This window comes from Moraxella porci DSM 25326 (genome assembly GCF_002014855.1).
Classification (GTDB): domain Bacteria; phylum Pseudomonadota; class Gammaproteobacteria; order Pseudomonadales; family Moraxellaceae; genus Moraxella; species Moraxella porci.
The window spans coordinates 1-57,671 of record NZ_MUYV01000008.1; the positions used below are offsets into that span (position 1 = coordinate 1).

Annotated in this window: 47 protein-coding genes and 7 tRNA genes; 19 read left to right on the forward strand and 35 right to left on the reverse strand. The window is 48.3% G+C overall.

The features are described from left to right. Together B0681_RS06720 and putP are read right to left on the reverse strand one after the other, a co-directional pair. Positions 1-4,089, reverse strand: a 4,089-nt coding sequence (locus B0681_RS06720) for an ESPR-type extended signal peptide-containing protein (protein WP_114144967.1), incomplete at its 3' end; no start/stop codon positions are given. A 432-nt stretch (positions 4,090-4,521) separates the two neighbouring features. Further along, positions 4,522-6,018, reverse strand: a complete 1,497-nt coding sequence (gene putP / locus B0681_RS06730) for a sodium/proline symporter PutP (RefSeq protein ID WP_078317991.1) — start codon at positions 6,016-6,018, stop codon at positions 4,522-4,524. A 679-nt stretch (positions 6,019-6,697) separates the two neighbouring features. Here putP and B0681_RS06740 point away from each other — a divergent pair. From B0681_RS06740 to B0681_RS06765, 6 genes are all read left to right on the forward strand, one after another. After that, positions 6,698-7,336 carry a 50S ribosomal protein L25/general stress protein Ctc gene (locus B0681_RS06740; protein WP_078317993.1) on the forward strand — a complete coding sequence of 213 codons (639 nt, stop codon included), beginning with the start codon at positions 6,698-6,700 and terminating at the stop codon, positions 7,334-7,336. Between the two features lie 113 nt (positions 7,337-7,449). Continuing rightward, entirely contained in the window at positions 7,450-8,031 is a 582-nt protein-coding gene (gene pth / locus B0681_RS06745; RefSeq protein WP_078318031.1) for an aminoacyl-tRNA hydrolase, read from the forward strand. Between the two features lie 31 nt (positions 8,032-8,062). After that, a complete protein-coding gene (locus tag B0681_RS06750) occupies positions 8,063-9,070 on the forward strand; it encodes a calcium/sodium antiporter (RefSeq protein ID WP_078318032.1) in 1,008 nt (335 codons plus the stop codon). 140 nt (positions 9,071-9,210) lie between these two features. After that, positions 9,211-10,620, forward strand: coding sequence for an oxygen-independent coproporphyrinogen III oxidase (hemN, locus tag B0681_RS06755; RefSeq protein WP_078317994.1), 1,410 nt, complete (start codon positions 9,211-9,213; stop codon positions 10,618-10,620). 156 nt (positions 10,621-10,776) lie between these two features. Continuing rightward, complete coding sequence (locus B0681_RS06760; protein ID WP_078317995.1) at positions 10,777-10,989, forward strand: DUF2281 domain-containing protein; 213 nt, start codon at positions 10,777-10,779, stop codon at positions 10,987-10,989. Further along, positions 10,989-11,378, forward strand: coding sequence for a type II toxin-antitoxin system VapC family toxin (locus B0681_RS06765; protein ID WP_078317996.1), 390 nt, complete (start codon positions 10,989-10,991; stop codon positions 11,376-11,378). Before B0681_RS06760 ends, B0681_RS06765 begins: the two co-directional genes overlap by 1 nt. Before the next feature lie 97 nt (positions 11,379-11,475). On the opposite strand, the gene B0681_RS06770 is transcribed toward B0681_RS06765, so the two are convergent. The 3 genes from B0681_RS06770 to B0681_RS06780 form a co-directional block, all read right to left on the reverse strand. Continuing rightward, positions 11,476-12,096 (reverse strand): RDD family protein, encoded by a 621-nt coding sequence (locus B0681_RS06770; RefSeq protein WP_169835685.1) that lies wholly within the window; start codon positions 12,094-12,096, stop codon positions 11,476-11,478. Positions 12,097-12,280: 184 nt separating this feature from the next. Beyond that, positions 12,281-12,357: transfer RNA gene (locus B0681_RS06775), tRNA-Arg, on the reverse strand. Positions 12,358-12,485: 128 nt separating this feature from the next. Further along, a tRNA-Ser gene (locus B0681_RS06780) sits at positions 12,486-12,577 on the reverse strand. A 284-nt stretch (positions 12,578-12,861) separates the two neighbouring features. On the opposite strand from B0681_RS06780, the gene B0681_RS06785 reads away from it, so the two are divergent. Then, positions 12,862-13,659 (forward strand): hydroxymethylpyrimidine/phosphomethylpyrimidine kinase, encoded by a 798-nt coding sequence (locus B0681_RS06785; RefSeq protein WP_078317997.1) that lies wholly within the window; start codon positions 12,862-12,864, stop codon positions 13,657-13,659. Between the two features lie 54 nt (positions 13,660-13,713). Here B0681_RS06785 and B0681_RS06790 read toward each other — a convergent pair whose 3' ends face one another. The 6 genes from B0681_RS06790 to B0681_RS06815 all read right to left on the reverse strand — a co-directional run bounded on the left by B0681_RS06790 (position 13,714) and on the right by B0681_RS06815 (position 20,714). Continuing rightward, the gene (locus tag B0681_RS06790; RefSeq protein WP_078317998.1) at positions 13,714-14,277 is read right to left on the reverse strand and encodes a YggT family protein; all 564 of its coding nucleotides are present in this window, start codon (positions 14,275-14,277) and stop codon (positions 13,714-13,716) included. A 10-nt stretch (positions 14,278-14,287) separates the two neighbouring features. Then, positions 14,288-15,139 carry a pyrroline-5-carboxylate reductase gene (gene proC, locus B0681_RS06795; RefSeq protein WP_078317999.1) on the reverse strand — a complete coding sequence of 284 codons (852 nt, stop codon included), beginning with the start codon at positions 15,137-15,139 and terminating at the stop codon, positions 14,288-14,290. A gap of 37 nt (positions 15,140-15,176) precedes the next feature. Then, on the reverse strand, positions 15,177-16,562 hold the full coding sequence (gene tilS / locus B0681_RS06800; protein WP_078318000.1) for a tRNA lysidine(34) synthetase TilS: 1,386 nt from the start codon (positions 16,560-16,562) through the stop codon (positions 15,177-15,179). Between the two features lie 122 nt (positions 16,563-16,684). Continuing rightward, positions 16,685-17,482: an acetyl-CoA carboxylase carboxyltransferase subunit alpha gene (locus B0681_RS06805; RefSeq protein ID WP_078318001.1), complete on the reverse strand. Its 798-nt coding sequence runs from the start codon at positions 17,480-17,482 to the stop codon at positions 16,685-16,687. A gap of 318 nt (positions 17,483-17,800) precedes the next feature. Next, a complete protein-coding gene (ppx, locus tag B0681_RS06810; protein WP_078318002.1) occupies positions 17,801-19,369 on the reverse strand; it encodes an exopolyphosphatase in 1,569 nt (522 codons plus the stop codon). Positions 19,370-19,535: 166 nt separating this feature from the next. Then, positions 19,536-20,714: an RluA family pseudouridine synthase gene (locus B0681_RS06815; protein WP_078318003.1), complete on the reverse strand. Its 1,179-nt coding sequence runs from the start codon at positions 20,712-20,714 to the stop codon at positions 19,536-19,538. A gap of 637 nt (positions 20,715-21,351) precedes the next feature. Here B0681_RS06815 and B0681_RS06820 point away from each other — a divergent pair. Further along, positions 21,352-24,987 carry an Rne/Rng family ribonuclease gene (locus B0681_RS06820; protein WP_078318004.1) on the forward strand — a complete coding sequence of 1,212 codons (3,636 nt, stop codon included), beginning with the start codon at positions 21,352-21,354 and terminating at the stop codon, positions 24,985-24,987. Between the two features lie 74 nt (positions 24,988-25,061). Here the strand turns inward: B0681_RS06820 and B0681_RS06825 are convergent, their stop codons facing one another. The 3 genes from B0681_RS06825 to B0681_RS06835 all read right to left on the reverse strand — a co-directional run bounded on the left by B0681_RS06825 (position 25,062) and on the right by B0681_RS06835 (position 29,993). Further along, the gene (locus B0681_RS06825; protein ID WP_078318005.1) at positions 25,062-25,904 is read right to left on the reverse strand and encodes an N-acetylmuramoyl-L-alanine amidase; all 843 of its coding nucleotides are present in this window, start codon (positions 25,902-25,904) and stop codon (positions 25,062-25,064) included. Positions 25,905-26,025: 121 nt separating this feature from the next. Then, positions 26,026-28,191, reverse strand: coding sequence for a malate synthase G (locus tag B0681_RS06830; RefSeq protein ID WP_078318006.1), 2,166 nt, complete (start codon positions 28,189-28,191; stop codon positions 26,026-26,028). Between the two features lie 203 nt (positions 28,192-28,394). Next, the gene (locus B0681_RS06835; RefSeq protein ID WP_078318007.1) at positions 28,395-29,993 is read right to left on the reverse strand and encodes an isocitrate lyase; all 1,599 of its coding nucleotides are present in this window, start codon (positions 29,991-29,993) and stop codon (positions 28,395-28,397) included. Between the two features lie 378 nt (positions 29,994-30,371). Here B0681_RS06835 and B0681_RS06840 point away from each other — a divergent pair, with 378 nt between their 5' ends. From B0681_RS06840 to aat, 3 genes are all read left to right on the forward strand, one after another. After that, on the forward strand, positions 30,372-30,863 hold the full coding sequence (locus tag B0681_RS06840; RefSeq protein ID WP_078318008.1) for a chorismate--pyruvate lyase family protein: 492 nt from the start codon (positions 30,372-30,374) through the stop codon (positions 30,861-30,863). A gap of 135 nt (positions 30,864-30,998) precedes the next feature. After that, complete coding sequence (glyA, locus tag B0681_RS06845) at positions 30,999-32,261, forward strand: serine hydroxymethyltransferase (protein WP_078318009.1); 1,263 nt, start codon at positions 30,999-31,001, stop codon at positions 32,259-32,261. 97 nt (positions 32,262-32,358) lie between these two features. Then, positions 32,359-33,135 carry a leucyl/phenylalanyl-tRNA--protein transferase gene (aat, locus tag B0681_RS06850; RefSeq protein ID WP_078318010.1) on the forward strand — a complete coding sequence of 259 codons (777 nt, stop codon included), beginning with the start codon at positions 32,359-32,361 and terminating at the stop codon, positions 33,133-33,135. A gap of 96 nt (positions 33,136-33,231) precedes the next feature. On the opposite strand, the gene B0681_RS06855 is transcribed toward aat, so the two are convergent. The 7 genes from B0681_RS06855 to B0681_RS06885 form a co-directional block, all read right to left on the reverse strand. Continuing rightward, positions 33,232-33,322: transfer RNA gene (locus tag B0681_RS06855), tRNA-Ser, on the reverse strand. A 69-nt stretch (positions 33,323-33,391) separates the two neighbouring features. Then, the gene (gene glyS / locus B0681_RS06860) at positions 33,392-35,458 is read right to left on the reverse strand and encodes a glycine--tRNA ligase subunit beta (protein WP_078318011.1); all 2,067 of its coding nucleotides are present in this window, start codon (positions 35,456-35,458) and stop codon (positions 33,392-33,394) included. Between the two features lie 47 nt (positions 35,459-35,505). Continuing rightward, positions 35,506-36,474, reverse strand: coding sequence for a RhuM family protein (gene rhuM, locus B0681_RS06865; protein ID WP_078318012.1), 969 nt, complete (start codon positions 36,472-36,474; stop codon positions 35,506-35,508). 44 nt (positions 36,475-36,518) lie between these two features. Next, complete coding sequence (locus B0681_RS06870; protein WP_078318013.1) at positions 36,519-36,782, reverse strand: hypothetical protein; 264 nt, start codon at positions 36,780-36,782, stop codon at positions 36,519-36,521. Between the two features lie 21 nt (positions 36,783-36,803). Then, entirely contained in the window at positions 36,804-37,490 is a 687-nt protein-coding gene (locus B0681_RS06875) for a DUF2711 family protein (RefSeq protein ID WP_078318014.1), read from the reverse strand. Continuing rightward, positions 37,487-38,419, reverse strand: coding sequence for a glycine--tRNA ligase subunit alpha (glyQ, locus tag B0681_RS06880; RefSeq protein WP_114144968.1), 933 nt, complete (start codon positions 38,417-38,419; stop codon positions 37,487-37,489). Before glyQ ends, B0681_RS06875 begins: the two co-directional genes overlap by 4 nt. Before the next feature lie 136 nt (positions 38,420-38,555). Further along, positions 38,556-38,789 (reverse strand): PspC domain-containing protein, encoded by a 234-nt coding sequence (locus B0681_RS06885; RefSeq protein WP_078318016.1) that lies wholly within the window; start codon positions 38,787-38,789, stop codon positions 38,556-38,558. Positions 38,790-38,872: 83 nt separating this feature from the next. On the opposite strand from B0681_RS06885, the gene nadR reads away from it, so the two are divergent. The 3 genes from nadR (at position 38,873) to B0681_RS06900 (ending at position 41,359) form a co-directional block, all read left to right on the forward strand. Next, on the forward strand, positions 38,873-40,039 hold the full coding sequence (gene nadR / locus B0681_RS06890) for a multifunctional transcriptional regulator/nicotinamide-nucleotide adenylyltransferase/ribosylnicotinamide kinase NadR (protein WP_078318017.1): 1,167 nt from the start codon (positions 38,873-38,875) through the stop codon (positions 40,037-40,039). Next, on the forward strand, positions 40,036-40,794 hold the full coding sequence (gene pnuC / locus B0681_RS06895; protein WP_078318018.1) for a nicotinamide riboside transporter PnuC: 759 nt from the start codon (positions 40,036-40,038) through the stop codon (positions 40,792-40,794). The genes nadR and pnuC overlap by 4 nt, the downstream gene beginning before the upstream one ends. Positions 40,795-40,924: 130 nt before the next feature. After that, on the forward strand, positions 40,925-41,359 hold the full coding sequence (locus tag B0681_RS06900) for an Mpo1 family 2-hydroxy fatty acid dioxygenase (RefSeq protein ID WP_078318019.1): 435 nt from the start codon (positions 40,925-40,927) through the stop codon (positions 41,357-41,359). 162 nt (positions 41,360-41,521) lie between these two features. Here B0681_RS06900 and B0681_RS06905 read toward each other — a convergent pair. The 5 genes from B0681_RS06905 to B0681_RS06925 all read right to left on the reverse strand — a co-directional run bounded on the left by B0681_RS06905 (position 41,522) and on the right by B0681_RS06925 (position 43,596). After that, positions 41,522-41,596, reverse strand: a tRNA-Thr gene (locus B0681_RS06905). A 15-nt stretch (positions 41,597-41,611) separates the two neighbouring features. Next, a tRNA-Gly gene (locus tag B0681_RS06910) sits at positions 41,612-41,685 on the reverse strand. A gap of 25 nt (positions 41,686-41,710) precedes the next feature. Beyond that, positions 41,711-41,794: transfer RNA gene (locus tag B0681_RS06915), tRNA-Tyr, on the reverse strand. Between the two features lie 78 nt (positions 41,795-41,872). Beyond that, a tRNA-Thr gene (locus B0681_RS06920) sits at positions 41,873-41,948 on the reverse strand. Between the two features lie 136 nt (positions 41,949-42,084). Further along, positions 42,085-43,596: an anthranilate synthase component I family protein gene (locus B0681_RS06925; protein WP_078318020.1), complete on the reverse strand. Its 1,512-nt coding sequence runs from the start codon at positions 43,594-43,596 to the stop codon at positions 42,085-42,087. A gap of 227 nt (positions 43,597-43,823) precedes the next feature. On the opposite strand from B0681_RS06925, the gene B0681_RS06930 reads away from it, so the two are divergent. Then, the gene (locus B0681_RS06930; protein ID WP_158077926.1) at positions 43,824-45,572 is read left to right on the forward strand and encodes an alpha/beta-hydrolase family protein; all 1,749 of its coding nucleotides are present in this window, start codon (positions 43,824-43,826) and stop codon (positions 45,570-45,572) included. A gap of 74 nt (positions 45,573-45,646) precedes the next feature. Here the strand turns inward: B0681_RS06930 and B0681_RS06935 are convergent, their stop codons facing one another. The 9 genes from B0681_RS06935 to B0681_RS06975 form a co-directional block, all read right to left on the reverse strand. Next, positions 45,647-45,967 carry an NGG1p interacting factor NIF3 gene (locus B0681_RS06935; protein ID WP_078318034.1) on the reverse strand — a complete coding sequence of 107 codons (321 nt, stop codon included), beginning with the start codon at positions 45,965-45,967 and terminating at the stop codon, positions 45,647-45,649. 70 nt (positions 45,968-46,037) lie between these two features. Then, the gene (gene purC / locus B0681_RS06940) at positions 46,038-46,748 is read right to left on the reverse strand and encodes a phosphoribosylaminoimidazolesuccinocarboxamide synthase (RefSeq protein WP_078318035.1); all 711 of its coding nucleotides are present in this window, start codon (positions 46,746-46,748) and stop codon (positions 46,038-46,040) included. 70 nt (positions 46,749-46,818) lie between these two features. Then, entirely contained in the window at positions 46,819-47,091 is a 273-nt protein-coding gene (locus B0681_RS06945) for a hypothetical protein (RefSeq protein WP_078318022.1), read from the reverse strand. An 86-nt stretch (positions 47,092-47,177) separates the two neighbouring features. Continuing rightward, entirely contained in the window at positions 47,178-48,083 is a 906-nt protein-coding gene (gene dapA, locus B0681_RS06950; RefSeq protein ID WP_078318023.1) for a 4-hydroxy-tetrahydrodipicolinate synthase, read from the reverse strand. A gap of 181 nt (positions 48,084-48,264) precedes the next feature. Continuing rightward, positions 48,265-49,659, reverse strand: a complete 1,395-nt coding sequence (locus B0681_RS06955) for a Do family serine endopeptidase (RefSeq protein WP_078318024.1) — start codon at positions 49,657-49,659, stop codon at positions 48,265-48,267. 239 nt (positions 49,660-49,898) lie between these two features. Further along, positions 49,899-50,516 carry a dTMP kinase gene (gene tmk, locus B0681_RS06960; RefSeq protein ID WP_078318025.1) on the reverse strand — a complete coding sequence of 206 codons (618 nt, stop codon included), beginning with the start codon at positions 50,514-50,516 and terminating at the stop codon, positions 49,899-49,901. 37 nt (positions 50,517-50,553) lie between these two features. After that, on the reverse strand, positions 50,554-51,687 hold the full coding sequence (gene mltG, locus B0681_RS06965) for an endolytic transglycosylase MltG (protein ID WP_078318026.1): 1,134 nt from the start codon (positions 51,685-51,687) through the stop codon (positions 50,554-50,556). Between the two features lie 144 nt (positions 51,688-51,831). Beyond that, positions 51,832-52,677 carry an aminotransferase class IV gene (locus B0681_RS06970; RefSeq protein ID WP_078318036.1) on the reverse strand — a complete coding sequence of 282 codons (846 nt, stop codon included), beginning with the start codon at positions 52,675-52,677 and terminating at the stop codon, positions 51,832-51,834. A 5-nt stretch (positions 52,678-52,682) separates the two neighbouring features. Next, entirely contained in the window at positions 52,683-53,285 is a 603-nt protein-coding gene (locus B0681_RS06975) for a hypothetical protein (protein ID WP_078318027.1), read from the reverse strand. 215 nt (positions 53,286-53,500) lie between these two features. Here B0681_RS06975 and aroE point away from each other — a divergent pair, with 215 nt between their 5' ends. From aroE to trxB, 4 genes are all read left to right on the forward strand, one after another. Beyond that, entirely contained in the window at positions 53,501-54,298 is a 798-nt protein-coding gene (gene aroE, locus B0681_RS06980; RefSeq protein ID WP_078318028.1) for a shikimate dehydrogenase, read from the forward strand. A 77-nt stretch (positions 54,299-54,375) separates the two neighbouring features. Further along, positions 54,376-54,516, forward strand: coding sequence for a hypothetical protein (locus tag B0681_RS10440; RefSeq protein ID WP_169835687.1), 141 nt, complete (start codon positions 54,376-54,378; stop codon positions 54,514-54,516). A 245-nt stretch (positions 54,517-54,761) separates the two neighbouring features. After that, entirely contained in the window at positions 54,762-56,582 is a 1,821-nt protein-coding gene (locus tag B0681_RS06985; protein WP_078318029.1) for an acyl-CoA dehydrogenase C-terminal domain-containing protein, read from the forward strand. Positions 56,583-56,717: 135 nt separating this feature from the next. After that, on the forward strand, positions 56,718-57,662 hold the full coding sequence (gene trxB, locus B0681_RS06990; protein ID WP_078318030.1) for a thioredoxin-disulfide reductase: 945 nt from the start codon (positions 56,718-56,720) through the stop codon (positions 57,660-57,662). Positions 57,663-57,671 lie beyond the last annotated feature (9 nt).

A 57,671-nucleotide genomic window follows, 5' to 3' on the forward strand; every position in this document is an offset into this window, starting at 1 on the left:
GGTTGCTGCGGCTTGAGCGTCCTTCAACTGGCTTACATTCACTGCGTCTGTATCTTCTACACCAGGAGCCACATTGGTAATCACTGTATCGGCTGCATCAATACCTTTATTGGTAATGCTCGGTCCGGCAACCAAATCACCTGCGTTATTGGTATAGGTTCTCAAGCCGTCCGGAGTCAATACGGTTTGACCTGTTGCGCTTGCAAAAACTGCACTGTTCAGATCTTTCAGATCGCGTGACAATTTAATCTCCAAAGTATCTGCGTTATTAGACACAACGCCGATATTTTGTTCAGATAAATTATCGCCATTATTGCCGCCGATAATATTTACAGTTTCACCCAACTTACGCTCAAAGCTCTTGTTGGTTGTATCCATGCCTGTGCCATAGTCACCCGCAAAAGTCAGCGGACTAAACGCTTGGGCAGCAGTTTGGTTGATCGCTTCATTGATGTTGTTAACGGTAGTGCCATTGACGGTGATCGGCGCATTGGTCACAGTAATATCACCAACGGTCAGACCGTCATTGTTAATCACGGTATCACCGGTAGTCACAGAGCCTGTATCTGTCAGATTAATGTTTTTGGCAAGATTGTAAGTCACATCATTGCTGTCAGCCGTTTTGGTGATTTCGATGTTGCCATCGGTGTTGTTCATATCCACCGTATCACCTGGGTTCACCACGCTGCCATTTGCACCTTCGGCAGTCAGCGTAAAGCCCGAGTTGTTGATGGCGTTGGTGATGTCACCTGCAGTTGCCAGCGCATCTGCATTGGCAGGAGCATTAACCTTACCGTCGGTAGTGGCTAAAGGTGTGGTATTCGCGGTCAGCTGGCCATTTTCTACTTTAATGGTATTGCCGTCGGTATTTACCGCCACTTCATACGCACGGGTACGGTTGGTTTCATCAATGGTTGGTGTTACAGTGACAGCACTGTCTGCAGCAGCCGATACAGTCGTATCCCACGCATTGACAGTGTATTCTTTTTGACCAGTGGTTGCATTGGTCGCTTCATCCACAACGACATTGGTACCCGCTTTCACTACTGTGGTAGCGGCCTGAATCGCATCATGGATATTGTCTTTACCGGTATTGCCGATATTGGTAAATGTAATATCACCTGTATTTGGATCTAGCTCAGCATCCCCACCGAAATTATTGACCACAGAATCAGCTACATTACCCAATCTGTCATTGGTCATATACAACTGACTACCATTAATCGCATCAGTCGAAGTCGCTGAAATACGACCTGCTGCCACATTGGTGATCGTACGCTCACTGCCTGCAGTACCCACGCTTACCGTAGCGATCGGCGCTGTACCAGCAAAGTCACCATAAGAGATGCCATTAACGGTTGCATTGGTCGTACCAACTGCAGCATCAGTTCTGGCGCCAGCACCTAGAGCGACAGCATTGGCATGATCAGCGGTCGCATTAGCACCAATAGCGATGGCTTGAGAGCCGTTAGTATATACAGATGCACCATTACCGATTGCGATAGATTGGAATGCTTGGGTCTGTGCAGATGCACCCGCTGCCAAACTTGCCGCTCCCGTTGCACGCGAGCCACTGCCTAGCGCAGTCGCATTCGCTGCTCGTGCCTCTGCGGTATTACCTACAGCGGTCGCAAAGTTTGCTGTAGTAACAGCTTCTTTACCAACAGCAACTGCACTTTGGCCTTGAGCATTAGCGCTTGTACCGACAGCGACAGCGTTTTCACCCGAGGCGACGGTATTCATACCAGCAGTGACTGCACCAGTACCTGTCGCACCTGCTTTACTGGTGATAGAGCCCAGGTTTGTTGTTGCATCGCCAGCTTCTTGGTTTACATCACCAGTATTGGTGTGGAAATAAGTGTTTTGAACTTCTTCACCCAGCTCTTTAGCCACCATATACAGCTGGCTACCATTGATGGCATCGGTTGAAGTGGCAGAGATTTCACCTGCTGCTACATTCATCACACGACGCTCAAGATCTGCAGAACCCACAGATACCGCACCTGCTGCTTTTTTACCAGCAAAGCCACCATAAGTTACGCCTGCAACGGTCGCTGTATTTACCGTACCTGTATCACCAGCGGTTGTTGTTGCGCCTTCAGCACCTTCTTTAGTAAGGTTTTTGGTGCCTACTGCTGCGCCTTTAGCAACAGTACTGTCATTACCTAAGTAAACAGAGTTTTCTACTGTGCCTAGTACAGAGCCGTCATCTTTAGTACCCACACCACTACCTAATACATAGGTATTAGAGGTGTTGATATAGTTTTTGTTACCCACAGCACGAGCATTTTCTACGGCTGCAGTATCCGTTAGACCACTAGCAAGCAATAATTTACCAGCAGCATCATAAGTCGCTGTCGCACCGATTTGGTTGTTATTACCAAAGGCACCGACATTGGTTGATGTACTGCCGACGGCATTGTCATTACCTAAGGTATAAGAACCTGCACCGCTAACGATTGATGGGTCACCGATGGCACCGGCGTTAGCGCCTGATACCTTATTCTGTGTACCGATTGCAATGGATTGTGCGCCTGAAGCTACTGCACCTCGACCGATGGCAATTGCCTGCTCACCAGAGCTTTCAGCTCCCGAACCAATTGCAGTAGAACGTAGACCCGACGCACTTGCACTCCTACCCAAAGCAATCGTGTTATCGTTCGTTGCTGCGGCACTATTACCAATCGCAATAGAATTGTAGGTAGTGCTGCCATCGGTATTTTTGCCTGCCAAAGTACTATTACCAATGGCAATACCGGTCACTACATTTCCCTTCTTCTCACTGTGTGCATAGTTACCAATAAAGACGCTACGATCACTAGTGATTTCTTCACCGGCATGACTACCGATGATAATAGATCGGTCAGATGAACCATTTGCACCAGCCAAATGTCCGCCAAAGAAGTTGTTATCACCAGTTGTACCTGAACCGCTTAAGTTACCAATCGCAACGTTACCATCACCCACTAAACCACGACCTGAAGCAGCACCTATCATCGTATTGGCACCTGCACCAAAGCCTGGGAATGTCGCATTTCTTCCATCATTGGATGACACGGCCTGGCCTGCACCACTACCGATCGCAATATTTTTTATAGAACGGATATCGGAAATATTTTTACCGGCATCCTGACCAATCGCCACAGTGCCATAAGCGACAGTACCTTCACCGGCTTGTTTACCGATTAGGATGCTAGGGTGGCGATCAGCGTCCAACACTTTTGGGTTCAATTGTTCCACTTGTTGCGCATCCGTCAATGCGCCAGCACGGTAACCAATCGCAACGCTATAGTCTTTCTTCGAATTTTGACCAGCTTCAGTACCGATATTCACATTTTGAATATTCCAGTTATCCGCGGTACCCACGCCGGCATTTTCACCGATCGAGATATTACGACCACCTTCAGCCACCGCACCAGCACCGATGGCAATATTATTGATTTTACCGATCAAAGCACGAGTTACAGTATTACCAGGATTGGTTTTTACAGTTTCATAATATGCAAGCAATTCGGCTTCGCTAGTAAATGGTTTTTGAGTACGCGGATCGATGATATTCGCCCAGTTACTGCTACCAGTCCGATCAGCAGCTCCAGCTTTCGCACCTTGACCAATAGCGATACTCTGCGATGTTTCTGCGACAGCGTTCATACCGGCTGTTACCGCACCTACATTTTTTGCACCAGCTGCATCTGTGATCTTACCTAAGTTGGTGGTTGCATTGCCTGTATTGGCATTGCTGCCGTTATTCACATGGAAATAAGTATTTTCAACTTGATTACCGAGTGTACTAGCCACTGCATATAGCTGGCTACCGTTGATCGCATCGGTTGAAGTGGCATTGATCAAGCCTGCTGCCGACGTCGCACTTGGTAAGTCTGTACCTGTAGCAGCCTGTGCGTGGGCTGACAGGATGATACCTGACATCACAAGGGTAAAGCGGATCAGCTTAGAGACACTGCCTGTGTCTGCCTGCTCAGCGCTGCCGACGGTTGTGCTGCTACCTTTGCCTTGGGCGCGGGCGTATTCTGCCACCGCCATAAAGGTGCCAGTGGCTTTATTAAATATAACTTTGTAAATATGGTTCATAGTTCTACCATGCTCTGTGAGATCATCGTGCCAAGCAGATGACGAGGGGTTGCAAATTACAGAATCTCATCCGCTCTACAGGGAACTCGACTCTATCACTCAATTATTACGAAATTATGGGGGAGGGATGGCTGCTGCAGGAATCTGCGATGCCATCGGGATTTGCGCGTATTATACGCTTAACACTGCGCGATTATGTAGCAAAAATAGCACTGAATTGTATAGACTTTGTAATATGGGGTTGATTTGCTTAATTTTTAATCAATTATTCACCAAAATCAAGCAGCCAATCGCCCTAATGACCATGCCAAGCCTGCGTGAGGCTTAGATCAGCGAAGTGATATTTGATTTATTTGTTAAGTTTTTATAAATAAAAATAATAAAAAAGCATCGCCTAAGCTCAGCTAAGACGATGCAAGTACGCAGCAGCTATCAGCGCAGACCGCGTTCCATTTCTTCAAATTTCTCGACAATATAGGCAGGCGGTGGCGCTGTCATCAGGCTGACCACGATGGTGGTGATGAAGCTTAGCGCAAAGCCTGGTAGGATCGAGTAGATGGCATCGTTGGCAGGCTGGCCACCGATCTCAAAGCCACCATACACCCACACGATGACGGTCAAAGCACCGACAATCATACCTGCCAAAGCGCCATTTCGGTTCATGCGCTTCCACATCAGACTTAGGATGACCAGCGGGCCAAATGCCGCACCAAAGCCTGCCCAAGCGTGTGAGACCAGCTGTAGCACCGAGCTGTTGCTGTCACCAGCGAGCATGATGGCGACGATCGCGACGACCACCACCGAGATACGGCCGACCAGTACTTGGCGCGCCTCTGTCGCCTCACGATCCAAGAACAGCTTATACACATCACGCGTCAGTGAGCTAGATACCACGAGCAGCTGGCTTGAGATGGTACTCATGATTGCTGCCAAGATCGCTGCCAACAAGAAGCCTGAGATCAGAGGATGGAACAGCACTTGAGAGAACACAAGGAAGATGGTCTCAGGGTCATTGAGCGTCTGACCAGTCTTGGCGATGTATGCCACGCCAGCTAGACCAACCATCAACGCACCGATAAGACTTAGGATCATCCAGCCCATACCGATGGCAGTGGCCACAGGGACATCTTTGACCGAGCGGATCGCCATAAAGCGCACGATGATGTGCGGCTGACCGAAATAACCAAAGCCCCACGCCATCAATGAAATCACGCCCATCACGGTCACGCCATTCATCCAATTAAAGACCTCGGGATTGGCTTGCTCAGCGATCGCCAAGCCCTCTGAGATGCTGCCAATCTCGCTAAATGCTACGATCGGCACCAGCAGCATCGCGATCAGCATGATCACGCCCTGCACGAAGTCGGTCAATGACACCGCCAAAAAGCCACCGAACAGCGTATAAGCCACGACCACGCCTGCTGTCACCCACAGACCTAGGCTGTATGACAGACCCAGTGAGCTTTCGAACAGCTTACCACCTGCCACAAGACTCGCTGCGGTATAGACGGTAAAAAATAAGATCACCACGAGGGCTGACATGATGCGCAATAGATGCGATTTGTCATGAAAACGGTTGGCAAAATAGTCAGGCAAGGTGATGGCATTATCCGCCACCTCAGTATAGACGCGCAGTCGTGGCGCGACCAATAGGTAGTTGGCGAACGCACCGATGGTCAGACCCAGTGCGATCCAGATACTCACCACGCCCGATGCGTACATATAGCCTGGCAAGCCAAGCAATAGCCAGCCTGACATGTCTGATGCACCCGCTGACAATGCCGTCACCGCAGGGCCTAGGTTACGACCGCCAAGCATGTAGCCTTCGACATCGTTTTTTTGTTTAAAATACGCATACACACCGATGGCGATCATCAAAATAAAATAAACCGCCAGCGAGATCCATACGCCTGTTTCCACAGTTTGCATGGTAAAACTCCTTATGCAGCCCAATACGGCTGTCAAATTGATCGATATGAGCCACAAGTGCAGTCAGAGGACACGCCATCACGCCATGCAGCGCCAAATTCCGCAGCGCTTGATCAGCCGTGTGATGACTGTGGTATCAAGCCCCAAAGCGCTGGGCAGCAGATCCATCGATCATGAAACTATCACAAAAAACTATCAAAAAAAATCAATCAAAGCGCCCTAACGCCAAAAGCAGACGCTGGGCATGATGGCACATATTATAACATAAAAATAACAAATCTTTAGCTTTAGGGTAATATAATTTGTATAATCATATTTATCTGATTGATTTTATGGATGTTTTTATTAAAATTGCACAAAATTGCCAAACGATTGACCGCTTTTGATGACTGGGCAGATGCGATATTGGCAGGATTTTGGGCGTTTGGCTGTGGATTTTAGGGAGAATTTGTTAAAATTTGCAAAACTTTGCGCAATTTGGCCGAAAATGCTTTGTCAAGCGTGATATTTTTGGGTATAATATTGCGCTAATTTGTCAACTGTAGGCTGATCTTGATCACCACAGTGGCAGATGTGTGGATGCCAAAGCGCCGCGGCACTATGTGAGTAAGCGGTGTTTTATCCATGTGTTGGCGGACTGGTCGCAAGTCTGCTTTATTTTATTTATTAAGGATCTTTCATGAGCCAATTTACTCTAACTGGCGTTGTGCGCGCCGATGATCAGCAGGGCAAAGGTGCGAGCCGCCGCCTGCGTAAAGAAAACCTAATCCCAGCCATCATCTATGGCGGTAACGATGAGCCAGTATCTATCTGCGTTAAGAATAACGAGCTGGTCAAAGCACTGTCAAACGAAGCGTTCTTCTCTAGCGTCATCGCCATCAACCTAGACGGCAACGACCAAGAAGTCATCATCAAAGCCCTACAGCGTCATCCTGCCAAAGGCTTCCCACTGCATGTGGATTTCCAGCGCATCGTTCGCGGCCAGACCATGAACTTCCATGTGCCAGTACATGTAGTTAACGAAGACACTTCAGCTGGCAAAAAAGCTGGCGGCATCCTAACCACTTTGGTGAATGACATCGAAGTCAACTGCCTACCACGCAACTTGCCAGAAGCCATCGAGATCGATGTGGCCAAGCTTGAGATCGGTGAGTCTATCCATCTATCTGATGTGAAGCTACCTGCCGAACTGACTCTAGTGACGCACGACGAAGCTGACCTAAATCGCACCATCGTCACCATGCAAGCACCGACTGTGGCAGAGACTACAGAAGAAGACGCAGAAGCGGCAAGCGAAGAAGCAGCGAGCGAAGAATAATCTTTCAAGCTCCCAAAAAACCAGTAAGCTGCTTACTGGTTTTTTGTTTATCAGTTTGCTAAAATTTCAGTCCCCCTATGGCTGCAGTGCAGCATCATCACGGCGATCATCTTATGAGCATCCAATTCATCGTAGGTCTGGGCAACCCTGGCGCCCAATATCAGCACACGCGGCATAACGCTGGGTTTTGGTTCGTTGAACGGCTGGCAGAGGCGTTTGGCATCACTTTGAGTTATGATAAGAAGTTTCACGGCAAGGTCGGTCGTGGTACGATCCATGGCGCTGATGTGCGTCTGCTGTTGCCTGAGACTTTTATGAACCGCTCAGGTCAGGCGGTCGCACCTTTGGCGAAGTTTTATAACATTCACCCAAGCCATCTGCTCGTCGCTCATGATGAGCTGGACATCGCAGCAGGCCAAATTCGCCTAAAAACAGGCGGCGGTCATGGCGGACATAACGGCCTAAAGGACATCGTGCCGCACATCGGTGCTGAGTTTCACCGTCTGCGCATCGGCATCGGCCGCCCTGCACATTCTTCACAGGTCAGCGGCTTTGTCCTCGCCAAGCCAACCCTTGATGAGCGCATCAGTATCGATGCTGCCATCGACTGCACCATCGACGCGCTGCCTGAGCTGATGAGTGGCGACATCGAGCGCGCACGCAATCACATTAATGGCTTTAAGCTGCCAGCCTAAGCCAGCTGGCTTTATTTACCGAGTATTTATTATGCTACTTCCCATACTTGCTGTCGTCATCGGACTGATCATCCTCATCTACAGTGCCGATATGTTCATCGATGGTGCCGTCGCCATCGCCACCAAGTACCACATGCCAAAGATGCTGATCGGCGCACTGATCATCGGTGTCGGCACTTCGGCGCCAGAGATCGTGGTCTCATCGCTGTCGGCGCTGGCTGGCAGTCCAGGGCTTGCGCTCGGTAATGCCTTTGGCTCAAACATCGTCAATATCATGCTGGTGCTGGGCGTCACCGCACTCATCGCACCCATCGTCATCCAAAAACAAGTCCTAAAAACTGACTTCATCTGGCTGATCAGCGCCACCATCGTCGCCGTCGTCGTCATGCTCGATGGCCACATCAGTCGCATCGATGCTGGCATCTTATTGGCAGTGATGGCAGCCAATATCTGCGTGCAAGTCATCTACGCCAAGCGCCATGCCAAAGCCGCTGCCGAGAGTGCGATCTTGGCCAGTGATGAGCATGCCTATGAGCTGGCAGAAGATGAGCTGCCCGATCCGAATGCCGTCAGCACACCCAAATCCTTATTTAAGCTCATCGTAGGTCTCGTGGTACTGGTGCTCAGCTCGCGCCTGATCGTCTGGGGCGCGGTGGAGCTGGCGACCTTATGGGGGCTGTCAGATCTAATCATCGGCCTCACGATCGTTGCCATCGGTACTAGCTTGCCTGAGCTGGTCTCCTCTGTGATCGCTGCCCGTCGCGGTGAATTTGAGATGGCACTGGGCAATGTGCTAGGCTCAAACCTCTTTAATACCCTAGGCGTCGTCGGTGTGGCAGGTCTGATCATGCCGATGGATGTCGCGCCAGAAGTGCTAAGCCGTGATACGGTGGTGATGTGTGCCATCACCCTACTGCTATTTATCATGTGTGCGCTAGCATTAAAGCGCGATGGACAGATCGGTCGCCTATCTGGTGCGCTTTTGATCAGCTGCTTTATTGGCTACAGCGCTTGGCTGATGGTGAGCGTGATGGCTTAATCTGTGATGACTAAGAGGACGGACTGATCGATGATGAGTCCGTTTTTTTAATTCCCGAAGATTTTTGTGGATATCGGTTAGAATTTACCGCCTGATTTGGTATAATACAGCCATCCACTCACCAAAAACCCGAGCATCCTATGTCAGTCGATCACCCCTACGCCAACCGCACCGCCCAGCATTTTGACGGTATTGAGTTCGATGAAGCCTTGATTCAAAAATACAACCGCCAAGGCCCCCGCTATACTTCCTACCCGACCGCACTGGAATTTACCCCGATGGCAGACGGCATGGAGGCTGATATTCTCAAAAATCGTGATGCCACTGTGCCACTGTCTTTGTACATTCACATTCCATTTTGTCATCATCTATGCTACTACTGCGGCTGCAACAAAATCATCACCAAAAAGAACAGCGATGCTGGTGATTATCTGACCTATCTATTCAAAGAAATCCGCCACAAAAAATCCGTGATGCCATCAGGCAGTCGTGTCAAACAGCTGCACCTAGGCGGTGGTACGCCGACATTTTTGAGCGATGATGAGCTAGTCGAGCTGTGGGAATTTTTGCACGCAGAATTTGACTTTGCACCCGATGGCGATTATTCGATCGAAGTCGATCCCCGTGAATTACGCCCAAACACATTGCAGATACTACGCAATCTGGGCTTTAATCGCCTAAGCTTTGGCGTACAGGATCTGGATGAGACAGTCCAAATTGCCGTCAATCGTGTCCAGAGTCTAGATCTCATCACCCATGTGATGAGCGAAGCGACCCGCCTAGGCTATCAATCAACCAATATCGATCTGATCTATGGACTGCCCCATCAGAGTATCGAGAGTATGAATGCCACGATCCGTGAGATCATCAAGCTATCCCCTGATCGGCTGTCGGTGTTCAATTATGCGCATCTGCCTGATCGCTTCGTCGCCCAACGACGCATCCGTGATGAAGATCTGCCAAGCCCGAGCGATAAGCTTGCTATGTTTGGCAATATCATCACCGCCCTATCAGAAGCTGGCTATCAGTACATCGGCATCGATCACTTTGCCAAGCCGAGCGATACGATGGCACAAGCACAGCGAGCAGGCGAACTGCACCGTAATTTTCAGGGTTATGCCATCTTGGGCGAGTGCGATTTGATCGGCTTTGGGGTCAGTGCCATCAGTCAAATCGGTGCACACATCACCCAAAATCCCACCGCACTGGCAGACTATCAAACCGCCATCCGTGATGATAAGCTGCCTGCCGTGAAGCATATCCAAAGCGATGCCAAAGATGAGCTGCGTCGTCATGTCATCATGAATCTGCTCTGCCATGATTATATGAATTTTGGCTATTTGCGTGAGCGGTTTGGCATCGAGCCCACCCAAGTATTTGCCGATGAGATTGCCACGCTACACGACATGGCAGCCGATGGATTGGTGCAGATTGATCAAGATGGCATCACCATTTTGCCAAAGGGGCGTATTCTTGGGCGTAATGTGGCGATGGTGTTTGATGAATATCTAAGCCAAAAACACGCAGGACGCTTTTCAAAGGTGATTTAGATGGGTGCTATCCCCATCTGACTTGACAATTTGGTACGGTTTGGGATAATGAATTTTATAGGGTGAACATGATGTTGGTAGTGATGAGCGATTGTACATCGAGCCAACACCGCACAACCCATTTCACCATCCATCACGACGCATTGGAGTTATCACATGATCACACTGGATTTACCCCCAAGCACCGAACAAGCCATCATCGCCAAAGCACAAGACGCCGGTCTGAGTGTTGAAAGCTATCTTGCTGCCTACATCAATGAGCTGATCAATACACCCAAACAAAGACAGCTCGGCGGTGCCGCAGGCTCAGTGCTTTATATGGCGGATGATTTTGATGCACCTTTGGATGAGTTTAAGGATTATATGTAATGCAAGGTTATTTGCTAGATACGCACACCCTGCTTTGGTTGCTTGCCAAACCCGAAAAACTGAGCAAATCTGCCAAAGCCATCATTGAAAATTCTGACAATCTCATCTATTACAGTCCATTATCACTGTGTGAAATCGCCATTAAAATCAGTATTGGTAAGCTAACACTGGTTGAAAATTGGCAAATGCTATATCAACAGCAGCTCGCCCATAATGACATTCGCCCAATCAGCCAAAGTTGGCACGATGTTCAAATACTACAACGCTTGCCATTTCATCACAAAGACCCATTTGACCGTATGCTCATTAGCTGTGCGATGGCAAATAATTTGGGTTTTATTAGTGCCGACAGTCATTGTGCCTTGTATGAATTGCCCGTGATTTGGTAAGACCATGAAGCACATATGATGCATTATTTATCAAACCTCTAAACACACCCTCCGCCATCCACAAAAAAAGCCGTTGATGACAACGGCTTTGGCATATCTAGCTTTTTGATTTACGGCGTTTTAGGCTTTGCCATAGGGTTTCGTGGGCGATTTTTGGCACTTTGAGCGTGATGGTGTTTGATAGCATATCATGCACCGCAAGCCCCCGAGTGTTAAACACACAAAACAAAAAATTGAACAAAAAGCCCAAAAACGCCGCCAACAAAATCGCAAGCTTCGACCCATGGATAAACGCACCGACCACAGCACATATCGCAGGCACAAGGCAAGCACTGATGATCCGCTTAAAGCTCTGCCCCCAGCTAAGCAGCTGCCCATTGGCATCCACGGTCTTTAATCGCCAAGTCTGCATCCCCAAGGTCTGCCCCGACTTACGCCAAAAAATCCCATAAAACCCCACCAAAGTCAGCACAAACGCAGGTGTCATCACGCCGTTTTGATACCACAGCGGCAACGCCTTGGCATCCTGAGAGGTCGTCCCCACATCCAAAAATAACAGCGTACCGACGACTGCCAGCACCGCCCCCACCAAAAACAACATCGCCAAAATCAGCATACCATCATAGACGATGGCAGACAGTCGCACCAACGGCTTGGCGATGGTAGGCGTTTCGGTGGCGGGTGTTTTTACGGCTTGGGTATTGGCGTGTTTTGACATGGATGCAATCACAATGAAAAAGATGGGATTATTGTAGCATAAAAGCCATGATTTGGGGGAATTAGCAATCGAAGCCTGCAATGCAAATGACTTGCACAATGCTTGTCCCGACACCTGCCCAATGCCCATGATAAAACGCATAAAAAAATCACCGAAATCAATGACTTCGGTGATCTTCGCAATATGGCGCACCCGGAGAGATTCGAACTCCCGACCCCTTAGTTCGTAGCCAAGTGCTCTATCCAACTGAGCTACGGGTGCGGATTCAACTTACTTTGTTTCTCAACATCGTTCGTTGTGGCGGCTATTATACAGTGTTTATTTTGTATGTCAAGCACTTTTTTAATTTATTTTCGGTTTTAATGTCGATCAAAACTTGAGAAAATAAATGGCGGTGAAGGAGGGATTCGAACCCTCGATACCCGTAATTAGGTATGGTTCCTTAGCAGGGAACTGGTTTCAGCCACTCACCCACTTCACCGAACGCTTGCTTTGATAAGTTGCTAGACTTATCATCCATCATCATCGATGATTCGCTTGTCGTTGTGGGCGTCAATTATAGCAAAAATTTGACACTTTGCAAGTGTTTTTCGCATCTTTTTTATAAAATTTTTGCAAAATTGGTAATTTACCTTGTGCCTTTATCCGTCTGGCGTATGATTTGGATGGTTGGAGGATAAAAAGTGCTGAATTTTTGTACAAATATCTGCTATCATAAGTTTATTATCATAAGCCAACGATAGGATAATATCACCAAGGAGAGTTATGCGACCAACCGTATTATGTTTTTCGGGGCTAGATCCATCAGGCGGTGCAGGCCTACAAGCCGACATCGAAGCCATCGGCGGTGCTGGTGCACACGCTGCCATCGCTTGCACTGCCATCACGGTACAAAGCTCGCAGCAGGTGTTTGGCTTTGAGCCAGTTTCTGCCGACCTTCTCACCGCTCAAGCCGTCGCTGTGCTAGATGACCTGCCTGTACAAGCCATCAAGTCAGGCATGCTCGGCACAGTTGAAAATATTGATGCCATCGCAAGGCTTTTTGACACACACCAGATACCACACGGTACGCCGTATGTACTCGACCCTGTACTGGTCGCCAACTCTGGTGGTGGTCTGGGCGATCCTGCGACATTGGTGCAAGCCTTTGGCAAGCTACTTCCCCACGCCACACTCATCACGCCAAATACGCACGAACTGCGCGCCCTAAGCGGTCGTGACAATCTACATGATGCTGCCAAATACTTGAATGATCAGGGTGTCAATGCCGTGCTTGTCAAGACATCGCATGACTTTGAGATGGAGGATATTGAGCAGTTTTTGTACATGGATGGGCGTATAGAGCACACCAGTATCGTGCCACGCCTAGAGGGTGAGTACCACGGCTCAGGCTGTACGCTGGCTAGCCACATTGCTGGGCGGCTGGCGATGGGTGATGATTTGGTGGATGCCATCATGCGTGCCGATGACTGGGTGCATCAATCGCTCATCCATGCCGATGTGCCACACCCCGATCATGATACAGCGCAGATGATGCCGAATCGCTTTTATCATCTTCGATAAATCACCAAAAAATCAGCACCCGTGATATGGTGCTGATTTTTTTTGGGTGTCGTATTAGCCCATCCAAATATTCATAGCGATGATGCGAATGAAATTCTCAGCAAGTAACAAAGCAAACAGCGCCACCAAAAACGACAAATCTATCATGCCAATATTCGGCACAAAACGACGAAACGGCGCGACGATCGGCTCTGATAATTGCATCAGTACCATCATAAAGTTATTATTGATGTTCAAAAACATCACCAACAGACTGCTGATGGCTGATGCGATCATGGTGTAGCGCAAAAGCTGCAAAAATTTCATGATGCCGCTTAACGACCCTGCAAAAAACAACTCCACAGCAGTCATCGATCGACCCAAAATCACATTATTGGCAGCAAGGTTGATCAGATACAAAAGCAGCATCAAAACAACCGCAGCAGTACTGATGCGCCCTTTGCCGACTGCAGGGAAAATGCGCGTAAAGATATCGACAACCCCTGTCAAGCGATAAGTGGCGCGAGCAAATGGTGAGCTGCTATCGACATCGGCTAACTGAATCATAAAACGCACAAACAGCAGCATCAGTGCAAAGTTGATGACCATATTGGTCAGCACAAAAGGCACAGAGTTCATAAACAATCCCTTAGCCTTGGCTCACAGCTGCACCAAGCTCGACACTGCGATCACTGCACGCCTGCATCGCACGGGCAAATGCCTGACCGACATCATCGGCATACAGGCTGTCTAGTGCCGCCGCCGTCGTACCGCCTTTTGAGGTGACTTGCTCACGCAATGTGGCAGGATCTTGATTGACTGCCAATGCACCTGCACCACGCACACTCTGTACTGCCAAGGCGTGGGCATCGTCAGGCGATAGACCCATCTCGATAGCCTTTGCAATCATATTTTCTAGCACATAAAAGAAATACGCTGGTGCTGAGCCAGCCACTGCCGTCACGGCGTGCAATAGGTTTTCATCCTTGACCCATGCAGTGATGCCCGATGCTTGCATGACTTTTTCGGCCATTTGACAAGCGGTCTCACCGACACCATCAGCAAACAGACCCGACGCACCAAAGCCCACGCTGGCAGGTAGATTTGGCATACAGCGGACAATATTGCTATGACCACCCAGCATCTGCGATAAAGTCGCCACCGACAAACCTGCCGCAATCGATAACACAAGCTGTGATGACAAATACGGTGCAATCGACGCGCCAACCACGCCCATCACTTGGGGCTTGACTGCCAAGACAACCACATCAGCCGGTGTGATGATTTGCTCAGCGTGATCTGGGCTGACTGCCGTGACGCCTTTGGCAATAAACTGCGCCTGCTTATCGGTATCGGTATCTGATACTGATAAGGTCAAATCCAATCCGTGCTCGGCTTTTGCCTTTAATAGACCGTCAATGATTGCCCCTGCCATATTGCCACCGCCGATAAAAGCGATGGTTTTGCCATTTAATACATCAAAATCAGCAACTGTCGTCATAACACACCTTTTTTGTCAAATTTATCAAAGTAAAACTTCACCCATTGTACACCATTCGTCCCACGGGTGCAAAATTATCCAAAGCCACACGCTCACCATCAGGCAGTCGCCACACCATCATCGGTGCGATGAGCCAATGCCCACCATCAGCAACGACCACCTGCCACAGATGCCCCCGCAGCCATGGCGGTAGGCGAAGCTGTTGGGCAAGTTTTTTGGCTTTATAGGTGTGTTTGCCAATGATGATGGGTGTGGTTTTTTCTACTTTTTGAGCATGAGTGATGGCTTGTTGGCACTTAAGTAGGATTTGCACTCGCTCATCTGTCACCAATGTCAATTCACCCAACTCATGCTGGTGTTCGTGCTGAAGATAAGGCAGCTCATCCGCCTGCACACCTGCTTTCAATAGTCGCCACACATCAGCTCGATAGCGATACAGATACGCATCATAGCGACAAATCACATAGCGATGATACGCCCCTTGCCAGATGATTTGACTGCGATGATCATTATCCGTGCGCGCCATCAACTCAAGCACGGATTGGGTCGTTTGCTGGCTCGGTGGTAGCGGCTCATCCCCTTGTAGCCAGCGGTGCAGCACGGCAGATTGGGCAAGGCTTGGTAATTGCTCAAATGCCTGCACCGCCATCACTGCTTGATACGGTAGATGATTTTTCTCGTGGGATAATTGCGCCAAATACTCATCCACCGCCTGATCTTGCCAAGCGGCTGTCTCACACAGTAGCTGTGATGAACGAGCGATATTGGCGATGGCTTTGGGATTGATGGTGCTTAGTAGTGGCAAAATCTGAGTGCGCAACACACCCCGCACATAAGCGGTATCCGTATTGGTCAGATCATCCACAAAGGGGAGCTTGTGATGCCAAGCAAAAGCGGTAATCTGCTCTCGAGACAATTCCAGCCATGCTCGCCACAGCCACACCTGCTTATCATGGCCGAATTTGGCTTGCCATGATTTCATCCCTGATAAGCCTTGCACGCCTGCACCATCGATCAGACGCATCAGCACCGTTTCGGCTTGGTCATGGGCATGATGAGCCAGCATCAACACATCATGATCATTCATCACCGACAGCATGGCATCATAGCGAGCTTGGCGTGCATGAGTTTCGCTGTTTTTTGGGAGTGTGACAGGCAGTATCTGATAATCAAAACCATGCTGTATCGCCCAAATCTCAACAAGCTTTGCCCAGTCATCATTGGCCGACTGCCACCCGTGATGCACATGAAGCAGGATTGGCAGTCTGTCTATCTGCCCTGCCTGATACAACAGATGACACGCATATGCCAATGACAGTGAATCCCGCCCACCACTACACGCCAAATACAGCGTCACCCCATCCAGTCTGTGCCGATGGGTTTGATAAGCGGTCAATAAAGTTTGGGTCAGTACATCAAGCATAAGCCTAGCATCACATCAAGCATAAAAAATAGGGCAAAATCACTTTCACCCTATTGTAGCAAATTTATCAGTCAATAGCTGTCTTGGCTGACAAACATCCGCCAAAGACTACCTGTCATGACTTATAAAGATACCTTAGAATTAAACTGCATCAAGCGCTCATAGCGTTTTTGTAGTAGCTCATCCTTTGGTAGCTTTTCAAGCTCGGCAAGCTGTGTGGCAATCAGTGATTTGAGTGCTGCCATCACAGGTTCTGGAGCTTCGTGCGCACCCACGCCTTCTTCGATGACTTCATCAATCAAGCCCAGCTGATGCAGATTGACAGCGTTCAGTTTCAGTGCATCTGACGCATCAGGTGCTTTTTCGGCAGTCTTCCATAGGATAGATGCACAGCCTTCTGGTGAAATCACCGAATAAATGCTGTTTTCAAGCATATTGACACGATCCGCCACACCAATAGCAAGCGCTCCGCCCGAGCCACCTTCACCGATGACCGTTGCGATGACTGGCGTGCCAAGACTTGAAAATACGGCAATACTCTTGGCTATGGCTTCGGCTTGCCCACGCTCTTCGGCACCCACGCCAGGGTATGCGCCTTGGGTGTCAATAAAGGTCAATACAGGCAAGCCAAAACGCTCTGCCATCTGCACAAGGCGAATCACCTTGCGATAACCTTCGGGGTTTGCCATGCCAAAATTATGCGCAATACGCTCACGAGTACTGCGACCACGATGCTGACCGATGACCATCACAGGCTGACCGTTGAATCGTGCCAAGCCACCGATGATGGCTCTGTCATCTGCAAAGGCACGATCGCCATGCAACTCATCAAATTCGGTAAATAATGCCGATACATAATCAAGGAACAACGGACGCTTTGCATGGCGTGCCAATTGCACACTTTCCCAAACTTTACTCATAGTCCACTCTAAAAAAATGATTGTACAAATGTAAACTGATTTAGTTTAGCACATTTTTTGGTATCTCGTCATCTTTTTTGTTGTGATTTTTGGTTGGTTTGTCACCAAAACCATTGGCAACCAAGCAAATTGGTAATTTTGACAATCATAACCCATCAGCAAATCTTAAAATGGCGACAGATCTGCATTTGCCGACTACGACACACACCATACGACACTTTCATATAAAAACCCCAAAGCACATCATACTGTCATCTTTGGGGTTTTGTGTTGTCTTTTGGCTAAAATTACCAAGATGCTATATACTATCAAATACTATCAAGCAAATTCGCCTGTACTCACCACATCAAGCTGTACGCCCCATTTGGCAAACTGCGGTGCGTCTTGCTCAAGCTGTGTGGCAATCAGCTCTTCGTGCATACCTGCACCGACCAGCACTTGCCAGTGGTCAGCACTGATGATGTTGAGATTAATCGCTGCTGCCTTGGTGGTGCGGGATTGGCTAGACTGTGCCGCTAGACGCAAAATCAAGCACAGATAGACAAGCTTGCGACCGCCCAGACTTTCGACCACATCAAGCGCATCGGATTTGAGCTTACGGCGATGATGTAGCACCAGCTGTGCCATCATCGCTTGACCTACCTGCGAAAACCCTGCAATGTCCGAGTGCTCAAGCAAATAAGCGCTGTGGCGTTGGTAATTGCTATGCCCAACCGCCAGCCCAATCTCAAACAGATTTGCCGCACGGCGTAATAGGTCAGCATCTTCACTACTGAACTCAAGCTCATCTTTGGCATCATGAAACAAGCGAGCCGCTCTTGTCATCACACGCCCTGCCTGTTTGACATCGACCGAATAACGCTCAGCCAGTGCTGCCACTGAGCGGTCACGCACATCTTCAGAATTGAGCCTACCTAGCATATCATACATCACGCCTTCACGCAGTGCACCGTCTGAATAGCCCAGCTCATCAATCTCTAGCGTCTGCATGATGGCAAGTAACTCTGCCACACCAGCAGGGAATACCGCTTGGCGATGCGCCTTAACCCCTTCAAACTCAATCTTATCCACCGAGCCAAGCTTGATCAGATGCTTTTTAAGCTTCACCATCCCATCTAGCGTGATGCTCTCACCGCTAAAACCTAGCTCTTCGAGCACTAGGCGAGCTGCCTTGATGGTGCCTGATGAACCGATGGCATTATCCCAGCCGACTTTTTTGTAGCGTTTGGCGATGGCAAGCAGTTCGGTTTGGGTGTGCTTAGCGGCTTGTTCAAAGGCTTTTTCGGTGATTTTGCCATCAGCAAAGAATTTTTTGGTATAAGCCACACAGCCCATTTGCAAGCTTTCCATCTCAATCGGCTCAAAACCCTGACCGATGATAAACTCCGTCGAGCCACCGCCAATATCGATGACTAGGCGAGTATCAGTGCTGGCATTTGAGTGCGACACACCCAGATAAATCAAGCGAGCTTCTTCACGACCTGCGATGATTTCGATCGGCTTTGGCAGGAGTAGATTGGCACGGCGGATAAATTCTTGGGCATTGACCGCTTTACGCAAAGCATTGGTCGCAACGATACGCAGACGCGTCGGATGCACTTCGGTGACGTGCTGAGCAAAGCGATGCAAGCAGTCCAGACCCCGCTGAATGGCTTCTTCACTCAAGACATTATTCTCATCAAGGCCTGCTGCCAGCTGTACTTTTTCAGAAATCGATGCCACTTTTCGTACTTCGCCATGATCCAAGCGAGCAATCGCCAAATGAAAGCTGTTCGAGCCCAAGTCAATCGCCCCTAGTAGCTCATCACGGCTAATGGCCGCGGCATCATTGATGGCACTGGCGATTTGTTGGTGGCGTTCGGTGGTATCTGGAAAAGTTGGGTTCATGACAAATCCTGAATTTTTATAGGGATATAATTTTGTTCATTGTATCGCTGTTTATCACCCAAAGCAAGTTGCGTTTTTTTTGATGACAAACAACTTCATTTATAACGCTCATAGTAGGACAAACGCCTACTTTTGTCTATTGATTTTTGGTTAATGACTTGGCAAATTACCCTGCCAACGACTGCAATGCCAATTCAGGCAACAGATCGCCAAAATCCTGCGGTAATGGTGCAACAAACTGCTGTGGACGATCACACACTTGATCATCATCCATCATAGGTGCAAGGCTCAGCTGCCATGCGTGCAGGCAAAGACGCTTGACCTGTGGCGCAGATGTGTTCAGTTGATATTTATCATCACCAAGTAAAGCGTGACCGATATGTGCCATATGCACGCGTATCTGATGCGTGCGACCCGTGGCAGGCATCGCAAGCACAAGGCTGACTGGCTGACCGTCTAGCTCAAATCGTGCCAAAACCTTGATCCGAGTCAGGCTTGCTTTGGCGACTTCTTCGCCGTGTGCTGTGCCGACTTTTGCCACTTTGACACGGCGTTCGCCATTAGCAAGCGTATAGCGAAGCAGTGGTGCATCGATGATTTGGCTGTCTGCTTTGACATAGCCTGTGACCAAGCATAGATATTGCTTATGGATGGTTTTTTGGCGAAATTGCTCTTGTAAGTGCTTGAGCGTACTGCGTTTTTTTGCGATGAGCAATAAGCCTGAAGTATCCTTGTCGATGCGGTGCACCAGCTCCAGATACTTTTTGCCTGTCGCCTGACGCATCGCTTCAATCACCCCAAAGCTCTCACCACTGCCGCCATGCACCGCCATACCCGATGGTTTATTGAGCACAATCAGCCCATCATCTTCATGAATGATGCGTGCCATCAAGCCTTTGGCAAAGCTATCGCTAATTATAACTTCTTCACGCACTGATAAGCGAATCGGTGCAATTCGCACCACATCACCAACATCAAGCTTATCATGTGGCTTACAGCGTTTGCCATTGATGCGTACTTCATCGGCACGAATCAGCTTATATAGATGCGAGCGTGGCAAGCCTTTTAGCCGAGCGAGCAAAAAATTATCAATCCGCTGCCCTGCTTGATTGTCCGTCACCGTCAAAAAATTAACTTGATTAAAATTGCTAATCGCCACATCCGCCGATTGCTTCGGATGCGGATTGGACTGTTGGCGTTTTGGTGGGTGGGTTTGGGTGGATTTTGGCAAATTTTTACCAAAACGATGGCTTGATGGCTGATTTTTGGGATTTTTTTGTAAATTTTTCATGGTTTTGTCAAATTTTTGTAGGCGTTTGGCAAAAGATTTGGTATAGTTTAGCATGTTGCAAACCAATACAGGATAATTTTTGTGATTTGACCCAATTTTTATCCGATACCATTGCAAATCCCTGAGCTATTTTTGTTACCATAGTTAAATTCACAAATCAGATATGATAATGACTGATTGAGATACTGGGTAAAAATTGGCGATTGAGCGATATCGGTTTTGGCATAATTTTACAAAACCAAGTCTCAACGATACCTACACCCTACTGGTGTGACGGTCACGCCCAAGAGTTCATATTTGCCCTTGCAACCGCCAAAATAGTTAATAATCGCTTAAAAAAGCACTACAGCCATTTTAAGCATGATAATGCAACTTCGGTATTGATACCGTACAAGATTTCGCTAGGACGATTGTTCGTCTTTTAGCCTTGTTGAGTACCACTGGTTCAAAAGCACAAGACAAACTCTGCTTTTGCAAGGTAAACCCCAGTCGGCTCAAGCTTACAGAATTTTTATAGCGTTGGTGCAAGCAGTGCTAAGTGTCGTTTGTACAGACAAGCGACTTGTAATGATAGCCCGTACAATCAGCCTAGATGATAAATATCTGTTGCTGATTGTTTCGTACAGCTAATAAATCTTTGGAAAAATACCGATGTTGCTTGATTCGGGCTTTTGCCCTTATAAGGAACATCATGAAACGCATTTTAATCAACGCCACGCATAACGAAGAAATTCGTGTTGCTCTGTGCAAAGACAGTCACCTGTACGATTTTGATTTAGAAAATCGCACCCGTGAACAAAAAAAGGCCAATATTTATAAAGGCCACATCACCCGAGTTGAGCCATCCTTAGAAGCGGCTTTTGTTGAATATGGCTCTGCTCGCCAAGGCTTTTTGCCACTGCGTGAGATCGCTAGCGAATATCTGCACGGCAATCTGCGTGAAGACAACATCAAACAGCTGATCAAAGAAGGTGATGAAGTCATCGTCCAAGTCGAAAAAGAAGAACGCGGCAACAAAGGCGCGGCGTTATCGACTTTTATCTCGCTTGCTGGTCGCTATCTGGTATTGATGCCAAACAACGCCAAAGCAGGTGGCATCAGCCGCCAAATCTCAGGCAAAGTCCGTGAAGAGATGAAACAAATCATCGCAGGGCTAAGCCTACCAAAAGGCATGAGCGTCATCGTACGCACAGCAGGTCTTGGCAAAGGCGCTGAAGATCTACAAAACGACCTTGATCATCTGCTTGATATCTGGAAATCCATCCAAGAACAAAACAAAACTCGCCCAAGTCCATGCCTAGTCCATCAAGAAGCTGGCGTGGTGACTCGTGCGGTGCGTGACTATCTGCGTGATGACATCGGTGAAGTATGGATTGACAGCGAAAACGCCTACAACGAAGCGGCGAATTTCATCAGTGCGGTCATGCCAAGCCAAATGAGCAAACTGCGTAAATACACTGAGTATGAGCCGATGTTTGCTCGCTTTGGTATCGAACGCCAAATCGAAACTGCTTATCAGCGTGAAGTGCGTCTGCCATCAGGTGGCTCGATTGTCATCGACCAAACTGAAGCTTTGGTATCGATCGATATCAACTCATCAAAATCTACCAAAGGCTCAGATGTCGCCGAAACCGCCTATCACACCAACCTAGAAGCCGCTGATGAAATCGCTCGTCAGCTGCGTCTGCGCGATATGGGCGGCTTGATTGTCATCGACTTCATCGACATGAACGACCCACGCCACCAAAAAGAAGTGGAGAAACGCCTGATTGAAGCGACACGCCATGACCGTGCTCGTGTGCAGTTTGCTGAGATTAGCAAATTTGGCCTGATGGAGATGAGCCGTCAACGCCTACGCCCATCGCTCGAAGAAGCCACTGGCTACATCTGCCCACGCTGTCATGGCAATGGCATGATTCGTGATTTGCGTTCACTATCGCTATCGATCATGCGTCAAATCGAGCAAATCGCCCTAAAAGAACGCATGGGTGAAATCCAAGCTGAAGTACCGACCGATATCGCCGCATTCTTATTGAACGAAAAGCGTGAAAGCTTGGTATATCTAGAGCAAGACAGCGGTGCACGCATCACCATCTTGCCACACGCACACCTAGAAAGCCCGAATTTCACGCTGCATTTCAATCCAGATGGCTTTGCCCCATCCAGCTACGAACGCATCGCCGATACCGAAGAAAAAGAAACTGTTGATCGTGGCTATGAAGTCAATTGGCAAAGCGATAATGACGGCAAGGATACCGCTCGTTGGCACAAACAAAGCGATAAGAGCGACAAAAAAGCCGCCAAACCACAAGCGGAGCAAGCGACCCCTGCCAAGACCGAACCACAAGCGGTGGCATGGCTATCCAACCTATTTGCACCAAAACCACAAGCCAAACTGGCAGGCTCGCTGGGCACAGCAGATGTCGCATCTGCCATCGAAGCCATCGTCAATGGTGGTGGTGTCAGTCTAGGCGCATCAGGCAATGTCTCAGCCATCATCGAATCAGCGACGCATAACGAGCCAGCTGCTCGCCCACACGCTGATGACAAACGCAAAAAACCAAAACACAAAAAAGAAGTCAGCGAAGACAAAGAGAGTATCGAAAAGCCAGAATTGGATAAAACCGACAAATCCGAAAAAGGCGATCGTCGCACCAAAAAAGACAAAGTCGCTGAACAACACCCAAAACGAGAAGCAGGCTCACGTCGTGAATCTCGTGGCGAAATCGTGCGTCATGAAACCTTGACCATCAAGGCTGATAAAAACGAAAAAGTCGAAAAAGCCGACAAAAAAGAACGCAACGACAAGCCAAAAGCGGATAAGGCAGAGCGTACGCCACGCCAAAAATCAGCCAATCCTGATGAAGTAGTACTACACATCAGTGCCACCAAAGCTGAAGATACCGAAACCCAAGTGGTACATCTGTCGCTAGATGGTAGCAAGCCTAAGAAAACCAAGACTCGTAGCGAGAAAGTAGAAAGCATCGAAAAAGTCGACCAAGTGGCCGAGATCGCAGAACCAATCGATGCACAAGGTCGCGAAGAGACCTCTACTGATGTCACTGTCGCTACCGATATCACCGCTGTAGAAGTCGCTGATACACCTAAGCAGGCACAAGCCCCTGTCGATACCGTCAGCACAACTACAATGGATACCAAGCCTGTTGCCAAGCCAACACTGGCGCCTGAATTACAGGCTCGCATCACCACACTTGCCAAGTCGATGAATAAAGCAGTGAACGACCCTCGAGTGGTGCAGGCTGCGCTACAAGCACCGGCAACGCCGATTCGTGGCACTGCAGGTGAGTTCATTGCAAGCGTACTGGGCAGTGATGTCAGCGGTCAGTTTGTCGCCGACTTTTTGGCAGCGCTTACCAAGTCGCAATCGCAAGTAGGCGAGTTTGACTTTAGCAACTTCGGCTATGCGCCGCTGGATGCTACTGCCAAGTCTGAGTTTGATAAACTCACCCAAGCGGCATCGCAGGCATCTGCCCCACAAGGCAAAACTGCCGTCGCACCACGACCAATCACACGTCGTGCAGCCAACGACCCACGCGGTCAGCATCCTGACTATGTCGAATCAGATCAACAAACTGATGCACTAGAGCCAACCAAAACTGCAAGCGAGCAAGTGCAAAGTCAAGTGGTACAAGACCAAAGTGCCGATGCAGCATCTGAAGTGATGGCAACTCAAGTCGTTGAAATGACTGAGACCACCACCGAAGAAGCCATCGAGCCCGTCATCGAAGCGACTAGCGAAGCTGACGCCAATCTTTTGGAATCTCAAGAGACCCTTGGTGAAACCGCGCGCCATTTGGTCGATGATGCCATCGATGTCGCCAAGCTAACCGCTGAGCAAGTCTCAGACACCGTCAGCGACGTAGTGAGCGAAACCATCGACAATGTCGCAACCATCGCAGCTGCTGCTGTGGATCTGCTTTCAGGTCAAAGCAACGCTGACAAGGCCGGTGACTCACAGCCAGCAGATGAGCCTGCAGCCACGGCAAGCGATGATGCCTCCCAGGTCGCTGCCGACAAGCAAACCCAAAAGGTCAGCCAAGTCAAAGAAATCACCGCCGAACAAAAAGCGGAGAAAAAATCCAAGGCCAGTAGCTACAAAGACATGATTGAGAATGTCGCAGGTCAGCTACAGCCGCAGGTTGGCATCCTAAATCTGATGGCAGCCAAAGCACCTAAGACCACCAAAACGCCAAAAACTCGTGCACCAAGAAAGCCGAGCAAAAAGCCAACCAAGGTCGAAGTGCGTAAAATCAGCAAGCCTGAGACGGCCAATGACACGCCAAACACAGACAGCAGCGACAGCTGATCTGCCGCGACCCAAAAAAATAAGCGCCACATTTTTGGCGCTTATTTTTTTAGTTTATCAAGCAGTTTTCGCCATCACATCTGGGGTGTTGAGCGATATTTATGATTCAGCGCGCGCAAAATGGCCAATGTCTCAACATCCATCACGCCTGTTGGCCGCTGTGGGCGAAAATGCAGCTGAAATGCATATACGACATCTTGGCTGCTTCGATCCCATTCCTCACTGTCATTAATCTGATAACCATAGCGACGCAGCTCAGCCTTGATTTGGCTGATCGGCATGTCCGCCATCACCTCATCATTTAGCTGCGCTAAGTAAGATGACTTATCCTGTTCATCATACCAAGCACCGATGCCATGAGTATGATATAGATATGCCCACGGAAATTTGGCGCCTGGGTCGATCTTACGCGATGGTGCAATGTCTGAATGCGCCAAAATATTCGTCGCGGGTATGTCATATCTGGCGATCAAGGTCGTCAATAGTTCAGCGACCTTAGCAATTTGTTGCGGCTCATAATCAACATAAGCCTCATGCGGCAAATAGCCGCGCCGCCCACGATAAGCAGCATGGACGCCAGCATTGACGATCTCAATACCGATTGAAATATCATTTAAAGCAGTTTTGCCCCGAAAATGACTGGCGCCAGCGTGCCAAGCTTTTTTATGGTCATCGACAAGCTGATAAATGCGCCGATCCTGACCTGTTGGGATCAGATAATGACTGCTTACCTGACCTGTGGTCAGCACCGCCAAAGAGTTTTCATCATTTTCGGCAGTATAATGCAGCACAATGTATTCGATGCGCTCAGATTGACCTTGAGCAGTGTGCGTCTGATCGACAACAAACTGCGTACCGACACAGCCACCAAGCAAAAGACCGCACGACAACATTGCGGTATAAATAATCGATTTCATAAAAAAATTTGCCAAAGTTTTTTTTAATTATAAAAGATTAGCCATACAAATGCCATCAAATTCCATCCCGTGCATAAAAAAGCCGCCCTTGTGATAAGGACAGCTTTTTAAAGACAGCCGATCAATCGCCAGTATAGCCTTTTAATTTCAAGCGTGCTTTGTGCAGCAATGGCTCAGTATAGCCTGATGGCTGAGTTGCACCCTTAAAGATCAAATCAGCCGCCGCATTAAAGGCGATATTATTATCAAAGTCTGCCGACATTGGGCGATATTCAGGATCGCTCGCGTTTTGCTCATCAACGACTTTTGCCATGCGTTTTAGCACCGCCCAGACTTCATCTTCGGTGACGATACCGTGTGCCAGCCAGTTGGCAACATGCTGAGATGAGATACGCAAGGTCGCACGGTCTTCCATGAGACCAATATTGTTGATGTCAGGGACTTTTGAGCAGCCGACACCCAAATCCACCCAACGCACCACATAGCCCAGAATGCCTTGGCAGTTGTTTTCAAGCTCTTTTTGCTTATCGCCATCGCTCCAGCTGGTATCTGTCGCCAATGGAATAGTCAGCAAATCATCAATGGACGGCACTTGGGCAGATTGCAATGCTGCTTGACGCTCGGCGACACTGCACTTGTGATAGTGGATCGCATGGATGGTCGCACCTGATGGGCTTGGTACCCATGCACAGCTTGCCCCTGCTTGTGGATGCTCAATCTTGGTGCGGTACATATCAGCCAGCTCATCAGGCTTAGGCCACATACCTTTACCGATTTGGGCACGGCCTTTGAGTCCTGCTTTTAGACCGATGATGACATTACGGTCTTCATAGGCAGCAAACCATTTTTGACCCTTGATTTCACCTTTTCGTACAAATGCCCCTGCCTTCATAGCGGTGTGAATCTCATCACCTGTACGATCCATAAAGCCTGTATTGATAAAGATGGTGCGCTCACGAGCTGCCGAGATGCAGTTTTTCAGGTTGGCACTGGTGCGTTTTTCTTCGTCCATGATGCCCATTTTGACACTGTTTTTTGGCAGCTTGAGCAGCTCTTCTGAGCGTGTGAACAACTCCACCGCAAAGGCAACTTCTTCGGAGCCGTGCATTTTTGGCTTGACGATATACATCGAGCCTGTGCGAGAGTTACGCAAGGTATTTTTGCCAGTGATGTCGATGGTGGATAGCATTGGTGTGATCACCCCATCCATAATCCCTTCAAAAATCTCTTCACCGTCCACCAAAATCGCAGGATTGGTCATCAAGTGACCTACATTACGCAGTAGTAGCACTGAGCGGCCATGTAGGGTTTTGGCATTGCCATTTAGGTCGGTAAAGGTGCGGTCGCTATTTAGCGTACGAGTGATGGTTTTGCCATTTTTTTCCAAAGTTTCGCTCAAATCGCCCTTCATCAGACCCAACCAGTTGCGATAGCCTTCTACTTTTTCTTCGGCATCGACAGCAGCCACTGAGTCTTCTAGGTCTTGGATGGTGGTTACGGCAGCTTCTAGGATGACATCTTTGACGCCTGCTTTGTCCGATTGACCGATTTGGCTGGTTTTGTCAATTTGGATAATGGTATGTAGCCCATTGTTTTTTAGGATAATTTCTGCTGGCTCATCACTGCTGCCGTTATAGCCTTGTAGCTGCTCGGCAGTTTTGAGTGTGGTTTCGCCATCAGCCAAAGTCACCACAAGCTGACCATCTTTGATGGCATAGGCAGTCGCATCTGCGTGCGAGCCTGTTACCAGTGGGTAGGTTTCATCTAAGAAATTTTTAGCAAATTCAATCACCTTTGCCCCACGCACAGGGTTATAGCCACGACCCTTATCAGCACCACCTTCTTCACTGATGACATCAAAGCCATACAGTGCATCATACAGACTGCCCCAGCGAGCATTGCCTGCGTTTAGTGCATAGCGAGCATTACGCACAGGCACAACAAGCTGTGCACCTGCGATGGTGGCGATTTCGTCATCGACATTTTCGGTGGTGATTTCAAAATCCGCTACTTCTGGCTCAAGATAGCCGATGTCGGTGAGAAACTGTTTATACGCTTCAAGCTCATAGGTGTTATTCTCATGCCACTCATCAATCTGCGCTTGCAGCTCATCACGGCGAGCAAGCAGGGCTTTGTTTTTTGGGGTGAGATCTTTGACAATCGCCTCAAAGCCTGACCAAAACTCATCGCTTGAGACATTTGATAGCGGCAAAGCTTCATTTTCAATAAAATCATACAAAATCTTGTCAATGGCAAAGCTGCCTTTTTGGATGCGTTGTGTCGCCATAGTTTTATCCTTAAAAATCATTATCTTAAACTAAATCAAAAAACGGTGCTTTAACCCAAAAGTCAAAACACCGTTTGTTACCAATTACCGTTATCGGTTAAACCAAGTGAATTGGTGCTAATGCAAGGTAGGTGAGCGATGCTGTACAAGTAGTACTACGAGCGAGCCTAACGAAGCAGTAGCCCAATTCACGAAGCGTTTAATTAGCCGCCAAATTGGTTCATGGTGTTCTTACTTGCATCCCCTGCTTTTAGTGCATTCTCACCTGAGAAGATCTCTTTGTGATCGTCACCGATGTCAGAACCTGCCATGGCTTGGTGCTTAACGCAAGCGATGCCGCCGCGGATTTCTTTACGCTGTACGCCTGCCACATACGCCAGCATACCTTCTTCACCGAAGTAACCTTTGGCAAGCTCATGCGTTGATAGAGCGGCGGTGTGGTAAGTTGGCAAGGTGATTAGGTGATGGAATACACCTGCTTCACGCGCTGCGTCCGCTTGGAAAGTACGGATTTTTTCGTCTGCGTCATTGGCAAGCTCAGAACCGTCATATTTGGCGTCCATTAGCTTGTCACGCTCATAGCCTGATACGTCTTTGCCTTCAGCGACCCAGCGGTCATACGCTTGCTGGCGGAAGTTGATGGTCCAGTTGAATGATGGTGAGTTGTTGTACACCAATTTTGCATCTGGCACTTGTTTTTTGATGTCATTGACAAAGCTTGCGATACCTGCCACGTCTGGTGTTGGTGTTTCAATCCAAATCATGTCAGCGCCGTTTTGTAGCGAAGTTACGCAGTCAAGGACAACACGGTCATGCTGAGTGCCTTCACGGAACTGATACAAGCCTGATGGCAAGCGAGTTGGGCGATGTAGTTTGCCGTCACGCTTGATTAGGATTTCATCTTCTTTGGCTTCAGAGATGTCGATCTCAGTGGTCTCTAGGTAGCTGATGTATTTGCTCGCTAGGTCGCCTGGTTCACGAGATACAGGGATTTTTTGAGTAAGGTCAGCACCTTCTGAGTCGGTACGAGCCACGATTACGCCATCATCGACACCAAGCTCAAGGAACGCATAGCGTACGGCATTGATTTTGGCTAGGAAATCTTCGTGCGGTACAGTTACTTTACCTGCTTGGTGACCACATTGCTTAGCATCAGATACTTGGTTTTCGATTTGAATCGCACACGCACCTGCTTCGATCATTTGCTTGGTCAATAGGTAGGTTGCTTCTTCGTTACCAAAACCTGCATCGATGTCAGCGATGATTGGTACAACATGAGTTTCAAAGTTGTCGATTTGAGCTTCGATTTCTTTTACTTTCGCTGTGTCGCCTGCTGCTTCAGCTTTTTGCATCGCACGGAATAGGTCGTTTAGCTCTTTGGCGTCTGCTTGGCGAAGGAATGTGTAGATTTCTTCGATCAGCTTAGGCACAGCAGTTTTTTCGTGCATTGATTGGTCAGGTAGTGGACCAAACTCTGAGCGAAGCGCTGCCACCATCCAGCCTGATAGGTAGATGTAGCGTTTGTTGGTTGTGCCGAAGTATTTTTTGTTGGCAATCATTTTTTGCTGAGCGATAAAGCCATGCCAGCAGCCTAGTGATTGGGTGTATTTGCTGTTGTCCGCATCGTATTCTGCCATGTCTTTACGCATGATGGCAGCGGTGTATTTGGCGATATCAAGACCAGTTTTGAAGCGGTTTTGGACGATCATGCGTGCCGCATCTTCTGGGCGAATGGCATCCCAAGTGCCGCCCAATTTTTCCTTAACTTTACGAACATGGTCTAGTGCTGATTGATAAGTCATGACTCACTCCTTTTATTGATAACTTAAAAATTAATGATGATTAATAACAACTCAGCGATTCATCGTAATGAGCATCGAATCACTGCGTCCCCGATGACTACAGAATAGCCAAAATCTCATCATAAATCCAATAGCCTGTGCCAATGTTCAATATTTCATAAATAAATGGCTATTACAAAGTCATTTACAAATAGAATAAATAATAGTTTATCGATACAAGTGATTGATTTTTTGCAATTAATCTTGGCAATTGTCAGATTTTTGATTAGAATTATTTATTTTATTATATTATTATAAATTATTAATTTCGCAAAATCCCATCGCATTTTGTGGATTTTATGCTAAAATGAAACACCTGTATTCATCACAGTAACCGTCATGCCATCATCAATTTGTGCAAATATCCCTGCAATATCCCCAAAATTACAGGCATTTTTGAAATCCAAAGGTTCGCTGACCGCCCTACTTGAAGCACACGCACACAAGCCACTGCGTGTCGTCGTTCTGCATGAAGGCTATGCTCCACTCAATCACCGCCAAAAACGCCTACTGTCACTGCCTATACATAAGCCACAGCTTGCTTGGGTGCGTACGGTCAAATTATACGGCAATAGTGATGATGCTTGGGTGATGGCAACCAGCATTTTCCCCCTACCGACATTGACAGGTGGTCTGTCTCGCCTGCGTCATCTTGGTCGCACGCCCATCGGCTATGTGCTGTTTAAGCAGCAGCGTACTTTGCCTTATGTCCGTCATTATTATGAGCAGCAAGGTTGTCATGGTAGATGTACGGTATATGAGTATCAGGGCAAAAAACTGCTGATTGATGAGCGGTTTTTGCCTGCTTTTGTTGACAGTCTCTTGGCATGAAGTTTTCGTGGCCAATTTGCCATTGACAAATTTTCTTAACAAAAACTCGCTCGCCCCTAGTGTATCGATGGGCAAATATGCTACACTAAGGACACTGTTTTATCCTTCCATATTTGATACAAACAAGGAAATACCATGTTTAAAGAAATCTCACTACATCAATACGATCCAGACATCGCTGCACAGGTCGATGCCGAAGCACAGCGTCAAGAAAATCATATTGAGCTTATCGCTTCTGAAAACTACTGCTCACCTGCAGTAATGGAAGCACAAGGCACAGCTTTGACCAACAAATATGCCGAAGGTTATCCAGGTAAGCGTTATTATGGTGGCTGTGAATATGTCGATGTCATCGAGCAAATCGCCATCGATCGTGCCAAAGAGCTATTTGGTGCTGACTACGCCAACGTACAGCCACACTCAGGCTCAAACGCCAACAGTGCTGTCTATCTGGCACTACTAGAAGCTGGCGATACTGTACTTGGTATGAGCCTTGCACACGGTGGTCACTTGACACACGGTGCCACAGTGAGCTTCTCAGGTCGTACCTATAATGCGGTACAATACGGCCTAAACCCAGAGACTGGCTTGATCGATTATGATGAAGTGGCACGCCTTGCTCGTGAGCATAAGCCAAAGATGATCATTGCTGGTTTCTCAGCGTATAGCCAAGTTGTTGATTGGCAAAAATTCCGTGATATCGCTGACGAAGTCGGTGCCTACCTAATGGTCGATATGGCACACGTGGCAGGCCTAGTCGCAGCAGGCGTCTATCCAAACCCAGTACAAATCGCCGATGTCACCACCACGACCACTCACAAAACGCTGCGTGGCCCACGCTCAGGTCTAATCCTAGCCAAAGCCAATGCCGATATCGAGAAAAAACTGGCATCAGCGGTATTCCCAGGCAACCAAGGTGGCCCACTGATGCACGCCATCGCTGCCAAAGCTGTCTGCTTCAAAGAAGCGATGAGTGATGAGTACAAAGCGTATCAACAACAAGTTGTCGCCAATGCCAAAGCCATGGCAGAAGTTATCCAATCTCGTGGCTACGAGATCGTCTCAGGCGGCACTGAGAACCATCTGATGCTCATCAGCCTAATCAAGCAAGAAATCACTGGTAAAGAGGCGGATAAATGGCTGGGCGATGCACACATCACTGTGAACAAAAACTCAGTACCAAACGATCCAAAATCACCATTTGTGACTTCAGGTATCCGCATCGGTACGCCTGCTATCACCACTCGTGGCTTTGGTGAAGCTGAGTGCCGTGAGCTGGCAGGCTGGATCTGCGATGTGCTAGATGCCCGTGGTGATGAAGCTGTCATCACTGCTACTCGCGAAAAAGTCGCAGCCATCTGCAAAAAACTACCCGTTTATGAGCGTAATGCGAAGTAATCGGTGGTTGCTATAAAAAGCTGCTTAATTAAGCAGCTTTTTTAATTGTAAATTCAATATAACACAAGGAAGCTGCCAACCTCGGCAGAAATGGATTGTGAATAACACAGATAATGCGATCGCAGACACAGATCATGCCCTTAAGCAGCTACACAGGCTAGCTGATGCATGTGCTTATAATTTCGGCAAGGCTGCTCACAGTGGTGATGAGTTTTTAGGTACTGGCGCCGATCTTGAGCCATCCACGCTGCTACACGCTTATCGCTCTGGCGTATTTCCATGGTTTGCAGCCGATGAGCCGATCTGCTGGTGGTCACCAAAAGAGCGCTGCGTGATGGTGCCAAGCGCCTTTGAACCTAGTAAAAGCCTGATGCGCACCGCCAAAAAGCAGTCTTGGACGATCACCACCAACCAAGCATTTAAGCAAGTGATCAGTGCTTGTAGTCAGCCTCGCAGCTATACCGATGACACTTGGATACATGCTGAGATGATCGCAGCCTATGATCAATTACATCAGCTATCGGCCGCCAGCAGCATTGAGGTCTGGGAAGGATCGCCTCATACCAGCGAACTGATCGGCGGATTGTATGGCGTCAATATCGGGGCGATATTTTGTGGTGAAAGCATGTTTCATCGGAAAACGGATGCTTCCAAAATTGCCTTTTGGGCGCTGATGTACTTTGCCAAACGCACGGGCATTGAGTTGATTGACTGCCAAATGCCAAACCCACATTTGCTAAGCTTGGGTGCTGACACCATGCCCAAGGCTAAGTTTTTGGATGTGTTAGCTTGTTTGGTCGCAACGCCCTGTATTGGCATGAATGGCGCGCGGCAGCCGATAACTACCCAAGCGCTATTAATTGATGATATTTGACTGCAAAAAACCCCTTGAAAGCTAGTATTTTCAAGGGGTTTGGTAGGTGTTTGCTTGTCTTTGTACTTTGTTGCAAATCTTTGCAAAAATCATGGATGGCGGAGACGGAGGGATTCGAACCCTCGATACGCTATTAACGTATACACACTTTCCAGGCGTGCGCTTTCGACCACTCAGCCACGTCTCCAAGGCTGCCTATTATACCCAAAAAACCATAATTTGTCATGAGTTTTGGTAATTTTTTTGGTATCAGCCATCAGCCCTGTAGCAAGCTAATATCCGCCACCAACATAAACAGATTTCGCACTTGTTGTAGCAGTGCTAGGCGATTTGCTTTGAGCTTGGCATCATCGCTATTGACCATCACATCATCAAAGAAAGCGGTCAAAGGCTCTGATAGGCTTGCCAATGTGGTCAAAATCGCTTGATAATCCGCAGCAGCTTGTAGTGGCAAGACGGCAGCTTGGGCAGATTTCACCGCATCAAAGAGTGCTTTTTCGGCTACTTCCACCAACACTGCTTCATCGACCTCATCACTCACCGCAACATCAGCTTTGGCTAGGATATTGGCAACGCGCTTATTATTCTCAGCAAGCACGCCCGCCTGTGGCAGACTGCGGAACACCTGTACTGCACGGATACGATCATCAAAATCCATCGGTACATCAATATCCATCGCCTGCACCGCTTGGATGGTATCCACCGCGACGCCCTGCTCGCTGTACATCGCACGATAACGAGCATTGATAAATTCCATCACTTCATCAAAAGTCTTGGCAGCATCGCTAAGCTTATCGCCATAGCCGCTCAAAGCGTGCTGAATCAACTCACTTAGGCCAAGATTTAGGCGTTTTTCAATCAAAATCCGCAGTACACCAATCGATGCACGACGCAAGCTGAATGGGTCTTTTGAGCCTGTCGGAATCTCGCCGATGCCAAAAATACCCACCAGCGTATCGATACGATCTGCCAAAGCAAGAGCGGTGCCAATGTCAGTCGCAGGCAGTTTGTCACCGGCAAACTTAGGCAAATACTGCTCTTCGATGGCATCCGCCACACCTTTGGCTTCGCCATTTAGACGGGCATAATAAGTACCTGCCACGCCTTGTAGCTCAGGGAATTCACCCACCAGCGTACTGGCAAGGTCGCACTTGGACAGATGTGCTGCACGAATCGCGTGCTCACTATCTGCACCGATTTGGCCAGCGATATATGCCGCTAAGCTAGCAATACGCTCTGATTTTTCCCAAATCGTGCCAAGCTTATCTTGGAAAATGCGATTTTTTAGATTTTCGGTCAAGGCAAATAGTGGCTGTTTTTGGTCTTGTAAAAAGAAAAATTCAGCATCCGATAGGCGTGGACGCACGACTTTTTCGTTACCAAAAATCACTTGGCTTGGATCTTTACTTTCAATATTACTAATAAATACAAAATACGGCAACAGCTTACCATCTTTATCGGTCAAGCAAAAATACTTTTGGTCAGCCTGCATGGTGCTAATTAGGGCTTCTTGGGGCACTGCCAAAAAACGCTCTTCAAAGCTGGCTCGTAGTGCCACTGGCAAATCCACTAAGGCGGTGACTTCATCAAGCAACTCATCAGGCACGATGGCAATGGCACCGACTTCATCAGACAGCTTGGCAACTTGTTCTTTGATCAATGCTTGACGCTTATCAAAATCGGCGATGACTTTGGCATTTTGTAGGACAGCTTCATAATCATCGGCATGAGCGATACTGACAAAATCAGGGGCGTGGAAGCGATGGCCACGAGTAGCATTGCCCGCCTTGTGACCTTGAATGGTCGCATCAATCACCGTGCTATCTACCATCAGTACCACCCATTGCACAGGGCGGACGAACTCTTCTTTACTCGCACCCGAACGCATACGCTTGGCGATTGGCAAATCATCAAGGGCTTTTTGGAAAATCACTGGTAGTAGCTCGATGACAGGCTTGCCTTGCACGGTCAATTCATAGCCGATATAGTCGCCCTTATCCGTACTGATGGTGATGATGTCATCTTTGGTGATGCCGAGTCCACTAGCAAAGCCAAGACCTGCTTTGGTCAGATTGCCGTCGCTATCAAAGGCAGCTTTGATCGCAGGGCCGCGTTTTTGTTCGGTGCGGTCAGGCTGTTTGTCGCTGATACCGACAATCTGTAGTGCCAGACGGCGTGGTGCCGCAAAAGGCTTAATCGCTTCATAGGCGATATTTTGGCTCTCCAAGGCGGCTTTGACATTGTCCGTCAAGGCATCACGCAAGGTCTTTAGGTTCTTTGGTGGCAGCTCTTCGGTGCCAAGTTCAAATAGGATTGTGGTCATAGGATACCTTAATTTCAATAGCTAAATTTATTTAAATTATTTAAAGATTAGTGCTTTTGTAGCATATGCACAACCAGTTTAATCAATGTTTCTTTATTATCAGGATGAGATTCGGCAATCAACAATGCCAAAGCGGTCAAGCCCGTGTCATTAATAATCGGTGTATTATCGGCGGTCAATAACCGTCCATTTCTATGCAAAAAATCTACAAATAAAAACGCCCCACTGCGTTTATTGCCATCAGCAAAAGGATGATTTTTGATGACAAAATACAGTAAATGTGCTGCCTTTTCTTCAATACTCGGATAGGCAGGTTCGCCAAATACCGTTTGTTCCAAATTACCCAAAATTGCAGACAACCCATCGCCACGCTCTTTGGCAAATAATTCAGTCGCCTCATCTTTTGCCATCAAATCCGCCTTGAGCCCTGCCAAAGCCTGCTGTGCTTCATCCAAACTTGGCAGAATGCCACCCAGCTCACCGCTAGGGTCGGACAACAAGCCCTCATCATACTGCTGTAACCACAAAAAGGTCTGCGTATAACGACTGACAATATCCACCAAACCACGGCCGCCATCAAGGGTTAAGTTCGGCGATTGAGCAGTTTTTTGGATTAATGCCAACGCTTGCTCAAGCTCATGAGCATTTTGAGCAAGGCGTTCTTGATTAATCGCATAACCTTTAAGCAAATAATCCTTTAAACGAGCAGTTGCCCAACGGCGAAAAGCGACGCCTTGTTGTGATTTGATACGATAGCCAACAGAAATGATGGTTTCCAAGTCATAAAACACCACAGGTCTATCCGAATTTGCAATTTGCATTTTTTGCAAATTGCTTTTTTCGGCAATCTCACCTTCCGCTAATGCATTCTTGATATGACGTGAAATCACGGAAACATCTCGCCCAAAAAGCTGCACCATTTGAGCCTGTGACAGCCAAACAGTATCATTATCAAAACGCACTTCCACCTTGGCATCACCCGCAGCGGTTTGGTAGATTTCTATGGGATTGTTCATAATTACTCCATGTTTGCGTCTTGATAACTTAGCTTTATCAAAGCTTAATCATCTTTTTGATCGCCATCGTCACGGTCACTATCTTGGTCGTTGTCACGGTCGCCACTGCTATCACGCTCATTATCGTCATCATTGTCGCGGTCGCTGTCACGATCGTTGTCATTGTCGTTGTCATTGTCGTTTTCACGTTCTTGGCGATCGGACTGTTCGGTGCGGTCGTTTTCACGCTCGTTATTATCGTTATTGCCAACCATACCACAAGCAGTTAAAAAAGTGGCTAAAATAGCGATTAAAATAAGGTTTTTCATAAATACGCCCTCTAAAAACAATCAGTTAATATTCCACACCACTTCTGTTTGTGGCGTACAATAAAACCCTTCAAAGTCATAAAACTGGCGAATTTTCTCAATCATTTGTTTTGATGAACAAATAAACACGCTCGACACCCCGTAAATTGAACCAATCAACAATTGATAATCTGGTGTAAATATCGTTCCTACCCCAATATTGGCTTGCTCACTCAAAATCAAATCATCAATAAAATGCAATTTTCGTTCTGTGGCAAATTCATCACCTACCCACACCCAGTCATAGCCTAATTTTTTGATGACATTAAATATATCATTCTCAAAATAAGGGGCAATTTCATTGGTTTCAGGTGCAAAAATATCGCATTCATTCTCCAAAGTAAGAAGCTGATGTTTAATATCCATCCTTTGCAAATGCTCATAAAGGCGATTTTCACGGCTTTGAATGCCTGTTTCAAGGTCTTGATACTCGCCAATGTTCAGTTTTTGCATAATTTCTTGCCAAGAAATAGCTTTGGCATAACGAATAAACTCTTGCTTAGAAACATCAATGTTTCGATTTAAAATCCACTGATGCTCTTTTTCGATTTTGCAAAAGGGTTGCATAACCACAAACACCGCTTCAAATACCCCTGCAAAATATGCCAAAATTTTGCCATCATAAGGAAAACTGGCAAATCTATCAGGCGGTGGTGCTTTTCGGTTCACTCACCACTCTCTTTCGGCAACCACTTCTCCAATGCTTCTACCTTATGCGCTTCGTCCGCCAATGGGAAGCCAAGTTTGGCACGGGCTTCGGTGTAGCTGACCGCCACTTTGCGAGCAAGTGTACGCACCCTTAGAATAAAGCGTTGGCGTTCGGTGACACTAATCGCCCCACGAGCGTCAAGCAGGTTAAAGGTATGGCTTGCCTTTAGCACCATCTCATAGGCAGGCAGTGGCAAATTCACCGCCACCAATCTGTCTGCCTCGCTTTCATAAAAATCAAATAATTCAAACAGCTTATCGACATTGGCGTATTCAAAGTTATAGGTGGACTGCTCCACTTCATTTTGGTGGAAGACATCGCCATAGGTCACTTTGCCAAACTCGCCGTCCGTCCATACCAAATCATAGACGCTGTCCACGCCCTGAATATACATCGCCAGACGCTCAAGACCATAAGTAATCTCACCCGTCACAGGGAAGCACTCAATACCGCCGACTTGTTGGAAATAAGTAAACTGCGTCACTTCCATGCCGTTTAGCCACACTTCCCAGCCAAGCCCCCATGCACCCAAGGTTGGTGACTCCCAGTTATCTTCCACAAAGCGAATATCATGGGTCAAGGTATCAATGCCCAATGCTTCTAGCGAGCCCAAATACAGCTCTTGGATATTGGCAGGGTTTGGCTTTAGCACCACTTGGAATTGATAATAGTGCTGTAGGCGGTTTGGGTTGTCGCCATAGCGTCCATCGGTCGGACGGCGAGATGGCTGTACATAGGCGGCGTTCCATTTTTCAGGGGTCAAAGCGCGCAAAAAGGTCGCCGTATGGAATGTACCTGCGCCCATTTCCATGTCATAAGGCTGAAGTACCACACAGCCACGGTCTGCCCAGTAGTTTTGAAGTGTAAGAATAATTTGTTGAAAGGTCATGATGTCTCGCCCAATTTTCATGTAAAATTAAGATAAAAAATAATGCCCATTGTACTAAACAACAGGCATTTTTTCCATTCTTTTTCAAGATTTTGGCGGATTTTGTGGGATGTTTTGTAGAGAGATTTACTATCGATTATGAACGATAAACGCCATAATCAGCATACGATGCCGCGGTCGCATTTGGCATCAATAGCCACAACACAAGATAAATCAGAATCCCTGGTACAGCAACACTGGCACACGAGATAATCACAAACACTAGGCGTACCATCGTTGGCGACCAACCCAAATATTCGGCGATACCACCCATCACACCGGCAATCATGCGATGGTTTTGTGAGCGGTGAAGTTTGATGAGTTTTGCCATAAAATCACTCCGTATGATGATGATTATAATGATTATCAGTCGTTCTTAACGATGACTTGCTAGCAATATGCAATTTAGGTATAATGTTAACTTGTATTATTTGTACAAATCATGCCTTGCTAACAGGTTTAGTATCTAGATGGTTGCTCGCATCGGCAATTTCAAGCACAAAAGCACCCTTGTACAAAACACAACAAAGACTTACAAAGGATGACAAGATGACAAAGGCGAGCAATGCCCTACTGATCGGTGATTTTGCCCCATTGCATTTGGGTCATCTTGCCGATATTAATCACGCCGCCGGCATTGCCGAAACGCTACACATCGTCATCACACCACCTGTCAAGCGGCCACTGCCCAGTGGTCGTACTGCCAATCTGCAGGATGTCGCACGATGGGTACAGGTGGCGTGTCAGCAGTTTGGCTTTATCAAAGTTCATACCACACAGAGTCTTGGGCTGGATATCGCCTTTGATTATCAGCAGGATACTAGGCTTGATGATGGACAGTTGTCGCAAGTATGTCAAGCGCTTGCCATCGATACGACATCGACGCAGGTGTATCAAGCCAATCTCGATACTCACCTGCGATCACAACGCATGGCGATTTGTCAGCATCCACTACACCACTTTGATCAGCTTGCCCCTGCCTGCCGCTATTTTTATACCCAGACAGTGTGCATCGTCGGTGGCGAAAGCTCGGGCAAAACCACACTCATTCATAAGCTTGCCAATCATTACGGTGCCAACATCGCCCTTGAGATGGGACGGCTTTATACGCACTCGCACCTTGGCGGTACAGAGCTTGGCCTACAGTACAGTGATTATCTGCCGATTGCCATCAATCACGCCAAAGCCATCATGGATGCCACTGCCAATGCCACCGCCCCTATCACCTTGATTGATACGGATTTTGCGACGACGCAGGCATTTTGTGAAGTGTATGAAAACCGCACCCATCCTGTCGTGGCAAGCCTTGCCGATCATTTTCGCGCAGATTTCACCATTTATCTGGATAATAATGTCACTTGGGTCGCTGATGGGATGCGTAGGCTTGGCGACACCAAAGCGCGTAGTCACTTTGCACAGACACTGCTCGACATCTTGATTCGGCACGACATCTGCCATCATGTGATCGATGATGCCGATTATCACGAACGCTACCAACAAGCCGTCTCATGGATTGATACGCAGATACTAGGCAAGACACCCACGATTTTGACACCACACCCACAGGATACCACCCTATGAAAATCGCTCTATTGGATAACATCACTGGCTTTGGTAAGCACGACTGGAGCGTCTATTGGGTGCTGATTTGGTTCAGCTGTGGACTGCTTGCACTGTTTTTTGGGTTTTGGACGACGACTGAGCAGACAGCATTGGACTGGTTTTATTTATTGGTATCTGTGATTGGTCTACTATGTGTGGTGAGTCTTAGCTTTCGCAAAAAAATCGCAGGCAATGGGCTTGGGATGCTTGCCACCGCAGGTGAAGTGATCGTACAGGCGACATCAGGGGCGGTGGGACTGATGCTTGCGCCTTTGTTTAACTTTTTTAGCCATGCTTATGGAGTCAAATACTGGGCAAACAACACCGATGCCGATGGCAATATGATACCAAAATCCGCCAACAAATATGTCTGGCTTTTGACCATTGGCTTTATCATTGTAGGTCTTGCGCTGTTTCCGATGATTAACCGCTGGCTCGATGCCCAAGGCTATGGCGTCATTGATGATGATGGCAGTCAATTTTTGGGGATGATTGACTTTTTTTGGATTAATGTCGTGGCGTTTGTGCTATCCATCACCGCACAGGCGACGATGATTTTGCGGTATTCATTCAACTGGTGGCTGTGGATTGTAGTCAATGCCGTATGGCTGATTGTCAATCTAATGACAGGTAACACGATTTTTGCCATCCAAACGGTGATTTATCAAGTCAATGCCGTGGTGGGGCTGTACGGCTGGTATCGCAGTGAACAGCTCGCCAAAGGCATCCATTAAAATGACTTAAAGACTGCTGCTAGCGGTCTTTATTTTTATAAAAATCCTTTGAAAATTATCCAAAAATTGGTTACAGTATAAAAACCTTTGGAAGCATCAATCATTGGGAGCGTTAATAAAAGGAGTTGTCATGTCGTTATTCGCCAGTCAAAAATCACTACAAACATGGCTTGATGACTATGCTGTCAGCCACCAAAATCCCACCAACAAATCCATCCATTGGCTATGCGTGCCAGTGATTTTCCTATGCATTGTCGCACTGCTATATCATGTGCATATCGGGCTACTGGGCGTGATTGCTGTGGGGGTGCTGTTCTTTTATCTGCGTTTGTCGTTGGTGTTATTTATGCAGATGCTGATTTTTATGGCATTGTGCATTGCAGTGGTTTATTATCTGCCAGTATCGGTGTGGTTTTGGGTTGGGCTGTTTGTGGTGGCATGGATTGGGCAATTTGTCGGGCATAAAATCGAAGGTGCTAAGCCGTCGTTCTTTGAAGATTTGCAATTTTTGCTCATCGGCCCTGCATGGGTGGTGCATGATATGGGACGGCGCTTGTCATCATAGACCGTCGCCTGATATCATTGATAGCCTATCTGGTGAATCTGGGCATAAATTTTTGTTGATTTGGCAATTTTAAAATAGTGCACAGTGAAATGGTAAAATCTATCATGATTTTGTCTGAATAAATAAAAAACCCTTGTCAGTATTTACCGACAAGGGTGAATATGGAGCTCTTGACGAGAATTGAACTCGTGACCTCTCCCTTACCAAGGGAGTGCTCTACCCCTGAGCTACAAGAGCAAAATCGCTAATATATGGAGCGGGTGGCGGGAATCGAACCCGCACCATCAGCTTGGAAGGCTGAGGTTCTACCACTAAACTACACCCGCAGGGTAGTACCTAGGTAGGGAATAATGGTGGTGGGGGAAGGATTCGAACCTTCGAAGCTTTCGCGACAGAGTTACAGTCTGTTGGGTTTGACCGCTCCCCAACCCCACCAAAGTAGATAGGCATGCTTTTACTGGTCTGGTAAAAGTTAAGCCCGTTACTGGGCTTGACCTAATGCTTTCTTAGGAATGGTGCCGGCTGCCGGAATCGAACTGGCGACCTACTGATTACAAGTCAGTTGCTCTACCAACTGAGCTAAGCCGGCGGTGTACTTCCTAAGTGCTGCATATAATAGCAAATTTTTGAGATTGTGCAAGCTTTTTTTTGATAAAAATTGATTTATTTTTATAAGTTACTGATTTAAATAATATTTTTATCAAAATTTCTGCCATGATACATGCTCAAATCTCAAGCCCATCACACGCCATCTCGACCGCTTTGATGATGGCAAGGGCTTTTTTGTTGGTCTCATCCCATTCTGCCATCGGGTCAGAATCAGCGACCACGCCTGCCCCTGCTTGGACATGCACCTTGCCATCTTTCATCACCGCGGTGCGAATGGCGATGGCAGTATCCATATTGCCATGCCAACCCAGATAGCCAATCGCCCCACCAAACACCGTACGGCGGACAGGCTCAACTTCATCAATGATCTGCATGGCTCGGATTTTGGGCGCGCCCGACAGCGTACCTGCTGGAAAAGTCGCACAAAACACATCGAGCGCATCGACATCATCACGCACTTGACCTTCAACATTGCTGGCGATATGCATCACCTGCGAGTAGCGTTCGATAAACATCTTGTTCGTCACCTTGACTGAGCCGATTTCGCATACTCGTCCGATGTCATTACGCCCAAGGTCAATCAGCATCAGATGCTCGGCGATTTCTTTTTGGTCGGACAGCAGTTCTGCCTCAAGCGCCAAATCCTCGGCCACATCACGCCCACGACGGCGAGTACCTGCCAGTGGTCGCACCGTGACCGTACCATCTTCGATACGAGATAAAATCTCAGGCGATGCCCCGATGATGTCAAATGGCGATTTGCCTACGCCAAAAGTCTCACCATGCAACATAAACAAATACGGCGATGGGTTCAGATAACGCAGCGCTCGATACACACTCAAAGCATCACCATCAAAATCCGCCGTCATACGCTGTGCAGGCACGACTTGCATGACATCACCTGCTAGGATGTAGTCTTTGATTTTATTAACATCCTTGCAGAACTTATCCTGACCTGTGACAGACACAAAGTTTGGCTTAGGTTGTGTGGTCGTGGTCAAATCAGGTCGCTGTCCCAGTGCTTGTTCAATCGCAGCTAAGCGCGCCAGTCCATCTTCATAGCCATTTTCAAGCTCGCTATTGGCATAGACGACGATGGATAAAGTATGCTCAAGATTATCAAACACCACCACTTCAGTCGATAACATCAGCCACAAATCAGGCAGATTCAGCGGATTGGGTGCATCCGACTGCCCCACCGATGGCTCAATGGTGCGAATCAAATCATAACCAAAATACCCCACCAAACCACCGCTAAACACTGGCAAAGCTGGCACATCCTCCACCGTCGGCATTGTAAACTGCGCCATGAATTTGCGGATTTCATCAAATGGCTTGTCCGTTTGGGTGCTCGACACCACGCCCACCAGCTCGCTGCCGACTTTCATCACGCCATCTTGGTATTCAAAATACACGCCCTTGCCAAGCCCAATCATCGAATAACGAGCAAAACGCTCACCACCGACCACCGACTCAAACAAATAAGCTTTTGGGTTTAGTTTGCGAATATTGGCAAATACCGAGACAGGCGTAGCATCGTCCATCAGGCGTTTTTTGATGAGTGGTACATGGCTGTAGCCTTGATTTTTTAGGTCTAAAAACTGCTCTTGGCTTAATGGCTGGGACATTTCGTTCTCAAAAAATTTCCAAAATTAACTTATCATAGCACAAAAGCCAACGCTAAAAAACCTCAAATTAATAACGCTTTTACAACAAATCTATCCTGATAAGGGATTTTTTTATTGAGTTAAAATGCTAAAATCACCGTGAGAAATTTATTGCCGATTTAATAAAGTATTGAGTATTTTGTGGCATGCACCACAAAGTCTGCTTGTGTTTAATTGATGGATCTTTCATGCCCAGAGTTGTTACTGATTCGCCTTCGCTACACCCCATCCGCTCACCGTGGGCGTTTTTTCAGACCTTATCCATGACTGGATTGGTGCTGGGATTTTTGTGCTTTTATATCACGATGACACCGATGCTGCTGCCGCGCTCGTGGCTCGTGCAGGCAGTGTGTTGCGGCGTGTCAGGTGCCATCGGCTATGCCTTTGGCAAGCTATTGACTGGCTGCATGGATTTAGGCTGCCATCTGTGCGCGCAACAAAAGATCAGACTGGCTGCAAAATACCGCTTGGCGATCGTCATCCTCGGAATCATCGGTCTTGGGGTGATGACACTGTATCACTGGCAAGTCATGCAAGCGATGCGTCAGCTGATGGAGATGCCAAATGAACCACTGTGGATGGCTTTTGCTGCGGCGGCGATTGGGCTGGTGCTTTGGTTGGCGCTGGTGGCGATCAGCCGCTGGCTTGTGATACTGACCGAATGGCTGGTCAATCTAATCGCCCCAAAACTGCATCTGCCGATCCGTGCGTTGGCTTGGGTAGGTGCCAGTATTTTAGTCGCCTCGCTGCTGTTTGGATTGACGCGCAATTATGTATGGCGTCCTGCGCTGCAAACCATCTCCCAAAAAGCTCTGGCACTTGATCTGACTGAGCCTGACGCCCTCAATGCACCGACCGGCCCCAACCGCTCTGGCGTCGATGGCATCTCGGCACAGCCTTGGCAAGCACTGGGTCATTATGGTCAGCGTTTTGTATCCTTAGGCCCAACTGCCGAGGATATCTCTGCCTTGACTGGTCGTCCTGCCATTGAGCCGATCCGTGTATTTGCAGGCCTGAATCACCAAAACCCCATTACCGCCGAAGCCGATGAACTGGTGGCCATCGCCCTACAAGAACTGGATCGCACCAACGCTTGGCAGCGACAGCATCTGGTCATCCATGGTGCGACTGGTCGCGGCTGGGTCGAAGAATACAGCAGTCTGGCGGCAGAATATCTGACCGATGGCGACATCGCCAGCGTGGCCGTGCAGTATTCGTATCTGCCCAGTCAAGTATCATTCATCGTTGACCAAGAAGCTTCTAGTCAAGTCAATCGGCTGCTGTATCAAGCCATCAAACAAAGGCTCAACGCCATGCCACAGGCCGATCGCCCCAAGCTGTACTTAGCTGGCGAATCTTTGGGCGCTTTTGCCACCCAGAGTAATTTTCAGACTTATGAACAGCTGATCGGTGAAATCGATGGCGCGGTGTGGGTTGGAACACCAAGACTTAGCCATCTGTGGTCGCATCTGGTGCAAATGCGCAGCAAGCCCAGCACTGAGACGCTGCCGATCATTGATGGCGGCCGACATGTACGCTTTATGGATTATCCTGAGATGCTGAGCAGCCAAGGCCATCCGCAAGGTCAGCTGTATCAAGACTGGCAGACACCGCGCATCGTCTTTGTGCAATATGCCTCTGATCCGATCGTTTGGTGGTCACCGATCATGCTGTACCAAAGACCTGACTGGATGCGCGAAGCTGCTGGGCGCGACATCGCTCGCGTGCCTATGTGGCTGCCGATATTAAGCCTGTGGGAGCTCAGCTTGGACATGCCAGCCTCGAACAACACTCCGCCTGGGCATGGCCACATCTATCGTTATGACGCCATTCATGCTTGGCAGGCGGTGCTTGATACTAATACACCATCGTATGAGGCATTGGCTACTGCCATCGATCAACGCGTCGATGAAGGCATCGCTGAGCGTGATGATTAGCCCTTCGACCGCCCATACAAAAGCCCTTGATCATCAAGGGCTTTTTGGTGGTATCGCGGGCAGATTGATCAAGATCAATCACCCTCTACATCGACAGTCTGGTACACTTCATAAGCAGGCACCTCATACGGATGCGCCTGTTTATAGGCAGCGACCACATCGTACAGCTTATTTTCAGGGACGATCATCTCCACCTTCCACTCAGACACTTGCGTGATCTCACCGACCGTGCCGATGGCTGGATGAGAACCTGTCATCGGACGAAACTGGCCCACACCAAGCGTCTGCCAACTGCAGCATTCATAATTGCCAAAGTGGCCTGCACCCGCCTCAAACATCGCATTCTTAACTGCCTCAAGATCACTCTCAGGGATGTAGGTGACGATTTTATACATTTGAAAATACATGACAACTCTTTGATAATCTTAGATATTTTAATGATCTTAGATATGGACGATCACGCCATCATAGCACCACACCGATACGGCGTGCGACTTCTTCATAGCCTTCGACGACATCGCCCAAGCCTTGGCGGAAACGGTCTTTATCAAGTTTTTTCTTGGTATCTTTATCCCACAAACGGCATCCGTCTGGCGAAAATTCATCGCCAAGCACCACGCGGCCTTGGAACAGACCAAATTCTAGCTTAAAGTCCACCAACATCAGACCTGCATCATCAAACAGCTTTGATAGCACTTCATTGACTTTTAAGGTTAATGACTGCATCTGCGCCAACTCATCAGCGGTGGCATAACCAAGCGCGATGGCGGTCGATTCTGACAGCATCGGATCGCCTAAGCCATCATCTTTATAAAACAGCTCATAAGTCGGCGGCAATAGCGGCAAACCTTCGCTCAGACCCAAGCGCTTCATCAGACCGCCTGCAGCGTAATTGCGCACAACCGCCTCAACAGGAATCATTTTCAGGCGCTTAACAAGCACCTCGTCATCCGACAGCTGCTCGACAAAATGCGTCTCCACACCTGCCTCAGCCAGCTTTTGCATGATAAATGCATTAAAGCGATTATTTACCATGCCTTTGCGGTCAAGACTGGCCATTTTCTCGCCGTTAAATGCACTGGCATCATTGCGAAAATGCAAAATCAGATAATCAGGATTGTCGGTTTCATAGACAGATTTGGCTTTGCCAGTATAAAGTAGCGCTTGTTTTTGCATGGTCATCTCGATGATTAATCAATTATACATTAATGAAAAAAATGCAGTCAGCTCACTGACCACATGAAAATTATCTGACGCTCGGTGGACGAGGCAGCTCGTACTGCTTGCCAGCTTCATTCACAAAATCAGGCAGCTGGCCTGTGGTAGTTGGGGTTTGGTACAGTGGCGTAAAATCGGCAGCTGGTTGATCAGCCGGCAGCTTGATCGGCGGCAACTGAGCAGCATCACGATAATCTAAGCTGCCATTATCGCGCTTTGAGAGCAAGTCTTTGGTGGCGCTACAGCCCGTCAATGCCACGATGGCTACCATCACGCCTGCGGTTAATTTTACAGTTTTCATAAACATTCCAAGTAAATGGCGGTATTGGAGTTAAACAATTAATACCAATACCCAATAATACAAATCAAAATTTTGTGTCTAAGACATCACAGCAATGCGGCTTTGGTTAGAGCATCGTCGATGTGCTGATGGTACTGCTCATTGAGCCACACCATCGGTAGGCGGATGCCAGTATCGATCCTGCCCATTTTGTGCAAAGCATATTTGACAGGTTGTGGGCTAGATTCGATAAACAGATCGCGGTGCAAATGCTTGATGGTTTGATGGATGGCTTCAGCCTCTTCAAAGCGTCCTTCAAGTGCCAAACCAAACACCTGACTCATTTGGGCAGGTGCAACATTTGAGGTCACCGAGATATCGCCGCGAGCGCCATGCTGCATCAAAGTCAGCGCCGTCGGATCATCACCTGACAGCACCACCATACGGTCACCGACACGGCGGATTAGGCTAATACCGCGATCAACATCACCCGTAGCGTCTTTGATGGCGACAATATTATCAATATCAGCCAAGCGATTGACTGTCTCCTCAGACAGGTCAGCCACGGTACGGCCTGGCACATTATACAGCATCTGCGGCATATCCACTGCCCCGGCGATGGCTTTAAAATGCTGGTACATGCCTTCTTGGGTTGGCTTATTATAATAAGGAACCACCAACAACGCACAGTCAGCGCCTGCCTCTTTGGCGGCACTGGTCAAGATGATGGCTTCATGCGTGGAGTTTGCGCCTGTACCTGCGATGACAGGGACGCGGCCTGCCACTTGTTTGACAAAAAAGCGAATGACCTCAATATGCTCATCCATCGCCAGCGTCGCCGACTCGCCTGTCGTACCCACAGCAACCAAAGCATGGATCCCTGCATCAATCTGCCAGTCAATCAGGCGCGCCAATGCATCATAATCCACCGCGCCATCAGGCTTCATCGGTGTTACCAGAGCAGTGATCGCTCCTTGGAGTTTGGATTTGATTTGTTGATATGCGTCTGTCATAAGCAGCCTTGCTTGATTGATTAAAAAAATGGTGACCAATCCCAGCTTCAGGTTTGGTCTATGATCATCTTTGCTAGTGTATCACATTTACATGGGATATTTGTAGTTATTTTTGGTTGTTTTGGCCATCCTAGCCAAGCGACATCCTTACAATCCCATCTTAAAGTTAGAAAACACCCACTCATTCATCGATGCGCATGCCGATGATGGCTGGTGTGCCTTGGCGGATCAGCTGAACGGTGATCACACCAGTTTTTGGCAGATTTGTCACTGCCGATGCAAAGTCCTCGACGCTAGAGATGCTCTGTTGATTCAGCCCGATGATCACATCGCCCGTGCTGATGCCTGCTTTGGCGGCGCGGCCGACCAGATCCACTGAGGTAACGAGTACGCCGCCTGACACGCCTTGGCTTTGTAGAGTGCGTCGTTCATTGGCATTCAACGCTCGCAAGCGCAACCCTAGGCGCACGCCTTCGGCTTTATTGCGGCTTTGGATGGCGGTGTCTTCTTGGGCTTCGCCAAAATTGCCTTTGGCGGTATAGACCTTGCCTTGGCGCTGATAGGTCAATTCAAATGCATCATTTGGTCTGGCTCGATTGATTTGGTTGAGCAGATCATGCGCATGGACAATCGGCATCTGGTTAAAACTCAGTACCACATCACCTGATTTTAGGCCAACTTGATCGGCAGGGAAATTGGGTACCACGCGCGTTAATAGCGCACCTTGTGGCTTAGTTAGGCCATAAGCTTCGGCCAAATTACGATCCACATCCTGTACCGAGATGCCCAAATACACGCGCGTGACTTTGCCATTTTGGCGAATCTGCTGATAAATATCCATCGCCGCATCGATGGGGATCGAAAAAGACAGACCCATATAGCCGCCTGTGCCGCTAAATATGAGTGAATTGACACCAACGACCTCACCTTGGCGGTTAAACAGCGGCCCGCCTGAGTTGCCAGGATTGAGCGCAACATCGCTTTGGATAAATGGCACAGCAGCTTCACGGCTGACATTGCGAGATTTGGCAGAAACAATGCCTGCTGATGCCGAGTAATCAAACCCAAAAGGCGAGCCGATGGCCAGCACAGGTTCGCCTACTTTTAGCGTATCTGCTTTGGCGACAGGCAGCGCAGGATAGTGATTGCCAGCGACTTTTAGCACGGCAATGTCTGAGCTTTCATCGCTGCCGATCAGTGTGGCATCCAGCTCAGTGCGATCATTGAGCGTCACGGTGATACGATCGGCGCCTGCGATGACATGATGATTGGTCAATAAATAGCCATCACTGCTGATAAAAAACCCCGTTCCATAACCTTGCTCTATCACTGGAATATCCGGAAGCTGTGCTTGTTCGCCCAGATAGCCTTTGAGCATCTGCACCGCCCGCGCCTGCGCCAAAGTCTCATCATCGACTTGCTTGGTGATGCTGATGCGCACCACCGATGGCGCCACTTGTTCTACCAATGATGAAAAATCGGCGCTCGCCAGTGCATGAGCAGGCGTCGCCACAGGTAAGGTGGTGATGGCTGCGCCTGCCATCATCAAACAAAGCATCAGTGCTGATTTTTTCATGAAACATCCTTTACAGAGTTTGGGGAATTTTGCTAATGGTGTTTGCTAATGGTGAATGACCAAAAATCACCGATTATGATGACCAATGCTGCAAAGTATCCAAAATTTCATGTATGGCGTCAAGCATGTTTTGGCGACAAAACCTTTCTTGATCCCATCAAATCTTACCCGATTCTCAACCGCCTTGCTAATTTCGCGCCACCACATGCCATCGCCAAATATCCAAACAGATGCCCAAATCAAATCCCCAAAGCTGCATCAATGCGTGCGGCGACTTCATCGATCTTGCCTGAGGCATCGATGCGATGGATGCGCTCACCGTGACGAGCAAATTGATACTCCAAACCTCGATGCACCCGCTCAAAAAAAGCAATGTTATTGGACTCCAAGCGATCGAGCGCGCCACGCTTGCCAGCGCGCTGCATCCCTGTCACCACATCCAAATCCAGCCACAGCGTCACCTCAGGCATCACAGGCACAAAATGCTCAATCAACAGCTCAATCTTATTCAGTGCTGTGGTATCACCCTCATATCGGCCAAAGCCCTGATACGCCACTGTACTGTCCACAAAGCGATCACAAATCACCCACTTGCCCGCTTGTAAGGCTGGCAAAATGGTCTTGTGAATGTGATCGGCTCGCGCAGCAAACATCATCAAGATTTCAGCATCAGCATCGATATGACGCACAGGGTCCAAAAACATCGTCCGCAGCGCCTCAGCCAGCTCGCTGCCACCCGGCTCACGCGTGCGCAGCACCTCAATGCCACGCTCTGTCAATCGCGCGCACAGCTGATCGATCGCCGTGGTCTTGCCGACGCCTTCGGTACCCTCAAAGCTGATAAATCGACCTTGCATCCTATTCATCCTTTTTGTAATGTCGTGTGGCATGAAGTTATTTATTGCGCATCACCGTGCGATATTCTTCAACCGCTTTTTGATGCTCTTGGTAAGTGCGGCTAAACTTATGGCCGCCATTGCCTGTCGCCACGAAAAACAGCACATCACTGTCATCAGGATGCATGGTTGCACGGATGGCCTCAGCAGATGGCAACGCGATGGGTGTCGGTGGTAGGCCATCGATTTGATAGGTATTATAAGCGGTTTTTTCTTGGATATTGCTGCGATAAATGGTGCCATCATAGCGATCAAACAGGCCATAAATGATGGTCGGATCCGTCTGTAGTCGCATGCCCTGACGCAGACGATTGACAAATACCGAGGACACCAAATGACGCTCTGAGGCGATGCCTGTTTCTTTTTCGATGATGCTTGCCATGATCAGCGCCTCATATGGCGTTGCATAAGGCAAATTGGCATCGCGTTCTTGCCACGCTTGATCCAAGATGCGCTTTTGATCCTCATATAAGCGTTTTAGGATCATCGTGTCTGTCGTGCCTTTAGCAAATTGATAAGTATTCGGCGCAAACCAGCCTTCTAAATTGCCATTGGGCGATTCAATGCCCAATGCTGCCGCCACCGCTTCGTTATCACGCGCCACATCACTCCACGCGTAGCCATCAGCCGCTGGTGTCAACAGCTCAAGCACCACGCCATCGGTGTTTTTTAGCGTTTGATACAGATCTTTGACCGTCTTACCTTCGATGATGCGCACACTGATTTCTTCGGTAGCAGCACCCTCGCCAAACAAGCGTACCATCTGCGCCAAACTTGCCCCTTGTGGCACTTGATAATGGCCGGTTTGTAAGGGCTTATCGGCTGCCACCGACAAATACGCCTTGGTGACAAATCGTGAGGCCAATGCCGAATCCGACCACGGCTCTTTTGATAAAAGACTATGATAAGTATCGCCCTTGCCGACACTCAGCGTCTGAGCCGCTCTGTCGGTCTGAGCATAGATGGTCTGATAAATGACAAGCAGCGCCAAGATTACGGCTGCGACCACAGCCACCAGTATCAGCTTGGTCAGTGATGACTGCTTTGGTGGCGGGCTTTGGCGCGACTTACGACGCGATGCAGTCCCTGAAGTGGAGCGCTTAATTGCTTGAGGTTTTTTGGAGGTTGCCATAATTTGCCATAATGATGAATTTTGCTCATTTTAGCAAAATTTTATGACAAATGGCCACTAAATCTATGGCTCGTGCGTGTGAAAATTGTAAGGCATTGATCTGCCTAAAAATTCAGCGCAGTACTGATGATGAGTTAAGCCTTACTAAGGGATAAATCCAGCAGCATCCCAGTCATCAGTCAAAGGACGACCACAAAGATTGGTGATGGGTGTAATGCCGCGTACTGCATTGGTGGTGATCAAACCTGAGATCAGCGGCAGATCTGCTGTCTGTAGCACGCGCTCATGTACCTTGCCCAGCACAGTCGATGCCATCAATGCAGCGCGCATCACGCCTGCCACACCCGAGATATCCACAGGCGGTGTGTACCAACAGCCATCAAGTTGATAAAAAATATTACCCATCGTTGCACAGACCCACTGCCCATGCACATTGGACACCAGTCCATCAGTGATACTATCATCGAGCTGCTGACGCTCCAAAAGCTCAGCATGGATCAGCACCTGCTCAGGACAGCCGATCAGCTTTAATCCCGAAAGCCAAGGTGATCGATGGCTTAATTGCCCCTGCATCAGCACCATCTGCCGCGCCATCACAGGCTGAACAGGAATGCCATCTTTAAAGCGCACGCCTTGATACACAGGCGATGGCATCGCTTTGATGTACGCCTGCGCTGCCGCCATGCCGACAAAGCCATAGCCACGCACGCTCTGCTTGGGTCGGGTAATGATGATCTTTAAGATGCCCTCGCGCATTTGCTTAGCAAGCTGCGTCAATGCCATCATCAACTCATCGACACTGGCGCTCAATCGCAGCGCTGATAGGCCAGTCAGGATACGCTCGGCATGAAATGGCGCACAGACCATCTGCCCATCACAGACCCCGATGGTACTAAAAAATCCATCGCCATAAGCAAAGGCTCGCTCATCCATACGCGCATCTGACAGCACAAGTGCGCCATCCTGCTGATAACAATAATATTGCGCCATCAGTGTCATCGTCTTAAGATGATTTGGCAGCGATAATCTTCACAAGCGCCGCGTTCTAGCACGAAACCGCCCACCGTCTGCGATGAGACCGCAGCACCTTGGAGCATCTGTTCTACAATTTTGGTGCCGACATCGCCGCCGGCCATGCTCATCATCCGATAGCTGCGTTTGGCAAAATCGATCGACTGCTTCTTAGTGGCATCATCATCGGTGGGCGCGGCATAATACCACACCAATTCGAATAAGTTGGGCGATTCGATGACATAAAACGGCGGCTCAAATGGCGTGCTAAAACGATAGCGCATCGCTTTATTGCCATAAAAATCCAGCGCCTCTTCACTGGTCGCGGTGGCACTGAGCGCGCCTTTGAGCGCCTCAAAGTCTTGGCTTTGCTGACTGGCTGTCTGCCAATCGCTCGTATCATAAACCACAGGGTCATAGCTTTTAACCTCACCATCGTCGGCAACCATTTCTTCTTGTGAGACAGGCCGAAAAGTCAAAAACAGCACCAGCGCCGCCGCCAGCAGCAAGCCTACCATCAACCAAGGCCGATAACTGTTGTTTTTGGGTGGTGGAGAATCAAGAGTCGATGCGCGATCATAAGTCATGGCAGTTACCGTTGGCTGATTGGCAATCAAAGATCATAAAAATGCTAAAATTGGATAATTTTAACACAAAAGCCACCCTACGCCACCCCATCGGTGCCGTTTTTTGCTAAAATAAACCTGATATTTGCCAAGCGATCGGCCATCAGCACTCAGTCATTGGCCAAGCGACTGGTTTATCACTGGCAATCACTCACGAATTTTAATAAGGCATCTCAATGCAGCACTTCATCGTCATCGGCAATCCGATCAATCACTCCAAAAGCCCTGCTATCCATCACGCCTTTGCTGACAGCGCAGGACTGGATATCTGCTATCAACGGCAGTTTTGTCCTGATGATCAGGGCAGCTTTGAAGCGGTGGTATCGGCGTTTTTTGCTGGTGGCGGTGTGGGCGCCAATGTCACTTTGCCTTTTAAGGAGATCGCACATCAACTATGCCAACATACAGGTGCGATGAGCAATGATGCCAAGATGGCAGGTGCGGTCAATACCCTGATGATGCGTGATGGCAAACTATACGGCGATAATACCGATGGCCGTGGCTTGGTGGCAGATCTGATTAGCCAAAATGTTGATTTAACTCATAAAAAAATCGCTATCTTGGGTGCAGGTGGCGCTACTCGTGGGGCGATTTTACCCTTGCTGTCTCATGGTGCACACTTGGCGATTTATAATCGCACGCTTACCAAAGCTGAGCAGCTGGTGCAAGACTTTGATCACCCTAATCTATCCGCACACAGTTTGGATGAACTACAACATACCACCCGTTTTGATGTCATCATCAATGCCACTTCGGCGACCACCACAGGTCAGTCGCTGGATTTTGGGCGTATCACGGCGGACTTTGCTTATGATATGATGTATGGCAAGCCATCGGCATTTTTGGCGCATTTTGCCAAGCAAGGCGCACGCACATCCGACGGCTATGGCATGCTGATCCATCAAGCCAAGCTTGCCTTTGAACTGTGGACGGGAGCGAGCATTGATCTGGATCAAGTGACCCTGCCTGATTGATTTACCCCTTGAAATTATCAAGCATCATTACCATAATAGCCACTTAAGTTTATTCACCAACCACATAGGATGCCAAAATGAGCGATACCACCACCCATGACGATGTCGATTTTGACGATTTGGATAATCTATTTGATGACTTTGATGGCGTGGCTGTCGAAGGTGGCGTCGATAGCATCAATGATGAGGGCTGTGAAGGCGGTGCCTGCAAGCTATAAGCCAAAGTATGGCAAGACAAAGCGATTATTCGATGATGAGTAATCGCTTTTTTTATGGATGAATGGCCATCAAATAATAACAAAAAATTTGCCAAAATAAATTTTCTTATGAAAATAAGTTATCATAAGCCAAAAAATCCTTTTTCTTAACACAATTTGTTGTATAGTGTTGTTAACAGCCATGCTGATGGCTTGTCAATTTTCATTGCAAATCGTATCGACTGATACTCTAACAAGGATGACTTATGTTAACTTATAAAGCCCCCCTGCGTGATATTAAATTTTTGATGAATGAGATGCTGGATTTTCAGGCGCATTATCAGACGCTTGAAAACGGCTCGTCTGCCGATCCTGAGACGGTGGACATGATTTTGTCAGGTTTTGCCGACTTTGCCGAAAATGTGCTATCACCACTGTATCAGCCTGCTGATGCCGAAGGATGTACCTTTAAAGATGGCGAAGTGACCACGCCAACAGGCTTTAAGGAAGCCTATCAGCAATTCGTCGAAGGCGGCTGGCAAGGCATCAGCTATCCTGAAGCATTTGGCGGTATGAACCTACCAATGTCACTCAATCTCATCAAATCTGAAATGATGGGTACTGCCAACTGGCCGTGGGCGATGTATCCAGGTCTGACCACAGGCTCGGTGAACACCATCTTGCAGTATGGCGATGACGCCCAAAAAGCCACTTATCTGCCTAAGCTCATCTCAGGCGAATGGTCAGGTACGATGTGCTTGACCGAAGCACAGTGCGGTACTGACCTAAACCAAATGAAAACCCGTGCCGTGCCGAACGATGACGGCACTTATGCCATCACAGGCAGTAAGATTTTTATCTCGGCAGGTGAGCATGATTTGACCGAAAATATCGTGCATATCGTGCTGGCTCGTCTACCCGATGCACCTGCTGGTACCAAAGGCATTTCGCTGTTTATCGTACCGAAATTTTTGCCGACAGATACTGGCGAAGTCGGCGCGCGCAATGCGGTGGCTTGTGGCTCGATTGAGCATAAGATGGGCATCACCTCATCAGCCACTTGTGTGATCAACTTTGATGGCGCAACAGGTTTTCTCATCGGCGAGCCAAACAAAGGTCTAAAAGCCATGTTCACCTACATGAACACCGCGCGTATCGGCACCGGCATCCAAGGCCTATCACACATGGAGCTGTCATTCCAAAACGCCCTGCCATACGCCAAAGAACGCCGCTCGATGCGTGCGTTATCAGGTACCAAAGAGCCGAATCAGCCTGCCGATGCCATCATCCACCATGCGGATGTACGCCGTATGCTGCTCACCCAAAAGGCATTTACCGAAGGTGCGCGCTCGATGATCTATCACACCGCACGCTATGCGGATAAGCTTGCCGAAGCGGTGGCAAAAGGTGATGAAGAAGCCATCAAACAATGGGATGATAAGATTGGTTTTTATACGCCCATTCTCAAGGGCTTCTTGACTGAGCTTGGCATTGAATGTGCCAAACATGGTCAGCAAATCTACGGCGGTCATGGCTATATCAAAGAATCAGGCATGGAGCTGATTGCCCGTGATGCTCGCATCTCGACACTGTACGAAGGCACCACAGGCGTGCAAGCGCTTGACTTACTCGGTCGCAAGGTGCTATTGCATGGTGGTGGCAAGGTCATCCGTGACTACACCGCGAGTATCATGAAATGGTGCGGGGAATATGCGCTGGACAAAGATATGCGTAAATTCGTCTGGACACTCACCAAGCTGTGTGCTGAGTGGAATATGCTGACCGCGCGCCTACTGCTGACCGCTCGCAAAGATCGTGATATCGTCTCGGCAGCGTCGGATGACTTTTTGATGTATTCAGGCTATGTGATGATGGCATATCATTGGGCGCGTATGGCGGCGGTGAGCTTTGATAAGCTCAAAAATGGCGGCGAGCAGCCAAAAGAGTTTTATCTTGCCAAAACGCAAACGGCAGAATTTTATTTTGAAAAACTGCTACCAAGAAGCTCGGCACACGCTGAGAGCATGACCGTACCAAGCGAGGTCATGATGCAGATGGATATTGAGCATTTTGCGTTCTTGGAATAAGTCTGTAACATCTGACATACATCAGTCTGTTAGCCCAGATCATTTGATTTGGGCTTTTTACTTGCAATTCTCAGCCATAGCCCTATATACTACAGCATCTAATTGAGTATTTTTCTAAATTCATAGGAATCGGATATGTCAAACCATCATCGCCTTATTATCTTAGGCTCAGGTCCAGCAGGCTATTCTGCTGCTGTCTATGCCGCTCGTGCCAACCTAAAGCCTGTCATCATCACAGGCCTGCAAGTCGGTGGGCAGCTCACCACCACCACCGAAGTGGATAACTGGCCGGGTGATGCACATGGCTTGACTGGCAATGGCCTGATGGATCGTATGAAAGCGCACGCCGAACGCTTCGGCACCGAACTTGTCTATGACCACATCAACCAAGTTGATCTGCAAAACCGCCCCTTCACGCTAACTGGCGATAACGGCACTTATACCTGTGATGCATTGATCATCGCAACTGGTGCTACCGCTCAATACCTGGGATTAGAATCTGAACAAAAATTCATGGGTCAAGGCGTCTCTGCTTGTGCGACTTGTGATGGGTTTTTTTATAAAAATCAAAAAGTTGTGGTCATCGGTGGTGGTAATACCGCTGTCGAAGAAGCCTTATATCTATCAAACATCGCAAGTGAAGTGACTCTGATTCATCGCCGTGATAGCTTGCGTTCTGAAAAAATCCTACAAGACCAGCTGCTTGAAAAAGCCGCTAATGGCAATGTCAAAATCGAATGGAATCACCAAGTCAAAGAAGTCGTCGGTGATGAGATGGGCGTCACTGGCATCATTATCGAATCGACCGTCGATGGCAGCACCAAACAGCTTGATGCGATGGGTATGTTCGTCGCCATCGGTCATAAGCCAAATACAGGCCTTTTTGAAGGTCAGCTGACCATGAAAGATGGCTATATCGTCGTCAATAGCGGCCTTGATGGCAATGCCACTGCGACCAGTGTCGATGGTGTCTTCGCTGCTGGCGATGTCGCTGACCACATCTATCGCCAAGCCATCACCTCAGCAGGCACAGGCTGTATGGCAGCGCTCGATGCAGAAAAATATTTGGATGCGCTGTAACCACCCATC

What these genes read in the sequence shown, in the direction of transcription:
- putP (WP_078317991.1), bottom strand. Translation starts at nt 6,018, where the DNA reads ATGCAAACTGTGGAAACAGGCGTATGGATCTCGCTGGCGGTTTATTTT.
- B0681_RS06740 (WP_078317993.1), top strand. Translation starts at nt 6,698, where the DNA reads ATGAGCCAATTTACTCTAACTGGCGTTGTGCGCGCCGATGATCAGCAG.
- pth (WP_078318031.1), top strand. Translation starts at nt 7,450, where the DNA reads ATGAGCATCCAATTCATCGTAGGTCTGGGCAACCCTGGCGCCCAATAT.
- B0681_RS06750 (WP_078318032.1), top strand. Translation starts at nt 8,063, where the DNA reads ATGCTACTTCCCATACTTGCTGTCGTCATCGGACTGATCATCCTCATC.
- hemN (WP_078317994.1), top strand. Translation starts at nt 9,211, where the DNA reads ATGTCAGTCGATCACCCCTACGCCAACCGCACCGCCCAGCATTTTGAC.
- B0681_RS06760 (WP_078317995.1), top strand. Translation starts at nt 10,777, where the DNA reads ATGATCACACTGGATTTACCCCCAAGCACCGAACAAGCCATCATCGCC.
- B0681_RS06765 (WP_078317996.1), top strand. Translation starts at nt 10,989, where the DNA reads ATGCAAGGTTATTTGCTAGATACGCACACCCTGCTTTGGTTGCTTGCC.
- B0681_RS06770 (WP_169835685.1), bottom strand. Translation starts at nt 12,096, where the DNA reads ATGTCAAAACACGCCAATACCCAAGCCGTAAAAACACCCGCCACCGAA.
- B0681_RS06785 (WP_078317997.1), top strand. Translation starts at nt 12,862, where the DNA reads ATGCGACCAACCGTATTATGTTTTTCGGGGCTAGATCCATCAGGCGGT.
- B0681_RS06790 (WP_078317998.1), bottom strand. Translation starts at nt 14,277, where the DNA reads ATGAACTCTGTGCCTTTTGTGCTGACCAATATGGTCATCAACTTTGCA.
- proC (WP_078317999.1), bottom strand. Translation starts at nt 15,139, where the DNA reads ATGACGACAGTTGCTGATTTTGATGTATTAAATGGCAAAACCATCGCT.
- tilS (WP_078318000.1), bottom strand. Translation starts at nt 16,562, where the DNA reads ATGCTTGATGTACTGACCCAAACTTTATTGACCGCTTATCAAACCCAT.
- B0681_RS06805 (WP_078318001.1), bottom strand. Translation starts at nt 17,482, where the DNA reads ATGAGTAAAGTTTGGGAAAGTGTGCAATTGGCACGCCATGCAAAGCGT.
- ppx (WP_078318002.1), bottom strand. Translation starts at nt 19,369, where the DNA reads ATGAACCCAACTTTTCCAGATACCACCGAACGCCACCAACAAATCGCC.
- B0681_RS06815 (WP_078318003.1), bottom strand. Translation starts at nt 20,714, where the DNA reads ATGCTAAACTATACCAAATCTTTTGCCAAACGCCTACAAAAATTTGAC.
- B0681_RS06820 (WP_078318004.1), top strand. Translation starts at nt 21,352, where the DNA reads ATGAAACGCATTTTAATCAACGCCACGCATAACGAAGAAATTCGTGTT.
- B0681_RS06825 (WP_078318005.1), bottom strand. Translation starts at nt 25,904, where the DNA reads ATGAAATCGATTATTTATACCGCAATGTTGTCGTGCGGTCTTTTGCTT.
- B0681_RS06830 (WP_078318006.1), bottom strand. Translation starts at nt 28,191, where the DNA reads ATGGCGACACAACGCATCCAAAAAGGCAGCTTTGCCATTGACAAGATT.
- B0681_RS06835 (WP_078318007.1), bottom strand. Translation starts at nt 29,993, where the DNA reads ATGACTTATCAATCAGCACTAGACCATGTTCGTAAAGTTAAGGAAAAA.
- B0681_RS06840 (WP_078318008.1), top strand. Translation starts at nt 30,372, where the DNA reads ATGCCATCATCAATTTGTGCAAATATCCCTGCAATATCCCCAAAATTA.
- glyA (WP_078318009.1), top strand. Translation starts at nt 30,999, where the DNA reads ATGTTTAAAGAAATCTCACTACATCAATACGATCCAGACATCGCTGCA.
- glyS (WP_078318011.1), bottom strand. Translation starts at nt 35,458, where the DNA reads ATGACCACAATCCTATTTGAACTTGGCACCGAAGAGCTGCCACCAAAG.
- rhuM (WP_078318012.1), bottom strand. Translation starts at nt 36,474, where the DNA reads ATGAACAATCCCATAGAAATCTACCAAACCGCTGCGGGTGATGCCAAG.
- B0681_RS06870 (WP_078318013.1), bottom strand. Translation starts at nt 36,782, where the DNA reads ATGAAAAACCTTATTTTAATCGCTATTTTAGCCACTTTTTTAACTGCT.
- glyQ (WP_114144968.1), bottom strand. Translation starts at nt 38,419, where the DNA reads ATGACCTTTCAACAAATTATTCTTACACTTCAAAACTACTGGGCAGAC.
- B0681_RS06885 (WP_078318016.1), bottom strand. Translation starts at nt 38,789, where the DNA reads ATGGCAAAACTCATCAAACTTCACCGCTCACAAAACCATCGCATGATT.
- nadR (WP_078318017.1), top strand. Translation starts at nt 38,873, where the DNA reads ATGTTAACTTGTATTATTTGTACAAATCATGCCTTGCTAACAGGTTTA.
- pnuC (WP_078318018.1), top strand. Translation starts at nt 40,036, where the DNA reads ATGAAAATCGCTCTATTGGATAACATCACTGGCTTTGGTAAGCACGAC.
- B0681_RS06900 (WP_078318019.1), top strand. Translation starts at nt 40,925, where the DNA reads ATGTCGTTATTCGCCAGTCAAAAATCACTACAAACATGGCTTGATGAC.
- B0681_RS06925 (WP_078318020.1), bottom strand. Translation starts at nt 43,596, where the DNA reads ATGTCCCAGCCATTAAGCCAAGAGCAGTTTTTAGACCTAAAAAATCAA.
- B0681_RS06930 (WP_158077926.1), top strand. Translation starts at nt 43,824, where the DNA reads ATGCCCAGAGTTGTTACTGATTCGCCTTCGCTACACCCCATCCGCTCA.
- B0681_RS06935 (WP_078318034.1), bottom strand. Translation starts at nt 45,967, where the DNA reads ATGTATAAAATCGTCACCTACATCCCTGAGAGTGATCTTGAGGCAGTT.
- purC (WP_078318035.1), bottom strand. Translation starts at nt 46,748, where the DNA reads ATGCAAAAACAAGCGCTACTTTATACTGGCAAAGCCAAATCTGTCTAT.
- B0681_RS06945 (WP_078318022.1), bottom strand. Translation starts at nt 47,091, where the DNA reads ATGAAAACTGTAAAATTAACCGCAGGCGTGATGGTAGCCATCGTGGCA.
- dapA (WP_078318023.1), bottom strand. Translation starts at nt 48,083, where the DNA reads ATGACAGACGCATATCAACAAATCAAATCCAAACTCCAAGGAGCGATC.
- B0681_RS06955 (WP_078318024.1), bottom strand. Translation starts at nt 49,659, where the DNA reads ATGAAAAAATCAGCACTGATGCTTTGTTTGATGATGGCAGGCGCAGCC.
- tmk (WP_078318025.1), bottom strand. Translation starts at nt 50,516, where the DNA reads ATGCAAGGTCGATTTATCAGCTTTGAGGGTACCGAAGGCGTCGGCAAG.
- mltG (WP_078318026.1), bottom strand. Translation starts at nt 51,687, where the DNA reads ATGGCAACCTCCAAAAAACCTCAAGCAATTAAGCGCTCCACTTCAGGG.
- B0681_RS06970 (WP_078318036.1), bottom strand. Translation starts at nt 52,677, where the DNA reads ATGGCGCAATATTATTGTTATCAGCAGGATGGCGCACTTGTGCTGTCA.
- B0681_RS06975 (WP_078318027.1), bottom strand. Translation starts at nt 53,285, where the DNA reads ATGACTTATGATCGCGCATCGACTCTTGATTCTCCACCACCCAAAAAC.
- aroE (WP_078318028.1), top strand. Translation starts at nt 53,501, where the DNA reads ATGCAGCACTTCATCGTCATCGGCAATCCGATCAATCACTCCAAAAGC.
- B0681_RS10440 (WP_169835687.1), top strand. Translation starts at nt 54,376, where the DNA reads ATGAGCGATACCACCACCCATGACGATGTCGATTTTGACGATTTGGAT.
- B0681_RS06985 (WP_078318029.1), top strand. Translation starts at nt 54,762, where the DNA reads ATGTTAACTTATAAAGCCCCCCTGCGTGATATTAAATTTTTGATGAAT.
- trxB (WP_078318030.1), top strand. Translation starts at nt 56,718, where the DNA reads ATGTCAAACCATCATCGCCTTATTATCTTAGGCTCAGGTCCAGCAGGC.